Origin of the sequence: Novosphingobium sp., from assembly GCF_039595395.1 — a bacterium.
Taxonomy (GTDB): domain Bacteria; phylum Pseudomonadota; class Alphaproteobacteria; order Sphingomonadales; family Sphingomonadaceae; genus Novosphingobium.
In genome coordinates this window covers 1,586,438-1,644,108 of the sequence record NZ_JBCNLP010000001.1, presented here as the reverse complement: position 1 = coordinate 1,644,108, position 57,671 = coordinate 1,586,438, and the positions used below count along the sequence as shown (strand labels likewise).

50 protein-coding genes and 1 pseudogene (2 of these 51 running past the window's edge) are annotated in these 57,671 nt (G+C 65.7%); 13 read left to right on the top strand and 38 right to left on the bottom strand.

Annotated features, from left to right (window positions below; genetic code table 11):
- The 16 genes from ABDW49_RS07710 to ABDW49_RS07635 form a co-directional block, all read right to left on the bottom strand.
- Positions 1–2,111: the 5' portion of an RHS repeat-associated core domain-containing protein gene (locus ABDW49_RS07710; RefSeq protein WP_343610933.1), read on the bottom strand. The gene continues 1,435 nt to the left of window position 1, outside the view; the window shows 2,111 of its 3,546 coding nt (coding positions 1–2,111); its start codon is at positions 2,109–2,111; its stop codon lies off the left edge, out of view.
- A 19-nt stretch (positions 2,112–2,130) separates the two neighbouring features.
- Positions 2,131–2,463 (bottom strand): PAAR domain-containing protein, encoded by a 333-nt coding sequence (locus tag ABDW49_RS07705; RefSeq protein ID WP_343610931.1) that lies wholly within the window; start codon positions 2,461–2,463, stop codon positions 2,131–2,133.
- 15 nt (positions 2,464–2,478) lie between these two features.
- Positions 2,479–3,330: a hypothetical protein gene (locus ABDW49_RS07700; protein ID WP_343610929.1), complete on the bottom strand. Its 852-nt coding sequence runs from the start codon at positions 3,328–3,330 to the stop codon at positions 2,479–2,481.
- A complete protein-coding gene (locus ABDW49_RS07695) occupies positions 3,327–3,614 on the bottom strand; it encodes a hypothetical protein (RefSeq protein ID WP_343610928.1) in 288 nt (95 codons plus the stop codon). The genes ABDW49_RS07700 and ABDW49_RS07695 overlap by 4 nt, the downstream gene beginning before the upstream one ends.
- Before the next feature lie 26 nt (positions 3,615–3,640).
- On the bottom strand, positions 3,641–4,165 hold the full coding sequence (locus ABDW49_RS07690; protein WP_343610926.1) for a hypothetical protein: 525 nt from the start codon (positions 4,163–4,165) through the stop codon (positions 3,641–3,643).
- A gap of 8 nt (positions 4,166–4,173) precedes the next feature.
- On the bottom strand, positions 4,174–5,085 hold the full coding sequence (locus tag ABDW49_RS07685) for a M15 family metallopeptidase (RefSeq protein ID WP_343610925.1): 912 nt from the start codon (positions 5,083–5,085) through the stop codon (positions 4,174–4,176).
- Between the two features lie 27 nt (positions 5,086–5,112).
- Complete coding sequence (gene tssH, locus ABDW49_RS07680; RefSeq protein WP_343610923.1) at positions 5,113–7,809, bottom strand: type VI secretion system ATPase TssH; 2,697 nt, start codon at positions 7,807–7,809, stop codon at positions 5,113–5,115.
- Positions 7,810–8,841 (bottom strand): type VI secretion system baseplate subunit TssG, encoded by a 1,032-nt coding sequence (gene tssG / locus ABDW49_RS07675; protein WP_343610921.1) that lies wholly within the window; start codon positions 8,839–8,841, stop codon positions 7,810–7,812.
- The gene (gene tssF / locus ABDW49_RS07670; RefSeq protein WP_343610918.1) at positions 8,805–10,661 is read right to left on the bottom strand and encodes a type VI secretion system baseplate subunit TssF; all 1,857 of its coding nucleotides are present in this window, start codon (positions 10,659–10,661) and stop codon (positions 8,805–8,807) included. Before tssF ends, tssG begins: the two co-directional genes overlap by 37 nt.
- A gap of 5 nt (positions 10,662–10,666) precedes the next feature.
- Positions 10,667–11,200, bottom strand: coding sequence for a type VI secretion system baseplate subunit TssE (gene tssE / locus ABDW49_RS07665; RefSeq protein ID WP_343610916.1), 534 nt, complete (start codon positions 11,198–11,200; stop codon positions 10,667–10,669).
- Between the two features lie 2 nt (positions 11,201–11,202).
- Positions 11,203–11,988, bottom strand: a complete 786-nt coding sequence (locus ABDW49_RS07660; RefSeq protein ID WP_343610914.1) for a type VI secretion system accessory protein TagJ — start codon at positions 11,986–11,988, stop codon at positions 11,203–11,205.
- A 14-nt stretch (positions 11,989–12,002) separates the two neighbouring features.
- Entirely contained in the window at positions 12,003–12,497 is a 495-nt protein-coding gene (locus ABDW49_RS07655; RefSeq protein ID WP_343610913.1) for a type VI secretion system tube protein Hcp, read from the bottom strand.
- A 102-nt stretch (positions 12,498–12,599) separates the two neighbouring features.
- Positions 12,600–14,090, bottom strand: a complete 1,491-nt coding sequence (gene tssC / locus ABDW49_RS07650) for a type VI secretion system contractile sheath large subunit (RefSeq protein WP_343610911.1) — start codon at positions 14,088–14,090, stop codon at positions 12,600–12,602.
- 17 nt (positions 14,091–14,107) lie between these two features.
- Positions 14,108–14,632, bottom strand: a complete 525-nt coding sequence (tssB, locus tag ABDW49_RS07645; protein ID WP_343610909.1) for a type VI secretion system contractile sheath small subunit — start codon at positions 14,630–14,632, stop codon at positions 14,108–14,110.
- Positions 14,633–14,726: 94 nt separating this feature from the next.
- Positions 14,727–15,698: a type VI secretion system ImpA family N-terminal domain-containing protein gene (locus ABDW49_RS07640; RefSeq protein ID WP_343610908.1), complete on the bottom strand. Its 972-nt coding sequence runs from the start codon at positions 15,696–15,698 to the stop codon at positions 14,727–14,729.
- 54 nt (positions 15,699–15,752) lie between these two features.
- Entirely contained in the window at positions 15,753–16,361 is a 609-nt protein-coding gene (locus ABDW49_RS07635) for an OmpA family protein (protein ID WP_343610907.1), read from the bottom strand.
- 323 nt (positions 16,362–16,684) lie between these two features.
- Between ABDW49_RS07635 and tssI the strand changes: the two genes are divergently transcribed.
- From tssI to tagH, 3 genes are read left to right on the top strand one after another with little or no spacing between them, the layout of a single operon-like run.
- Entirely contained in the window at positions 16,685–18,634 is a 1,950-nt protein-coding gene (gene tssI, locus ABDW49_RS07630; protein WP_343610905.1) for a type VI secretion system tip protein TssI/VgrG, read from the top strand.
- Between the two features lie 19 nt (positions 18,635–18,653).
- Positions 18,654–19,229: a hypothetical protein gene (locus tag ABDW49_RS07625; protein WP_343610904.1), complete on the top strand. Its 576-nt coding sequence runs from the start codon at positions 18,654–18,656 to the stop codon at positions 19,227–19,229.
- The gene (gene tagH / locus ABDW49_RS07620; protein WP_343610903.1) at positions 19,226–20,947 is read left to right on the top strand and encodes a type VI secretion system-associated FHA domain protein TagH; all 1,722 of its coding nucleotides are present in this window, start codon (positions 19,226–19,228) and stop codon (positions 20,945–20,947) included. Before ABDW49_RS07625 ends, tagH begins: the two co-directional genes overlap by 4 nt.
- 3 nt (positions 20,948–20,950) lie before the next feature.
- Here the strand turns inward: tagH and ABDW49_RS07615 are convergent, their stop codons facing one another.
- From ABDW49_RS07615 to tssK, 6 genes are read right to left on the bottom strand one after another with little or no spacing between them, the layout of a single operon-like run.
- Positions 20,951–22,816 (bottom strand): protein kinase, encoded by a 1,866-nt coding sequence (locus ABDW49_RS07615; RefSeq protein WP_343610901.1) that lies wholly within the window; start codon positions 22,814–22,816, stop codon positions 20,951–20,953.
- Positions 22,813–23,580, bottom strand: a complete 768-nt coding sequence (locus ABDW49_RS07610) for a protein phosphatase 2C domain-containing protein (RefSeq protein WP_343610900.1) — start codon at positions 23,578–23,580, stop codon at positions 22,813–22,815. The genes ABDW49_RS07615 and ABDW49_RS07610 overlap by 4 nt, the downstream gene beginning before the upstream one ends.
- Positions 23,577–24,107 (bottom strand): type VI secretion system-associated protein TagF, encoded by a 531-nt coding sequence (tagF, locus tag ABDW49_RS07605; RefSeq protein WP_343610899.1) that lies wholly within the window; start codon positions 24,105–24,107, stop codon positions 23,577–23,579. Before tagF ends, ABDW49_RS07610 begins: the two co-directional genes overlap by 4 nt.
- Positions 24,107–27,565 carry a type VI secretion system membrane subunit TssM gene (tssM, locus tag ABDW49_RS07600; RefSeq protein ID WP_343610897.1) on the bottom strand — a complete coding sequence of 1,153 codons (3,459 nt, stop codon included), beginning with the start codon at positions 27,563–27,565 and terminating at the stop codon, positions 24,107–24,109. The genes tagF and tssM overlap by 1 nt, the downstream gene beginning before the upstream one ends.
- Positions 27,566–27,582: 17 nt before the next feature.
- Positions 27,583–29,013, bottom strand: coding sequence for a type IVB secretion system protein IcmH/DotU (gene icmH, locus ABDW49_RS07595; RefSeq protein ID WP_343610895.1), 1,431 nt, complete (start codon positions 29,011–29,013; stop codon positions 27,583–27,585).
- Entirely contained in the window at positions 29,010–30,314 is a 1,305-nt protein-coding gene (tssK, locus tag ABDW49_RS07590) for a type VI secretion system baseplate subunit TssK (RefSeq protein WP_343610893.1), read from the bottom strand. The genes icmH and tssK overlap by 4 nt, the downstream gene beginning before the upstream one ends.
- A gap of 357 nt (positions 30,315–30,671) precedes the next feature.
- Here tssK and ABDW49_RS07585 point away from each other — a divergent pair, with 357 nt between their 5' ends.
- The gene (locus ABDW49_RS07585; protein ID WP_343610891.1) at positions 30,672–31,829 is read left to right on the top strand and encodes a peptidoglycan DD-metalloendopeptidase family protein; all 1,158 of its coding nucleotides are present in this window, start codon (positions 30,672–30,674) and stop codon (positions 31,827–31,829) included.
- 3 nt (positions 31,830–31,832) lie between these two features.
- Here the strand turns inward: ABDW49_RS07585 and ABDW49_RS07580 are convergent, their stop codons facing one another.
- Positions 31,833–32,690: a CPBP family intramembrane glutamic endopeptidase gene (locus ABDW49_RS07580; protein ID WP_343610890.1), complete on the bottom strand. Its 858-nt coding sequence runs from the start codon at positions 32,688–32,690 to the stop codon at positions 31,833–31,835.
- Between the two features lie 363 nt (positions 32,691–33,053).
- Between ABDW49_RS07580 and ABDW49_RS07575 the strand changes: the two genes are divergently transcribed.
- The 3 genes from ABDW49_RS07575 (at position 33,054) to ABDW49_RS07565 (ending at position 36,600) form a co-directional block, all read left to right on the top strand.
- On the top strand, positions 33,054–34,550 hold the full coding sequence (locus tag ABDW49_RS07575) for an amino acid permease (protein ID WP_343610889.1): 1,497 nt from the start codon (positions 33,054–33,056) through the stop codon (positions 34,548–34,550).
- 102 nt (positions 34,551–34,652) lie between these two features.
- Positions 34,653–35,444, top strand: a complete 792-nt coding sequence (locus ABDW49_RS07570) for a DeoR/GlpR family DNA-binding transcription regulator (protein WP_343610887.1) — start codon at positions 34,653–34,655, stop codon at positions 35,442–35,444.
- 10 nt (positions 35,445–35,454) lie between these two features.
- Positions 35,455–36,600, top strand: coding sequence for an MFS transporter (locus ABDW49_RS07565; protein WP_343610885.1), 1,146 nt, complete (start codon positions 35,455–35,457; stop codon positions 36,598–36,600).
- A 6-nt stretch (positions 36,601–36,606) separates the two neighbouring features.
- Here ABDW49_RS07565 and ABDW49_RS07560 read toward each other — a convergent pair whose 3' ends face one another.
- Positions 36,607–37,317, bottom strand: a complete 711-nt coding sequence (locus ABDW49_RS07560; RefSeq protein WP_343610883.1) for an SDR family oxidoreductase — start codon at positions 37,315–37,317, stop codon at positions 36,607–36,609.
- Positions 37,318–37,393: 76 nt separating this feature from the next.
- Here ABDW49_RS07560 and ABDW49_RS07555 point away from each other — a divergent pair, with 76 nt between their 5' ends.
- Positions 37,394–38,311: a LysR substrate-binding domain-containing protein gene (locus ABDW49_RS07555; RefSeq protein ID WP_343610881.1), complete on the top strand. Its 918-nt coding sequence runs from the start codon at positions 37,394–37,396 to the stop codon at positions 38,309–38,311.
- Here the strand turns inward: ABDW49_RS07555 and ABDW49_RS07550 are convergent, their stop codons facing one another.
- Positions 38,312–38,650: a multidrug efflux SMR transporter gene (locus tag ABDW49_RS07550; protein WP_343610879.1), complete on the bottom strand. Its 339-nt coding sequence runs from the start codon at positions 38,648–38,650 to the stop codon at positions 38,312–38,314.
- Positions 38,651–38,879: 229 nt separating this feature from the next.
- On the opposite strand from ABDW49_RS07550, the gene ABDW49_RS07545 reads away from it, so the two are divergent.
- Positions 38,880–39,824, top strand: a complete 945-nt coding sequence (locus ABDW49_RS07545; RefSeq protein WP_343610877.1) for a DUF481 domain-containing protein — start codon at positions 38,880–38,882, stop codon at positions 39,822–39,824.
- Between the two features lie 12 nt (positions 39,825–39,836).
- Here the strand turns inward: ABDW49_RS07545 and ABDW49_RS07540 are convergent, their stop codons facing one another.
- The gene (locus ABDW49_RS07540) at positions 39,837–40,634 is read right to left on the bottom strand and encodes a TonB family protein (protein ID WP_343610875.1); all 798 of its coding nucleotides are present in this window, start codon (positions 40,632–40,634) and stop codon (positions 39,837–39,839) included.
- 423 nt (positions 40,635–41,057) lie between these two features.
- Here ABDW49_RS07540 and hmgA point away from each other — a divergent pair, with 423 nt between their 5' ends.
- The 3 genes and pseudogenes from hmgA (at position 41,058) to maiA (ending at position 44,351) form a co-directional block, all read left to right on the top strand.
- The gene (gene hmgA / locus ABDW49_RS07535; protein ID WP_343610873.1) at positions 41,058–42,410 is read left to right on the top strand and encodes a homogentisate 1,2-dioxygenase; all 1,353 of its coding nucleotides are present in this window, start codon (positions 41,058–41,060) and stop codon (positions 42,408–42,410) included.
- Positions 42,407–43,704, top strand: a pseudogene (fahA, locus tag ABDW49_RS07530) (fumarylacetoacetase). Before hmgA ends, fahA begins: the two are co-directional and overlap by 4 nt.
- Complete coding sequence (maiA, locus tag ABDW49_RS07525; protein ID WP_343610872.1) at positions 43,701–44,351, top strand: maleylacetoacetate isomerase; 651 nt, start codon at positions 43,701–43,703, stop codon at positions 44,349–44,351. The pseudogene fahA and the gene maiA overlap by 4 nt, the downstream one beginning before the upstream one ends.
- Here maiA and ABDW49_RS07520 read toward each other — a convergent pair.
- From ABDW49_RS07520 to ABDW49_RS07500, 5 genes are all read right to left on the bottom strand, one after another.
- Positions 44,348–45,103, bottom strand: a complete 756-nt coding sequence (locus ABDW49_RS07520; RefSeq protein ID WP_343614202.1) for a sulfite exporter TauE/SafE family protein — start codon at positions 45,101–45,103, stop codon at positions 44,348–44,350. The genes maiA and ABDW49_RS07520 overlap by 4 nt on opposite strands.
- A gap of 107 nt (positions 45,104–45,210) precedes the next feature.
- Positions 45,211–46,311, bottom strand: coding sequence for a histidinol-phosphate transaminase (locus tag ABDW49_RS07515; RefSeq protein ID WP_343610870.1), 1,101 nt, complete (start codon positions 46,309–46,311; stop codon positions 45,211–45,213).
- Positions 46,311–48,956: a TonB-dependent receptor gene (locus ABDW49_RS07510; RefSeq protein WP_343610868.1), complete on the bottom strand. Its 2,646-nt coding sequence runs from the start codon at positions 48,954–48,956 to the stop codon at positions 46,311–46,313. Before ABDW49_RS07510 ends, ABDW49_RS07515 begins: the two co-directional genes overlap by 1 nt.
- A gap of 107 nt (positions 48,957–49,063) precedes the next feature.
- On the bottom strand, positions 49,064–49,945 hold the full coding sequence (locus tag ABDW49_RS07505; RefSeq protein WP_343610867.1) for a FecR domain-containing protein: 882 nt from the start codon (positions 49,943–49,945) through the stop codon (positions 49,064–49,066).
- Positions 49,946–50,094: 149 nt separating this feature from the next.
- A complete protein-coding gene (locus ABDW49_RS07500; protein WP_343610865.1) occupies positions 50,095–50,676 on the bottom strand; it encodes an RNA polymerase sigma factor in 582 nt (193 codons plus the stop codon).
- Positions 50,677–50,925: 249 nt separating this feature from the next.
- Here ABDW49_RS07500 and ABDW49_RS07495 point away from each other — a divergent pair, with 249 nt between their 5' ends.
- Entirely contained in the window at positions 50,926–51,447 is a 522-nt protein-coding gene (locus ABDW49_RS07495; protein WP_343610864.1) for a hypothetical protein, read from the top strand.
- Positions 51,448–51,450: 3 nt separating this feature from the next.
- On the opposite strand, the gene ABDW49_RS07490 is transcribed toward ABDW49_RS07495, so the two are convergent.
- From ABDW49_RS07490 to ABDW49_RS07460, 7 genes are all read right to left on the bottom strand, one after another.
- Positions 51,451–53,853, bottom strand: coding sequence for a DUF3772 domain-containing protein (locus tag ABDW49_RS07490; protein ID WP_343610863.1), 2,403 nt, complete (start codon positions 53,851–53,853; stop codon positions 51,451–51,453).
- 212 nt (positions 53,854–54,065) lie between these two features.
- Positions 54,066–54,584 carry a GNAT family protein gene (locus ABDW49_RS07485; protein WP_343610861.1) on the bottom strand — a complete coding sequence of 173 codons (519 nt, stop codon included), beginning with the start codon at positions 54,582–54,584 and terminating at the stop codon, positions 54,066–54,068.
- Positions 54,585–54,631: 47 nt separating this feature from the next.
- A complete protein-coding gene (locus ABDW49_RS07480) occupies positions 54,632–54,892 on the bottom strand; it encodes a hypothetical protein (RefSeq protein ID WP_343610859.1) in 261 nt (86 codons plus the stop codon).
- A gap of 266 nt (positions 54,893–55,158) precedes the next feature.
- The gene (locus ABDW49_RS07475; RefSeq protein ID WP_343610858.1) at positions 55,159–55,323 is read right to left on the bottom strand and encodes a hypothetical protein; all 165 of its coding nucleotides are present in this window, start codon (positions 55,321–55,323) and stop codon (positions 55,159–55,161) included.
- 205 nt (positions 55,324–55,528) lie between these two features.
- The gene (locus tag ABDW49_RS07470; RefSeq protein ID WP_343610857.1) at positions 55,529–56,167 is read right to left on the bottom strand and encodes a 2-dehydro-3-deoxy-6-phosphogalactonate aldolase; all 639 of its coding nucleotides are present in this window, start codon (positions 56,165–56,167) and stop codon (positions 55,529–55,531) included.
- Complete coding sequence (locus ABDW49_RS07465; protein ID WP_343610855.1) at positions 56,164–57,042, bottom strand: 2-dehydro-3-deoxygalactonokinase; 879 nt, start codon at positions 57,040–57,042, stop codon at positions 56,164–56,166. Before ABDW49_RS07465 ends, ABDW49_RS07470 begins: the two co-directional genes overlap by 4 nt.
- Positions 57,039–57,671, bottom strand: partial view of a sodium/sugar symporter gene (locus ABDW49_RS07460; RefSeq protein ID WP_343610853.1) — the final stretch only. It continues 963 nt past the right edge of the window; only the last 633 of its 1,596 coding nucleotides appear in the window; its start codon lies beyond the right edge, outside the window; it ends in the stop codon at positions 57,039–57,041. Before ABDW49_RS07460 ends, ABDW49_RS07465 begins: the two co-directional genes overlap by 4 nt.

Below are 57,671 nucleotides of genomic sequence, written 5' to 3'. Positions count from 1 at the left end.
GTGATGCGCAAGGTGGCGCCGCTCTCGACCTCCTTGCGGATGCGGCGGCCCAGCGGATCATAGGCGAAGCGGACGACCAGCCCCCTGCCATCCTCCGCGCGGATCAGCCGGTCGAAACCATCCCAGCCATAACGCCAGCCCGCGCCGCCGCCCTGCCGCTCCACCAGATTGCCGCGTGGGTCATAGGCGAAGTGCTCGCCCCCCTGCGCCACCATCTGGTTGAGCGCATTGAACCGCGCCGCCCCCGCAGGCCCGCTGATGCGGTTGCCCGCGCCGTCATAGGCAAAATGCTCACGCGGGCCATGCGCGGGATCGAAAGCCAGCACCTGCCCCTCGGCATCGTAATCCACGCGCAGCGCGCCGAGCCGACTGTCCTCCCGCGCGACCAGCCTGTCCTCGGCATCATAGGCATAGCTTTGCTGGAAGGCGGTGCCCTCCGGCGTGTCGAGACGGCGCCCGGTGGGCAGGCCGACCTGATCCTGCCATGTCGTCGCCACCAGCCCGCCGGGGGAGAGCATCCGCCATCCGCCTTCCTCGGGCGCATAGTCGATGGCGTGGTGCCCACCGCTCCAGTCGGTGATGGCAACAAGGCGCTGATCGGCGTCGCGCGCGTAACGCATCGCGCTGCCATCGGGCCAGACAAGGCCGACATGCAGCCCTGCCTCATCATAGACATGGCTGACGGTCTGGTCGCCCTGCCGCTCCTCGATCAGGCGGCCTTGCGCGTCATAGCGCCAGACCAGATCGATGTCCGCATTGCGCGCCGCCACCAGCAAGCCGCGCGCATCGTAATCGAAGCTGGCCACCGCGCCCTCGCCGCTGGCCATATGGGTGATCTGGCCTGCCGCATTGCGGCTGATATCGATGCGCAGGCCATCGGCGCGGATCAGTTGCTGAAGCGCTCCGGCAGGATCGAAGCTGTAGGTTTCGCGCGATCCATCAGCATGGATCCTGGCCTCGGGCTGAGGACCGACGCCATAGAGAAAGCGGGTGCCGTTGCCATTGCCGTCGCTGATCGTCGCCAGCGCATCGCCCTGATAATCGAGCCGCTCGACCCGCCCCAGCCGGTCGCGCCGGGCGGTGACAAAGCGCCCCTGCGGATCGCGCGCTGCCTCACCGCCCTCATCGCGATAGGCGAGGCCATGGAACGTCCCATCGGGAAAATCCACGCGCTCCAGCCGGTTGACCGCATCATGCCGCGCACGAAACCGCTCCCGCCCGCCGCGCGAGACGGCAGCGACATTGCCACCCCGATCATAGGCCAGATCGAGCGCCAGCCCCGAAGGCATGCGCATCGCCGTCAGCCTGCCCTGATCGCTGTGCGCCATATGCCACTGGCGTCCCAGCGGGCTGGTGACACGCTCGACCTGCCCGTCGCCGCCAAAGCTCATGCGCGTGGCGCCGCCGCTGGGGCTGTCGATCAGCAGATCGTCGGAATGGAGGTCGCGCCGGGGCGGATAGGGCAGACCCGCGAAGCTCTCGGCCAGCCGGTCGCTGCCCGCGCGGCGCCGGAAGGCCGCGACATGGGCCCGGCTCATGCGCTGGCGCGCGCCCACCGGCTGGCGGGGCGGCATGCGCAGGATCTGCGGGGCGCGCCAGGCCATATGGCCCATGCCCTCGCCATCGACCGTCAGAAAGGCCTGCACCGGGCCGAAGAAAGCGTTCAGCTCATCCACCGTCGAGCTGCGCAGATAGGCAGGCAGCAGGCGCGGATCGTGAAAGCGGAAGATCCACCCCTCACCTTCCGGCGAGGAGACCTTGATAAAACGCCGCAACTGGCGATGCACCGCCTTGAATCCGGCGCTCGACAGCAGGAAATAGCCCCAGGGCTTGCCGTCGAAACGCCGCGCGATCTCCTCGGCCATGCGCGCATCGACCTGCAGCAGATAGGGCGCCTTGTCGCGATAGCTGACCGCCGCCCAGCCCTGATAGAGGCAGGCTCCGCGCTGCGGCCCCGCCGCCTCCACCAGCCCCGGCACATCGGGCGCAACACAGCCATCGATCAGCGCATAGAGCTGCCCGGCCGCCGCCCAGCCCGCAACCGCCCGCGCCTCGACAGGCGCGAACAGCACCGGCGCACCGGCATCGGCATCAGGCGGCACCTCGGCCATCAGTTGCGCCGCGCTCCCCTCATGCCCGCACGAAAGGCGCGCCGCTGGCATAGGCGCGGTCGAGCGTGGTGCGGCGCGGCGGAGCGCCATCGCCGATCAGCACGGTCACCGCGCCTGTCGCCAGCGTGCCGCCATGGCAGGTGGTGTCGCCGATGCGCGCGGCCTCATTGTTGCCGATCTTGACGGTCGGGCAGCCCGCCTCGATCTGGGCCTTGCTGCCGCAATCGAGCTGGTCGCCCTTGCGTGCCGCCGGCTGGCCCATGATGAGCACCGTCGGCTCGCCCGAGACGATGGTCGCCACATTCTTGTGCGGGCAGCTTTCCTGATCGGCTATGCGCGCGGCAGGCGGCATGGACGCTTCTCCTTCTCAGTGGCCATCGGCGGACCAATGCGGCGGATCGGTGGCCAGCTTGCGCACGCCATAGGTGGCGCCGACCTTGTGCAGATCGTCATTGCTGTTGCCCGAGCGCGGCTGATCGATCCTTGTGGCTTTTCCCGAGGCGTCGGTGACATCGATCGCCTGATCCCAACTGATCGTCATGTCGATCGCCGTGCCATCGATATGGTTCGAGGTGAGCGAGGGCTTGAACCTGATATGAAACAGATTGACCATCGCCTGCGCCGCCTTGCGCGAGGCGCGCGCATCGCCATGATCCCAGTAAATCTCCACCTCGGCATTGGCGGGCACCGCATCGGGCTTGATCTGGCCATGGGCGACCATCCAGGCGTAGTGCATAAGCCATGCGCGGTTGCGGTTGCGCCGCGTCGAACTGACCCGCACCGTGGCCGAGGCGCGCTTGAGCATGGCCACAAAACTGTCGACCTGCACCGCGAAGGCGGGCGCCAGATCGCTGATGCGGTCGCTGTTGGGAAAGCGTGCCTCATTGGCGCGAAACCAGGCCGCGCCGCTGAGGTTGCGTTGCACCGCCTGAGCCGCCAGCCGCTCCCGCATCAGCGTGGTGGGGGACGTATCCGACAGGCGATCGACGATGGCGCTGCCCGGATCGATCCGCCCGCCCGAGCCCGTGCTCATCACGAAGGACTGATAGCGGCCGATGGCGGTCATCGTCGGTTCGTCCATGGTGCCATCGCTGCGCAGCGCGCCGAGGCCGAGATCGCCCACACGCGCATTGAGGCTCTGCTGGATGGCCGCGACATCCTGCGGCGCATTGACGCCGCCGCGCCCGACCGAAGCGCTGAGCATGATGCCCGATGTCATTCCGCATCCGCCTCATAGCGACCGAGCACAGCCATCACCGCAGGCTGACCGGCATGGGCGCGTTTCAGGCGGGCCAGATCGGCATCGGTGCCTTTGCAGAAGCGCTTGACCTGCTGCTCAAGCTGGCGGGCACGCGCCTTGTCATAGGGCTCCTCGCCCCGCGCATGGTCACAGCTTTCGCGGCGCGCCATAAAGGCACGCACATCGGCCGGCATCGCCGCGCCCGCAGGAACGGACGCATAAGCCCCACCCGCGCCGCATGTCAGCAGCGCGAGCGAGAGCATCGACCCTGCCTCTTTCCGGCTCAGGATCATTCGATCTGCATTTCCAGCGTCTTGGCCTGTTTGGCGTAGAAAGCGGCTGAACCGGCATTGCCCTGCGCCTTGAAACGCAGGCTCACCGCGCGGGCGGCAGAGGCGGCGACGTTGAAGCCGTCGATACGGTCATTGGGCGGCACCTCTCCCATGCCGACATCGCCATTCACGAAACGGCCGACCATATAGCCGCCGGTGTTGCCCTTGGCGAAATCGATCGCACCGATGGTCGGCACGCCATTGCGGAACTCGCCATAGAAGGCCTCGCCGCTTTTCTGGCCGTCGCGCCGCCGCAGCATGCCCAGCCCCGAGGCCTTGCCGCCGGGGCAATCCCCGGTCCAGTAGGTTGGCCCGGCCGGCAGCGAGCGGGGCGCCACAAAGCGGCATTTGCTCGCAGGGTCCTGCGACCAGGCCAGCCCCGCGCCAGCGGGAGCCTGAGCGCGGGCATGCGAAGCGGCCAGTCCACCAGCGGCCACACCGCCAGCCGCCAGCACGAGAGCGACAAGAGCGCTTTTCATCATCAAGATCCTCACGGGTTGGGAAAGCTGGCGATCAGCGAGGCGCTGCATTCGAAATGCATGCCATCCTCGGTGCGGAAAGCTGCACCCCAATACCAGCCATGCTTGTTGAAATAGGGGGCAAGCAGGGTCAGGCCGTAATAGACCTTGTTGTTGCCGCGAGGATCGGTCTTGTGATTGATCTGCATATCGATGGCCGTGCCCCAACTGTGGTTCGATATGCGCGTCGAGGAACCGCGCTGGTTGCGCACCACGCACATGCCGGCATTGCCCAGCGCGCTGTACAGTTCGGGCATCTCGCGCTGCACATCGGCCATGACACGCGACAGGCTCTCCACAGCCGGGCCCAGGCCATAGGCCGTGAAAGGCCCCACCGACTTTCTGACCATCATGGCCTTCAGCTTCGGATTGGTGATCGGCTGGTCCTGCTGGCTGTAATTCTCGCGCGGGGCGCCGAATTTGCGCAGCAACATATCGTTGGAGGGCGAGGTCAGCCCCTGATTGATCGTGTTGCGCGCAGGCTTGGGCACCTCGGTCAGGAAGGAGGTGGTGCTGTTGGGCGCGGGCGTGGGCTGGGCAGCGGGCTGAGCGACAGGCGCGGGTGCACGCACCGGCGCAGGCGCCCGAACCGGCGTGCGCAACGGCGCAACCGGCGGGCTGACAGCGGAGCGCGCGGCGGGCCTGGCGTTCTGCTGGCCGGTGAGATGCCGCCACGTCATCCCTTGAGGCTCGACCAGCCCATCGGGGTTGCGCATGAAACCGCTCTGATAGCGGATGATCGCGGATTGGGTTTTCGGGCCGCACAGGCCATCGATCAGGCCCAGTTGCATCCCCAGCCGCTTCAACAGCGTCTGGACGATGATCGTGTCCTGCCGCAGGTTCCTTCCCGACAGGCCGACCGAGCCGCTCAAGGCTGTCGTCATAGTGCTTCTCCTGGCGTTATGGTCAAATTACTCGACAAGGTTCTCAAGCTGCTCGGCCACCGCGAGCGGCGCTGGCTGCGCCTGCCTGTCGGTGAAAGCGTAATGGAAACCGTCCGGCCCGGCCGAGACCTCGATCCCGGCGACCTCTTCCCCGCGCATCTGGCGTTCCAGAAGCTGGATCGACATTTCGGGCAGCAGCGTGTTGGTGAGGATCGCATCGATCATGCGCCCGCCCGACGCCACCTCATTGCAGCGCGAGACGATCAGATCGACCACCGATGGCGCGAAGCCGAGCGTGATCTTGTGGTTCTCGGCGATGCGCTTCTCGATGCGCTTCAACTGCAGGCGCACGATGCCTGCGAGCATGTCGGGGCTCAGCGGATAATAGGGCAGCACCAGCAGGCGGCCCAGCAGCGCGGGCGGGAAGGTCTTGAGCAGATCGGGGCGCAGCGCTCCGGCCAGCGCTTCGGGATCGGGCTTCATCTCCTCGTCTTCCGACAGGGTCATCACCAGATCGGTGCCGACATTGGAGGTGAGCAGGATGATGGTGTTCTTGAAATCGATGAAGCGGCCTTCGCTGTCGTTCATGAAACCCTTGTCGAAGACCTGGAAGAACATCTCATGGACGTCGGGATGGGCCTTCTCCACCTCATCAAGCAGCACCACCGAATAGGGGCGACGGCGCACCGCCTCGGTCAGCACACCGCCCTGTCCGTAACCGACATAACCGGCAGGCGCGCCCTTCAGCGTCGAGACGGTATGCGCCTCCTGAAACTCGCTCATGTTGATGACGATCAGCGAGTCATCGCCCGAGAACAGCAGCTCGGCCAGCGCATGCGCCGTCTCGGTCTTGCCCACGCCCGAGGGGCCGCAGAGCATGAAGACGCCGACCGGCTTGTTGGGATTGTCCAACTTGGCCCGGCTGGTCTGGATGCGCTTGGCGATGGCATCCATGGCATGATCCTGCCCGACGACCCGCGCCTTCAACTGATCCACGATGGTCAGCACGCTCTGGATCTCGTCCTTGACCATGCGGCCCACCGGAATGCCCGTCCAGTCGCCGACCACCGCCGCAATGGCATCCTGATCGACCACGCCAAAGACCATCGGCGTATCGGCCTGCACATCGCGCATCGTCGCCAATGCGGTTTCAAGCGCGGCCTTCAACGAGGCCTCGTCCTGAGCATCATCCTGCCGGGCGGTACGCAGGGCATCGCGGGCGGTGGCCACACCGGCCAGCGCTTCCTTCTCCCGCTCCCACTTGGCGGTGACGGTCTCCAGCGCCTCGCGCGCAGCGGTGATTTCTTCCTCGATGCGTTCAAGGCGATCATCGCTGCGATAATGATCCGAGGCTTCACGCGCGACGACCTCGCGTTCGATCTCCAGCAGCTCGAGGCGGCGGCGGCGATCCTCCACCGTGGCAGGCGTGGCATGCTGCGAGACGGCCACGCGCGCGCAGGCCGTATCGAGCAGGCTCACCGCCTTGTCGGGCAACTGCCGCGCGGGCACATAACGCTGCGAGAGCAGCACCGCCGCCGCAACCGCCTCATCCAGCACGGTGACGCCGTGATGCTTCTCCATCATTGGCGCGACCGAGCGGATCATGTCGATCGCCTTGCCGGTCTCGGGCTCCCCCACATCGACGGTCTGGAAACGGCGGGTCAGCGCCGGGTCTTTCTCGAAATACTGGCGATATTCGGCATAGGTCGTGGCCGCGATGGTGCGCAGCCGCCCGCGCGCCAGCGCCGGCTTGAGCAGATTGGCGGCATCGCCCGTGCCCGCCTGACCGCCCGCGCCGATCAGCGTATGCGCCTCATCGATGAACAGGATGATCGGCACCGGCGAGCTTTCGACCTCATCGATCACCTGGCGCAGGCGCTTCTCGAACTCGCCCTTCACCCCGGCCCCGGCCTGCATCAGCCCGATGTCGAGCGAACGCACCGTCACGCCTTCCAGCGCGGGGGGCACATCGCCATCGGCGACGCGGCGGGCGAAACCCTCGGCCACCGCCGTCTTGCCCACGCCCGCCTCGCCGACAAGGATGGGATTGTTCTGGCGACGGCGCAGCAGGATATCGACCACCTGACGGATTTCGGCATCACGCCCGATGATGCGGTCGATCTCTCCGGCGCGAGCCTTGGCGGTCAGATCGACGGAGTATTTCGCCAGAGCCTCGCCGCGCCCGGCGGCCACGGCGCCAGGTTCAACTTCGCCTGCTGCGGGAACGGAAGCAGTGCGCTCGCTGGTTTCAGCCGAAGCGGCGATCACTTCGTCAAAGCTGCTGCCAAGCTTGTCGGCGCTGACCTTGCGCCACTCGCCGCTTAGCGCATAGAGCGCATTGCGCAAGGTCGGCGTCTTGAGCATGCCATAGAACAGATGGCCCGAGCGCACCCGCCCCGCCCCGAATTGCAGCGAGGCATAGAGCCAGCCCTTCTCGATGGCTTCCTCGATCTGGGGCGCGAAATCGGAAATGGCGCTGGCGCCGCGCGGCAGGGCATCGAGCGCCGCCACCACATCCTGCGTCAACCGCGCATCGTCCAGCCCGAAGCTGCTGCGGATCGCGGCGAGATCGTTGCGCGGGTCCTGCAGCAGAATATGCAGCCAGTGCACCAGCTCGACATAGGGGTTGCCGCGCATCTTGCAGAAGCTGGTCGCGGTCTCGATGGCCTTGAGCGGCACCGGGCCGAGGCGTTCGAAAAGGGAAGCGCGGCTGATCTCGGACATTTACAGTTCCCCCAAGGATGCGTGAGCCGGTTTCATGCGGCGCAGATGCGCGTCGGACCGGATGGTGTCGGATGGTTTCGGGCTGAGCCAGCCGGTCCAGCCCAGCCGCGTGCGCCCGTCGAGCCGCGCGGGCGGAACTTCGCTTTGCGGAATATCGATGCGGATGTCCCATTCCAGATGGCTGGGCGCAAAGGCATCGAGCGCCTCGGATGCAATGGTAAAGCGCGGCTGGCCCGGCAGCAGTTTTTCAAACTCGCCAAAATTGCGCGCGCCGATCACCACGCTGAAACTGTCAGATGCGGTGCGGATGCGGCTGCCCAGCACCACATCCTGCCCCAAAGTGGCAAAACCCTTGCCGAGGCGGCTGCGATCTTCCTTCTCGATCTCACGCCAGCGCGGCTGATATTCGATCACCCGCGCCGGCTGGCCGAGCAGATGGCCCAGCGAATCCTCGATACCAATCGCACTGCGCCGCGAGGCGAAGAGCGAGGCATAATGCACCCGCGCCCGTGCCGGAAAAGCGGCGCTATCGGAAACACCCTCGGTCGCGCCCGAAAGAAAGGCCAGATAGTTGCCGAAGCGATCGTCGGCGGGCCGGTCGGCCTGCACCGCTGGCTGGGAATCCGCCCATGCGCGATAGAAGAACTGCAGCATGCGGTTCGCCAGCACATCCAGCCAGCGACCAAAGGGCCGCTGCTTGGCATAGCGATGCTCGAACGCCGCGAACTCGGTAAGGTGGACCGGCAGCGGCCCCATCGGCCCGGTCAGCCCCAGCCAATAGCCGTTGATCTGCGCGCGCTGATGGCGGAACTCCACCGAATGCAGCGTGGGCGCGGGAAAGTGCATGGCGGGCACCTGCGCCAGATCGACGATGCTCTGGTCGGGCCGCCGCGCATGGCCCAGCAGCGGCAGATCGGGCGCACGCGCCTCCGCGCCGCGCACCGCCGGGAACATCCCGAACAGGCGCGCCTTCTCCCTGATCCTTTCGAGAAAGGTCAGATGGTGTGGCGGCGACCCATGCGCGGCGGCCATTGCGCGACATCCCCCTCGTTCGGACTGTGGAAGTGGCATTCGGTAAAGGCGTTGATGCTGGCAAATTCCCCCAGAAAACGCTCCAGAACGGCGGTGAACAGGAACATGCCGCTCTTGTCGAAAGCGGCATCGTCCAGCTTGATGCGGATACGGTGACCACGCGCCAGCGCCATACGGTCGAGCCCCGGCACGCGGCGCATCACCTTGGCCGAGCGGATCGCCAGAACGCCATCGATCTGGCGGCGCAAGGCAGCCTCATCCTGCTGGCCATAGAGCGCGAGATGGTCGCGCAGGGCGGAAGGATCGTCATGATCCTCCGAGGCGAGCGTGGCGTAATTGGGCGTGAGATGCGCGATCACCCGCCATGCCGCATCGCCCAGCCCCAGCGGCGGGCGCGGGCGCGTCGGCGCGCGCAGCACCGTGACTGCGCGGGCCGGAACGCCCGAGACGGTGAAATGCTGATCGCCGCGAAACGACAGCAGTTCGGGCAGTTCGCGGTTGGTGACCAGAGCTCGCACCGCCAGTTCATGCACATCATCCAGCCGTGCGGCATCGCCGGGCGAGGTCAGGCTGAGCCATGTGTCCGTGCCGACATATTCACTGCGGCGGCGCAGGCGTCTTTCGCGCGTGGACAGACGACGTGGACGCAATTGCGTCGAGTAAAACAACGCCTCGCGCCAGTCATAGAGCAGCGCGCCGAAAGCATAGAGCGGCGCCACCGTCTTTGGATCGAGATTGTCGCGGGCATAGGCCTTGACGTCGAGCAGGCGGAACACCTCGAAATCATTGCGCTTCGTGCGGTCGGGGATGACATGCAGCTCATGCTCGTGCGGGCGGACCTGAACGCGGTCGAGCTGCTTTTCGAAGAGGTTGATCGCGGGGGTGGCGAAAAGCTTGAAGTTGCTCTTGTCCACCGCACGGGCCAGCGTGGGCGAGGCGCGCGAGAACAACAGCACCACATCGCACATCTGCGGCGAGGCGCGAAAGGCGCGGTCCAGCCCTTTCAGGCGCGCGAAGAGAAACCTTTCGGGACACGCGAAATATTCCGACAGCAGTCGATAGCCACGGAAAGAGCGTTGCTCTGCCGGAAGCAGGGCCTCGTCATCCTCGAAACCGATCTGTTCCGGCAACGGCAGCGCCATCCATGGCGCATTGGCCGGGGCATCCGCCGAGCGCGCCAGCACGCCCAGGGTCTCGCCGATGATCTGGCGGTAGAGTTCGTTGGGCACAGCCTCGGCGCCATGCAGATGAAGCGGCAGATCCTTGACCTTGATCTGCGACAGATCGGCGCCCGGCGTGGCGGCGAAACGCAAGCGCAGGCCAGCCTCGGCACGGATCTCGCCCGAACCGGCATAGGAGGCCACGGCGGCGCGGGTGGAGAGATACTCCGCCTCGACAATCGCCAGCGGCCACATGGTAACGTCATGCCCGGTGCGGAAGATTACCGGCGCATTGTCATGCGTGTTGGCCACAAGCTGCGTGCCGCGCGGCACATGATGCCCTGCCAGCAAATTCTGCTCGCCCTGTTTGGGCTCGAAACCGGCGATGCAGATCGAGGGCATCGGTGCCAGATAATGCGGCTGGATCGCATGCAGCAGATGCGAGGTGAACTCGGGATATTGATCCGCCAGCTTGAGCTGAACCCGCGCGCCCAGAAAGGCCACACCCTCCAGCAGTCGCTCGACATAGGGGTCGGGATCGGTCGGCGTCTTGAGGCCGAGGCGGCCGGCGACGGTCTCATGCTCCTCGCCAAATTCGCGCGCGGCCTCGCGCAGATAGGCAAGTTCGTCGTTGTAATGGCGCAGCAGGCGCGGGTCCATCTGCCCTACTCCCGCACGTCGACGGAGACCGTTTCCGGGTCGACCTCGGTCCGGAATTTCACCGGCATGGCCTGCGCCGCCGCCGTGATGTCGGCGCGGATGATGAAGGTGACGGTGTTGGGGCGATCATGGCTCTCGGCCGGTTCGACACTGAGCGTTTCCTCGCCCAGACGCGGCTCATACTGGCGGATCGCCTTGCGGATTTCCCGCGCGCGGTTGAGAATGGCGCGCCGCGTCAAAGGCTTGCCCGCCAGATCGCTGAGGCCATAGTTCAGCACCGAAGTCTGGACATGCGGATAGGGCTCCAGATCATGGAGCGCCTCCAGATTGGTGGTGTTGAGCAGCCATGCCAGCTCGCGCCGGATCGTGCCGCGCAGCGCCGCCTCGTTGAAACGGTCGAGCCGGGGCACGGTGTAATGCCGAAACTTCTCGCGCGAGACTTCGGGCGCATCCGAATGGATGTCCTTCAGGCCGGAAATGTCGATGTCCGCCACCAGCTTGTCGAACAGCGTGGGCGTAAGACGGTGACTGACGGCCATGGTCAGTCGAAGCGCAAAGTGCGCAAGGACAGCAGCCCGCGATCCTCGCCGTCCGAGAGCGTCCAGAGGCGCTGGCCAGATCCGAGATCGCCGAGATCGCTCACGCGCCATTCGGTGGCACGGGCAAGACGTTCGGCGGTTTCGGGGGAAGCCTCGCTGCCGGGATAGCGCGCGGGCAGGAAACCTGCCACCGACTGGCCGGATTTGAAAGCGATCTGCACCGGATACCAGACCAGATCGCGCAGGTCGCGCGGCCCCTCGCTGGTGATGCTGGCAATCTGATCGAAAGGCTGCAGGCCATAGCGGCCACCGATGATCGCCTCGAAAGCGGGGCCGAAACGCGCATCGGCGTCGGCGATCCACGCGAAAGCCTCATCGTTGAACGCGCCGGGCGTGTCGGGCGCGGCGTCGAAGGCGGCATCGCGCGCGGCGATGGCCTCCGCCACGCGTCCGTTGGTCAGGTGATGCAGCGCATCGACCACACCCTCGCACCAGTCGGATGCCGCATGCTGGCGTGCACGCTGGCGCCCGGCAAAGACCTCTGCGCGTTCCAGCTCGGCGTCGATCGCCTGGCCATAGGCCATCGCAAGCATCTGTGCCTCGCCCGAAAGCTGGGCCAGCGCCTGCAACTGCTTCTTCGCCTTGTCCCACTCACCGGCGACCGCCAGAAGCTGGAACAGGAACATGCGCGCCGCCTGATCGGCGGGCTGCGCCCGGACGGTTGCGACGAGGGCGGCACGCGCCCCATCGACATCGCCCGAACGCAGCAGAGTATCGGCATCCGCCATGTGCTTGCCCGCGATCAGCTGGCGACGTTCTGACGAATGTCGTAGCTGGCGGTGATGATGCCGCCGTCCTTGCCGCCGGTGCGGTTCTGCGGCTGATAGTCGAAGGTCACCTTGGCGGTGTTGAACACGATCGATTCCATGATGGCATCGCCGTGGCTGGCACCCTGATTGTCCACCGAAGAAACGATCACATCCTGCAGCGTGATCTTGTAATAGACCAGCGGGTTGGTGCCGTCGCCGGCCTTCTGCGAGTAGATGATGATCTGCGGAATGTGACGACCCGAAGCACAAGCGCTGAACAGCTTGGGCGACGACTTGTCGACTTCCTTGGTGATCGAAATGTCGCGGATTTCAGCCTTGCCTGCACCGCCACCAGCGCCGCCGGTGTGGAACGAACCATGCTGGGCCGCGCCGAAGTTGAAGGAAATGATGTCGATTTCCTTCTCATGGCCCTTCTTCTGGCTCTCACCGTCGATCCCGTCGATCTTCAGGAACAAGTCAACTGCCATTAGATATCCCCTAAGTAATATTGAGCAATAACTTCGAATTTAGAATCCGATTGTTGCAATAGCTCGAAATTTCATGACATGAAAATCAACTCATCGCGAAAATCACGCGCTTCGCGGCAATCTCGAAACCATGCTGAGTGCAATATCCATGCCTTCCAACTGGTAATGCGGAACGAACATGAACTTGCCCTTATAGTAACCTGGATTTTCATCGTCGGGAACGATTTCGATCTTGGCATCCTTGAGCGGCAGACGCGCCTTGGTTTCTTCGCTCGACAGGGCGGGCGAGCCGTCCACATATTGCAGAACCCAATTGTGCAGGTCGCGCTGAAGCTGGTCGGCCTCACGGTTGCCGCCCACCCAGTCGCGCACCATGCACTTGAGGTAATGGGCGAAACGGCAGCTCGCGAAGATATAGGGCAGACGCGCCGAGAGATTGGCATTCGCCGTGGCGTCGGCATTCTCGTAATTCTTCGCGCGATGCAGCGTCTGGGCGCCGATGAAGGTGGCCTGATCGCTGTTCTTGCGATGGATCAGCGCAATCATGCCCGCAGCCGACAGCTCGGCCTCGCGACGGTCGGAAATCGCGATTTCGGTGGGGCATTTATAGTCCACACCACCCTCGTCGGTCGGGAAGGTCGCGGTCGGCAGGCCCTCGACCGTGCCACCCGATTCCACGCCGCGAATGCGCGTGCACCAGCCATAGGTGTTGAACGCATCGGTGATGCGCGTGCCCATGGCGTAGGAGGCGTTGAGCCAGAGGTGATGATCGTGCTCGCCGCCGGTTTCCTCTTCGAAATCAAACTCATCGACCGGCTCGGTCTTGGCGCCATAGACCGGGCGGCCCAGAAAGCGCGGCATGGTCAGCGAGAGATAGCGGCTGTCCTCCGAAGCGCGGAAGGTGCGCCAGGCCGAATATTCCTGCGCATCAAACAACTTGCCCAGATCGCGCGGGTTGGACAGTTCGGTCCAGCTTTCCATGCCGAACAGCGGCGGCGCGGCGGCGGCAATGAAGGGCGCATGCGCGGCGGCACCGATCTTGGCGAGGCCCTTCATGACCTCCAGATTGGGCGCAGTGTGGTCGAAGTAATAGTCGCAGACGAAAGCGCCATAGGGCTGACCGCCAAGCTGACCGAATTCGGACTCATAGACCTTCTTGAAGAGCGGGCTCTGATCCCATGCCGCGTCGCGATACTGGCGGAACATCTTGCGACATTCCTCCTTCGACATGTTCATGACGCGGATCTTCATGTCCTTGCCGGTCGAGGTGTTCATCACCATGTAATGAAGACCGCGCCACGCGCTTTCCAGCGCCTGAAACTCTTCATTGTGGATGATCTGGTTGACCTGCTCGGTCAGCTTGCGATCCAGCTCGGCGCGCAGCGCGTCGACCGTGGCATAGACATCCTCGCCGATGATCGAGGCATTCTCCAGCGCCTGGTGCGCCAGGGTCTTGACCGATTCCTCGATGCGGTTCTTGCGGATGTCGTCGGCCGGCTTGAACTCCTTCTGGAGCAGCGCGGTGAAATCATCGAGCTGCGCGACTTCGGCCTGAAGCGACGCGGTGCCGCCCTGAACGGATTCCTGTGCCATGTCTGTTATCCCCGGTCTCAGGCCTGTTCGGCCGAATTGGCATCGCTCTTCGCGGCATCGGCAGAGGAGAGCGCCGACAGCAAAGCCGGGTCCTTCAGCACCTTTTCCAGCAGTTGCTGGGCGCCTTCCTTGCCGTCCATATAGACCAGCAGATCCTGCAGCTTCTGGCGCGCCTCAAGCAATTGGGCCAGAGCGGGGACATTCTTGACCACCTCGCCCGGCAGGAAATCGTTGATCGACTTGAAGGTCAGATCAACCGCCAGCTTGCCGTTATTAGTCAGCGTGTTGTCCACCGCAAAGGCCGCGCGCGGCGCGATCGCCTCGAGGCGCTCATCGAAATTGTCCATGTCGAACTCGACGAAATCGCGCTTGGCGACATCCTTCTTGTCGACCAGGCTCTTGCCCGAAAGGTCGGAGAGGACACCCATCACAAAGGGCAGTTCGATCTTCTGGCGCGAACCGTAGGTTTCCACCTCATATTCGATGTGAACACGCGGCGCCCGGTTTTCCTTGATGAAGCGCTGACCACTCTTTGCAATCATTGGTTTTCCCGCCTTTTGATGAGCCCGTGACAGCCGTTAGACTGTCGTCAGCCGTTAGCTTGTAGATATCCGACAGAGGCGTCAGATATCCCTGTCAGTAGTCGGAACTTTCCGAACTGGTTCTGGTTAACAAGACGGAACCAGCCTCAGAGACACTGTTGGGCGCGATGTCCTCCAGCAGAGCCATGAAATCCATGTGAATCCACCCCCTCACTCGACGCAGTCCAACGAGTATTGGACTACTTGGTTCCCGGCGTGCATAATAATCTGAAATGGCATCGATTGCGCGGGCCACATCTTCGCGCGATTCAAGCCGCCCGACACCGCGCGCCACCGCCTGTTCGGGCGCATCGCCCGCCGCGATCGGCGCACCCTCGCCCTGCCCGGCATCGACCTTCACATAGGGCGCGAGCAGGCGGCGAATGGCATCGATCGCCTGATAGGTCGGCTTGAAATCGGTGCCGGTTTCGCTGCCGGCATGCGCCATCAGCGCCTGATCCACCCGCTCGATCGCGCCGCGCACGAGAAGCAGCGTGGCCATCTTCTCCTCAAGCACGCCCGGTTCGATCTCCTCGATCACCCTGCGGAACATGCCGAAGCCCTCGGCGGCATCGCCCTCGGCCTCGAAACGCTCCAGATCCTCGGCGGTGTAGGAGCCCAGCCTGGGATGCTCGACCAGCGCGATGCGCCGCAGCGGCCCCAGAAACGTACCGATCCGCGCCAGCGATTCACAGGCGCCGCGCCGCCCGATAAAGCCGTAATCCTCCAGCGAGGGATGCAGCACATCCCAATAAAGCTCCATCAGCCCGGCCAGCATGGCGCAGCCGGTGGCCACCACATCGATGCGCCCCATGCGCGCACCGGCACGGGCCAGATAGATCGCCAGCCAGATATCCTTGGTCTGGCGGCTCTGCTCCTCGATCAGCGCGACCGTGCCGCGCCAGTCGACCGCATCAGCGCCTTCCTCGAAGGCCTGCTCGATCTGCTGCCGATCGGGATGATCGAACAGGTCTTCCCCGCCCGGTGCCTCGTCGGAAACGGGCGCCAACAAATCGTCAAGTGTCATCACAGACTGATCGCTCCGCAAAATCCATTATCCCTCACCCCCAAAGGCGAAGGATCAGGAGGCGAGCCGTGCTTCCACGCGGCGGTTCCGCGTGTCGGAGGCGACATGCCCCGGCAGCGGCTGACTGGGCCCGAAGCCGCGCACATCGATGCGCGATGCCTCAACGCCCTGCTGGGCCAGAAAATCGGCCACGGCCTGAGCGCGACGGCGCGACAGATCCATATTGGTGTTGAGATTGCCGCGCGAATCCGTGTGCCCCTCGATCAGGAAGCGCTTGCCCGACAGTTCAGGCATCTGCAGCGCCTTGGCGAAAATCCGCGCCTTGGCCATGCCATCAGAGGTGATCTGCGCGGAATTGAGCTTGAAACCGATCATCAGATCGGCATGCCCCACCCCCGCCGCAGGCTGAACGCCGGCAGCACCATGCGTCGCCACGGCAGCCAGCGAAGGCTGCGCCGCATGATGACGCCCCGCGCCACCACGCGGCGGCTTGGCAGGCACAAAACCATGGGCGGAAGACGCGTCCTGAGCGCCGCCCGAAACGGACAGCGACTTCTGCCCACCGGCATCGGGACGGGCAATGCGGAAGCCTTCCGTCACACCGGATTCGCCGCTCGCAGCCGCCGTCGCGGCACTGCCATCACCACACTTGCCCGCGAACACGCACAAGTATCCCTCCACCGAAGGCTCCGCGCGCTGCTGAGCAACGCCGGGCGCGGCGATAATCATCGCCATACCCGCGAGGGCTATTGGAATTACACGTCGCATCAAGCCCTCTTTGCCTAATGAGTCATCCCGCCCCAGAGGCGGTGTCTTACTTTGGCTCTTCCTATCCGACAAGGAGAAATGCTAGTGAGTTCTCCACAAGCCCGAATGTATGCTTTAACAATTTGTTCAGCATAAATTCGGGAACCATATAGATCGAAGATCATTTAGCGCATTTATGTCGGAGTCCGATTTTGGCTGGCACGTCGAGATTATCGGAAATGTCGGTCGATCTGGGCGACGAGCAGGTCGAGCTGGAACGCATCGATTGCATGGAGGGACTTAGCGCGCCCTTTACCATTACCGTCGACCTTTTCGCTCCACTCGAGATCGATCTGCAGCCCCATCTCGGCAAGCCCTGCGCGCTCAAGGTGCGCGAGGATGATGTGCTGCAACGCCACTTCCACGGGCTGGTCGTCTCGGGCGAACATATCGACGAGACCCCCACCGGCCACCGCTATCGCCTCGCCCTGCGGCCATGGAGCTATTTCCTCGCCCAGAACCGTTCGATGGCGATCTTTCAGGATCTCACCGCTCAGGACATCATCGGGCAGGTGTTCCAGAAGGCGGGCATCTCGGATTTCGAGTTCAAGCTCTCGGGCAGCCCGCGCCCGCGCGCCTATTGTGTGCAATATCAGGAAAGCGATTTCGCCTTCGTCTCGCGGCTGATGGAGGAGGAAGGCTTCTACTACTTCTTCCGGCATGAGGCCGACCGTCATGTGATGGTCATCTGCGACGCGCCGGCCTCGCATGTCGCGGGCACGCCGGCCACGCTGACCTATGCGCCCAATTCGATCTCGGTCTTCATGGCCGATTCCGCCGACCGCGAGAGCGGCGGGCGCCATCATCTACAAAGCTGGCGCGAGAAGGTCAGCACGCAGGCAGGTTCACGCGTCACCATGCGCGACTGGGATTTCCGCGCGCCCAACCGCTTCGTCGAGGCCAAGACGCAAAGCGAGGCGCAGCATCCGCGCGACGATCAGGAAGTCTACATCTATCCGGGCCGCTTTTACCATGAATCGATCAGCATCGGCCAGATCGAGCCCCATGGCGGCGAACGCAGCGACACGATGATGAGTGCCATGCGCGCCCAGCGCCGCGTCTTCACCGGGTCATCGCAGGCGGCGGGCCTGTCCTGCGGCTTCAAGGTTTCCATCACCGACCATCAGACCGGCCGGATGAACGGCGACTACCTCATCATGTCGGCCTATCACAGCATCGTGGCCGAAACCTATCGCAGCGGCCCGCACGCGCATGAGGCCTCCTTCAACATCCGCTTCGAGGCGATCCCCGCCGACACCAAATTCCACCCCCCGCTCTCCACCCCGCGCCCGGTGGTGCAGGGTCTGGAGACCGCCGTGGTCTCGGGGCCCGAGGGCGAGGAAATCTTCACCGACGAATATGGCCGCGTGAAGGTGCGCTTCCACTGGGATCGCGGGCCGACCCCCGGCGAGGCGGCGACCTGCTGGATCCGCGTCTCGCAGACCGGTGGCCTTGGCAATCTCATCCTGCCGCGCGTGGGGCATGAGGTGCTGGTCGATTTCCTCGGCGGCGATCCGGACCGGCCGGTGGTGGTGGGGCGTGTCTTCAATGCCAACCATATGCCGATCTACCCCCTGCCCGCCAACAAGACGCGCGCCCTGTGGCGCACCAAGCGCTATGGCCAGACCGGCGACTACACCAACGCGCAGCCGCTCGACAGCGGGGCGCCCGGCGCCAATGAAATCCGCTTCGAGGACAAGGGCGGCGCCGAAGAGCTTTACGTCCATGCCGAAAGGCTGATGAACACCCGCATCCGCCTCGACGAGACGCGCGATGTCGGGCGCAACCAGTCGGTCAACATCGGCTTCGATCACGACGAAAGCGTGTTTCGCGATGAAAAGCTGAAGGTCGGCCGCAATCAGGATGTGCTGGTCGTCGAGCAGCGCAAGACCAAGGTCGGCAAGGACGATATCCTCGATGTCGTGCAGTCCTTCAAGCTGACCGCCAACACCAGCATCGAACTGCAGGTCGGCCAGTCGCGCATCGAGATCAAGCCGACCTCGATCTCGATCAGCGCGCCCAACATCACCGTCAGCGGGCAGGCTTCCGTGGCCATCGATGCGCCTGAAACCTCCGCCGACGGCAAGGGCACGCTGACCCTGACCGGTGGACTCGTCAAAATCAATTGAACGGTTTACATCCCTTATCATGAGCGAGTGGCGCAGCATCCATCTGACCCAGGCCCGCCAAGTGGCGGCGCTGATGGGTGTGACACAAGAGCTTCCCGCGCCGGAGGTTGGCCTGCGCGCCCACTATGAGGAGTTGAAAGCCAGCGACCCGACGCAGGCCCTCAATTTCATCGCCCATGCCCTGCCCCGTTTCGAGGCGATCCTCTGGGCCGCCGCCGTCGTGGCCGGGACGCAAGGCCCCGCCCCCACGCGCGAGGAGCATATCACCCGCTCCGCCATCCGGCATTGGATGGAGGTGCAGGACGATGCCACGCGCCGCGCCGCCCATGACAGCGCCCAAAACCTGTCACGCGATCTGCCCGAACGCAGCCTTGCCAGTGCGATCTTCTACAGCGGCGGCTCGATCGCGCCGGTGAAAGCCGCGCCGGTGCTGCCGGTGCCGGGGCTCGCCAACCGACTGGCGGCGATTGCCGTCATGCAGGCGGCCTATCGCAGCGGTGACGCGCCGGGGCTGATCGCCCATGCGCTGTCTCAGGCCGAGGGCGTCGCCGAACATGGCGCCTCGTGGACAACCGAGGGACGCAACGCCGCATGACGCTTCGCCTCAGCATCGTCAATGCGGGCCGCCCCACGCTCGACAATGGCGGCCCTGTCGAGTTCAGCCTCGACCAGCGCGGCGCGCTGATCGGCCGCTCGCCCGGCTGCGACTGGAGCCTGCCGGACGCACGCAACCATATCTCCTCGCGCCATTGCGAGATCCGTTTCGAACAGGGCCGCTATGTGCTGAATGACACCAGCACCAATGGCACCTTCCTCAACGACCGCGCGGATCGGATGATCCAGCCCCATGTGCTTCAGGACGGCGATGTGCTGAACATCGGCCATTACCGGCTGCTGGTTTCGCTCAATCAGGGCCCCCGTTTCGGTCTGGGTCCGGCGACCACCTCTCACAGCAACGCCGCTCCGCCAGCCAGTGCGTGGGATGCATGGGGCGCCTCGCCGCAACCGGCCTCACCCTCACCGCCCTTTCCGGCGCAAAACGCTGGTTGGGGCGCGGCTCCGGCCAGCAGCGATGCGGGATGGGGACCAGCGCCCTCGGTTTCATCAGGCTGGGGCGCCGCCCCCGACCCAACGCCTTCTGCATCGGGCCGGGGCACGCCCCCCCCGCCCGCGCCTCCTTCTTCGGGTTGGGGCGCTGCGCCAGCCCCTGCCGACGCTTGGAGCAGCCCGGCGCAAAACCAGTCGGATGGCTGGGGCAGCGTCCCCGTACCGCCGCCCACGTCGGGCAATGACAGTTGGGCGCCTTCCGGCGGCGCGATGCCCGTTGAGACGCCAGCCGTGTCCTCGGCATGGGACAGTGCCACGCCGACACCGCAACCGGCCTCGGGCTGGTCCAGCCCCGCGCCGGATCGTCCGGCGGCTCCGGCATGGGACGACATCTGGGGCCGGATGGCCGAAGGCAATGTGGTGGACTGGGCGCGTGGCGGCTTTGGCCAGCCCATCGACAGCAACCCCGATCCGCTCGGGCTGAACCCGCAGGCAAAGGACCGGCTGGGCGTCGCTCCGCCCAATCCCTTCGACCGCGCCGCGCCATGGTCGGACACTCAGCCCGGCCCGACCGGCGCGCCGGTGCCCGACATGCATTTCGCCATGCCGCCCGTGCAGGGTTCTGCCGCGCCGACACCGCAAACCCCGCCGCCGCCCGCGGCGCCGCCTCCCCCCGCCTTCGATGCGCTGGTCGAGGCGTTCCTGCGCGCCGCCGGGGTTGAGACCACCGTGGCGCAACGCAGCCCGGCCTTGCTGGACCGCGCGGGCAAGCTGTTTCATCGGCTGGTCGCGGGCCTTGTCGTGATGGTCGAGGCGCGCGCGCGCGCCAAATCGCAGATGGGCGCGCAAGCCACCGCCTTCGAGGTGGAGGGCAACAATCCGATCAAATTCTCGCGCACGCCCGAGGATGCGATCAGCGCGCTGCTCAACCCGCCCGCGCGCGGTTTCCTCGACGCCGGAGCCGCCATCGAGGAGGCCTTTTTCGACCTCCAGTCGCATCAGCTTGCCACCTTGCGCGCCATGCAGGGTGCGCTGCGCACCACGCTCGACCGCTTTTCGCCCGGCGCCATCCGCAAGCGCGCCGAGCATCGCGGACTGCTCGCCCGTATTTTGCCCTCGGCGCGCGATGCCGCGCTGTGGCAGGCCTATGAGAAGGAGTTCGGCGGGGTGGCGCAGGGCTCCGACGAGGCCTTTATGGACATGTTCGCCAAGGAATTCCGCCGCGCCTATGAGGAGCAGGTGCGCGAACGCAAGGCTCAGGGCTGAAGGTTATGGCTGACCTTCCTCCACGGTCTTGAACCAGACCATCTGCGCCTGCCAGCCGCGCGCCGCCGCTTCCGAGACGAAATGCGTGGTCCAATCCGGCCCGCGCTGCCCGATCGGCGGCGCGATCACATCCTTTTCAAACGGCCCCTTGCCCGTCAGCAGCAGCACGCCCGACCAACCGGTATGGTTCACGTCGAGCTGCATCTGATAGTGGTCATTGCCGCGATCGGTGACGATGCGCGTTTCGCGGGCCAATTTCTTCAACGCATCGCGCCCCAGAACACCGGTGCCCGGTCCGGAGAACTCCGGCGAGATCACGCCCGATGGCTCCAGCCCGATCAGCGCGAAATCCGCCCTGGGATCGTCGATGGCCAGTTGCAGCACGATGTTGGCGGCCTTCTCGCCCGGATAGCCGGTCTGGGCCGGATCGTTGGGCTGCATCCGCATCTCGAACTTGCGCTGGGGAACGGTAAGCTGGTGTGAATCCGGCGCGCGCACCTGCCGATAGGTGTCGAGCGCCGAGCAGCCCGACTGGGTGATCTGTGCCACATCGCCGAAATCGATGCTGGCGTCCTTGATGTTGTGCTGGGCCAGCGCCTGTGAAATCTCGTTCTGCGCCGCCGCCGGATTGCCCGCGACACCCGCCAGCCTGATGGTCGGCCCATGCCCGCCGCCGGTGATATCGACGATCTGCAGCCAGGTGCAGCCCACCGAAGGCAGTACGGAATCGATGGTTGAGCGCGTCAGTTGCGCCGGGCTGCCGGTTGAGCCCGCGCTCACCCCCGGCGATCCGGAAGGCGCCGAAGGGCGCTTTGCCAGCCAGAAACCAGCCACCACAACCAGCACAAGCGCGAGCCCTGCTCCGCCCCATTTCATTGCCGGGGACACGCCCTGCGCTTTCACCGCCACGGCAGCAGGCCGCAATTGCGCCTCGATCCGTTCGACCTCGGCCAGCACCTCGCCCATCGAACGCAGGCGCCGTGCAGGGTCAGGCTGCAACATGGAGGTCAGCAAGGGCCGCAAGAGGTCGGGCACGCTGGCCAGATCGGGCACGGCGCGCCGCTTGTTCACCGCATCCACCAGCGAGCCGCCCATCGACACATCGCGCCCCAGCGCAATCGCCAGCACCACCAGACCCAGGCTGTAGACATCGGTCCAGGGCCCGATATCGCGGCCGAAATCGCCCAGTTGCTCGGGCGCGACATAGTTGAGCTTGCCCGCAAAACCGTCGCCAACAATCGTCGCGCTGCCCGGCGTGATGTCCTTGGCAATGCCGAAATCGATGATCTTGGCCTGAGACAGCAGCCCGCCATCGAGCAGCACATTGTCGGGCGCGATGTCGCGATGGATGGCGCCATGGCGATGCGCCGCCTCAAGTCCGCCCGCCAGACGGCGCAGCAACCCCAGCAGATCCCCGGCACTCGCCCCGATCCGCCCCAGTTCCTGCGACAGGTTCAGCCCGTCGATATATTCGGTGACGATGTAGAGCACACCAAGCTGCGGCTCCTGCGCCAGCACGCGATACTGCACCAACGCGTCATGGCGCAGACCGGTCAGCGTGCGCGCCTCCTTGCGGAACATCGAGGTGACATCGGGGTCGGCGGCCAGAGCGGGCAGGATCACCTTGATCGCGACACGCTCGTCGCTGGTGATGTTCACCCCCTCGAAGACCTCGCCCATGCCGCCGCGCGCGATAAAGCGCCGCACCGCGAAGATATGGTTGAGCACATCGCCCACCTGAATCGTCACCTGCGGGGCACGCGGCGCGAATTGCGTGGGCGGAGCGTTGGTGCCGCCCCTCGGCAGGCCGGTGTGGCCGTCCGAAATGGGCATGAACACGGTCTTGGGGTCTTCGGGCTTCTCGCTCATGACTGCGCGCCTCCCGAAACCTGAGGCAAGGCCAGCCGCGTGGCCTCGCTGGCGCCGACGATCACGGCGGTGACATTGTCGGGGGCATTGCGCTCCAGCGTCAGGGCAATCAGGCGGTCGAGTGCGGCGCGATGGCCTTCGGCGGCAAGAATCGCGGCGATCTCCTCATCGGGAATGCGGTTGGTGAGGCCATCGCTGCACAGCAGGAAGACATCGCCCGGCTCGGCCTCATCGGTGATGACATCGACCTCCAGCCCGGCCTGAGCGCCCACGGCGCGGGCCAGCACATGGGCCATGGGATGGGTCGCGGCATCCTCTGGCGCGATCAGCCCCTGATCGACCATGGCCTGAACCTGACTGTGATCGCTGGTCAGGCGGTGCAGCACGCCGTCGCGCAGCAGATAGCCCCGGCTGTCACCCACCCAGAGCAGCGCGAAATGGGTGCCGCTCAGATAGAGCGCGACCACGGTCGAGCCCATCTGCACGCCCTGCTTTTGCGCGGTCTGGAAAATCGCGGCATTGGCGCCGTGAATGGCATCGGCCAAAGTGGTGCAATCCGCGTTGAAATCACCCACCGGCACGATCTGGCTGACCGCCTTCGTCACCACGCCGGAGGCCCATTCGCCCTTCTCATGGCCACCCATGCCGTCCGCGACGACCCAGATGTTGTGCTCGGGCGAGACCCAATAGCTGTCCTCATTGTTGGTCCGCACGCAGCCCACATGGGTGGCGCCGAAACTCTCGAGGCGAAGCTGCGACGTCATGCATCCTCCTGCGGTTGCAGCATCATCGATAACAGGCGCGGGGGGCGCAAGCCTTCCACCACGCCGGGCGCGAAGCCCTCTCCCCCATCGGACCACCAGCGCGCGCCTGTCCAGCCCGCAGCGGCGGCGCCACCGTTGAAACACGCCGCTTCCTCGACCAAACGGTCCGCCTGCCAGCCTTCGACAAAGGCCTCGTGCAGCATGTCCTCGCACCATTGCGCCGCTGGTGCCAAGGCATCGGCGCTCACACCGGCAAGCGCGAGATAGAGCGGATAACGCCGCCCCGCGCGATCGATCGAGGGCGCCAGCACGCCCGCTACCCCGATCGCCCCCTCCGCCCGCGCAAAACGCCAGGGCGGAGCGCGATCGTAGAGATCGTCGAAAGCCGTGCCGAATGCGCGCCGCGCCGCATCCACCTCGCCCGCCAGCCAGCCATCGAGCGCGGAGCGTTCCGCCGCCGGAAGACCACGCGCGACAAAATCGCCGTGGCTGGGCAGCTTGCCAAACAGCAGGGCAACCACAGCCATCACAGCTTGACCGGGCAACGGAAGGACCACAGGTCGCCCCGGCTGAAAGGATTGTGCCGCGAGGGCAGTTCAACGTTCAGCGTCGCACTGTCATTGCCTTCGCCAAAGCGGGCTCGGATCGTCTGGGCGCCCGCGTTTTCCTTGGTGGCATTGCCCATCAGGCGGAACAGCGCCCAGGGGCCGTCGGCATCGAAGCGGCGCACTTCCTTGCCATCGGCGGCGTAGAGCACCACCTCGGCATGCGGCACCCCGCCCGAAAGCGACCAGAGCAACGGGCGCGGCTGGTTCTGCGCCGCATCGAAGCGATAGCTCGCCCCGCCATTGGCCACCGCCACCGCGCTCACCCCGCTGCCCAGCGCGGCCATGGAGACGCGGATCGTCAGCCCTCCGGCCAGCATATCGCGGATCTGCGCGGCCTTGGCGAATTGCTCGGGACTCGCCGGATCGAGCGTGCGGGCCAGCGGATCGCTCTCGCGCCAGCGCCAGACCGGGCCGCTGGTGTCGATCATCGGCATCAGCCGCTGCTGCACGAACTGGTCAAGCGCGCCGCCCATGCCGAAGACCCGCAAGACATTCGCTGCCGAGGCATCCTGCCCGGCGGTCCCGAAAAAAGGGAAGTGCTCCTTGGCAGCCTCCTGACAGGCGGGAAGCACCCCTTGCATATAGGCATCGGCCACCGCGCCCTTGGCGGCGCTGACTTGCGCTGCGGCCCCACCCCCGGCGGCGGCCTTCACAAAACCCTGCAACTGCGGCGGCGCCCCCGCAGCGGCGGCCTGCACCGAGGCCATGGCAGCGGCCATCTGCGCCTGCGTGGCATCGGCCCCACCGCCGCCACCAATGGAGCGTGCGGCCATCACCGCCTGCCCGGCCTGTTTGAGCGCGGCGACAAATTCATCGACCGGCGCCGGGTTCTTGCCATCGCCCACATAGTCCTGAAGCGGGCGGAAATAATTGGTGATCTCGGCCCCCGCATCCAGCCCCGTCTGCCCGACATTGGCCTGAGCGGCATAGCGCCCGAGCCGCGACTGGTTGATCTTTTCCTCGACCAGACGCTTGCCCACGCCTGACACGCCACCCTCGAAGCTGGTGTTCTTGCGCAGTTCGAGCAGCACGCGCTTCACCGGCGAAGGGCTCTTGGTCATGGCGCCAAAAGCGGCGGGGTCGCGGAAGTAATCGCCCGGCTGCATCGCCGCGATCACCGCCTCCCAGGCCGCGATATACTCCTTGGCGTAGAGGCCCGCGATGCCGGGGCGGATGTTGCTCATTTCCTCGCGCACGCCGCCGGTCTGGGCGTCGCCGCCCAGCACCCAGAGGTCGCGCTGCATATCCTGCTGCACCGTGGCCAGACCCAGCATATAACTCTTCTCAAAGCCGTCGCGGGTGAAGAAATAGGGCACGCGCGTGGCCAAAATCTGGTCATGGTTGGCAAAGGCCGAGGCATCGCCCTGCGACAGCACGCCAGACACCTGCCAGTCCGGCCCCTCGCCCGCCGCCTTCTGCTTCATCACCGCATAGGCGCGGTCCGCCAGCGAGAGCGTGCCGATGGCGCTGCGCGCGCTGGCCACCAACTCGCCATTGAGCGGCGGCTTGCGGTCAGCCCAGACGCTGGCCAGATCCTTGTCCTCCAGCAGCGCATCGAGATGCTTGGCCAGTTGATCGCGTTCGGACGCGCTGTCCGATCCGGCAAAGACCTTGGTCGCCCAGTCATTGGTGACCCAGCGGTGGATGGCTTTCGCATCCATCGGCCCCTGCTGGCCGAGCATCAGATAGACCTTGAGCGGCTCATAAAGCGCCATGGCATCGCCGTGGTTCTCGCCCATCGCCTGTTCGAGGCGCAGCATCAGGCGCGGCAGCATCACGCGGCGCAGCGCCTCGCGATAGCTTTCCTCGGCCTGCTGGCTGAGGCTGTCCTGATAGAGGCCGAAGGTCATCAACAGCGGCGGACCGCCCGCCTGACGGTCACGATAGCCGCGCGCCAGATTGCGCAGGCTGTTCAGCGCGGGCAGAGCGGCGCGCAAATCGCCATCGCCCTCACGCACCTGCTTGAGGTCGATCCCGGCCTCGTGAAGCTGGTCGCGCGCGGTCGCGGTTTGGGCCAGCAGATCGGATTGCAGCATGCGGTTGCGCGCAAAGCTGACGCCCCACAGCGCCAGCACCACCAGCACCGCCACGCCAATCGCCGACAGCCCGGCGACCAGCCGCGCGCGCTGGCGCAATTGCGCCGCAGGGTCGAGCGACACCAGCCCTGCCTCGGGGAACACCACCTCGCCCAGCAGGCGGTTGAGAAAATAGGCCCGGCCAGAGCCGCCGCCCTGGGCAGGCTGCGCGGGGCGATCGTAGATATCGGCCATGCCCGACAGGATGCGGTCGAGCGGCGCGCCCTGCTGCATGCCGCTGGTGAAATAGAAGCCCCGCAGCCGCGCCGTGGGCGCATCCCCCGTGGCAAAGGCACCATCGAGAAAGCGCGAGACGCGCGAACGCAAAGCCTGAAACTGCGCCGGAAAGCCCAGCAGCAGCGCGCGGCGCAACGGATCGACCTCCTCGAACAGGCGCTTGGCCTGACGGTCGGCGACGGCCTGCGCCACGCTGTCGAAGCCCTTGACCAGCGTTTCGGCGCTGGGTGGGCCGTCCTGCCAGGCGAAGCTGTGGCCCAGCACCGCGCGGCGGCCCTCGACATCCAGATCGTCGAAATATTCGGTGAAGCCGGCGATCAGATCCGCCTTGGTCAGCAGGATATAGACCGGCGCCGAGACCTCCAGAGTCTGGCGCAACTCGATCAGGCGGCGGCGCACCGCCGCGGCATGGGCATCGATCTGGGCGCAGTCCGCCGCAAGCAATTCGTCCACCCCGATCGCCACGATGATGCCATTGATCGGCTGGCGCGGGCGATGCTGGCGCAGCAGCGAGAGGATCGAACTCCAGCCGCGCCGGTCGACCTGATGGTCGGAATCCTGCGTGGTGTAGCGCCCCGCCGTATCGACCATCACCGCTTCATCGGCGAACCAGAAATCGAGGTTGCGCGTGCCGCCCACGCCCTTGACCGCGCTGTCGTTGAAGGGAAAGCGCAGGCCGGAATTGAGCAGCGCCGTGGTCTTGCCCGCACCCGGCGGGCCGATGATGACATACCAGGGCCGCGTGTAGAGGTAATCCCGCCGCTGGCCCGAAGCACCCTTCATCTGCGCCAGAGCATCACGCATCCGCTGGCCCAGCGCGCGATCCTCCTCGTCCTCGGCGGAGGGCGCCAGTTCCTCGCCCAAAGCGCGGGAGGCCTGCTGCGCCTTGCGGCGTCGCAGGAAAGCCAGCGTACCCCAGACCGCGCCCACCACAGCCACGCAAAGCAGCCGCACCCACCACGGGCGCAGAAAACCGACAAACAACGGCAGGCCCACCGCCAGCAGCAGCGCCATCAGCAGCGCGCAGGCGATGGTGACGAACCACCAGTTCTTCAACAGACGCATCGGAAGGCTCTCTCCGGTCAGTAGCGGCGGGGCACGATGATTTCGACGCGCCTGTTGCGGGACTTGCCTTCCGGCGTATCGTTGGAGGCGATCGGCACAGTCTCGCCCATGCCCTTGGCGCCGACCCGCGTGGGATCGCTGAGCGAGGCGCGGATGATCGTCGCCACCGTCTGCGCACGGGCCTGGGACAGCGCCATATTGTCCGGGAAGCTGAGGTTGGCGACGCGGTCGCTGTCGGCATGGCCCTCGATCAGCACCTCGCCCTTTTCCTTCTCGATGGCGGCGCCGATGCGTTTGAACAGCGCCTCGCGCCCGGCCTCAAGCTGGTCCGAACCCGAGCGGAAGAGCTGCCCCACGCTGGTGCGCACGCGCACGGTCTGCGCATCCTCTTCCACGGTGACCAGCCCCTCGCGAATTTCTGGTTCGAGGAAACGGCGCAATTCAGACGCCTGAGCGCTGCTGCCCGTGGGCAGGCTGGCGGCGGGGCGCGACAGCGTCAGCCTGTCGCCCGGCACAAGCGCCAGCAGAGCGTTGGAGGGCGCCTCCCCGCCCGACATCAGGATCAGCCGCAAGAGAATGTAGATCAGCAGCAGCAGACCCGCCGCCGCCGCCCCGGCCAGCGCCAGCAGGTTCCACGGGGCAATCCGGCGCAGCGGAGCCTTCTCGCCGCGCCATTGCGGGGACAGTTCCAGCATCGAAAGTGAACGGACATGCTGCAGGCTGCTATGCAGCTTGGACATGATCTCATGAAGGCGGCGCTTGCCGTCGGGCATCACGCGGAAACGACCCTCGAACCCCGCCGCGAGGCAGGCGTGATACAGCTCGATGATGTCCAGATTGTCGCCGGGCGCGCGCAGCATATCGTCGGTCAATTGCCAGAAGCGGTCGCCGCCGATGTTCTCCTGAAAGAACTGCACCACCATCGAGCGGCGCGCCCATTCCGCGCCATCGGTGCCGATGTTGGGCAGGTTCTGGGCAATATCGTCCACCGTCGCACAGACGGCATATTTGGCGCGCTGGCGCACCTCCTCGCGGTAATGCGGGGCGATGGCACGGTCGAAGGCGGCGATGATCTGCGTGGCCTCGCGGTGGAACTGGGGCATCGGCGCGCGCACCCGGCCCGAGCGCACCCCCGCCGCCAGCGCCAGCACCGGCGCGGCCTCGGCCAGCATCAGATTGCGAAGACTGCGCGGCGTGGCGGGGGCCGGAACATCATCCTCGGCCAGTCGCGAGGGCGCCAGCCCCACGCCGCCGGGCGCCATGCCCGCGCGCGACAGAGGCGGCGGCGCGCCATAGGACGGTTGGCTCGGCGGCAGGGGCGGGGGTGCGGCCCAGTCGCGCATCGCATCGGAGGGTGGCGGCTGGTTCTGCCCGCCCCTCAACCCCTGCAACGGCGAGGGGCGGAAGACCGTGCGGTTTGCGCCCTTATCGTTCGGATCGTTGCTCATCGTCCGCTTTTCTTGACGCACCAGAGTTCGAGGTTGAGCTGCGGCCAGTCACCCGCGACATGCAGCCCCAGCGCGGGCGCGCTCAGAATGTCGCGCCAGTCCGCCGCGCCGCGATCCAGTTCGAAATAGACGAAGCCGGGCAGCACGCGGATCTGCGGCGGCGGGGTGGGCGTGTGGCGCAGCGGCACGCCGGGCAGCGCGCTGTCGACGATCTGCCGCATCTTCTGGATCGCCCCGATCTTGGCCACCGAGGGAAACAGCCCGCGAATTTCATCGAGCGGAGAGGCCGAGGCCACCGCCAGATAAAAGTAACCGTTCTGGTAAAGCCCATGATCGGTGATCTTCGACACATAGGCCCCCGGCCCCGCGCTTTCGAGCGGCAGTTGCACCGCCGAACGGTCGAACACGGCGGCCAGCATTGACTGCAGCAGATCGATCACCGGATCGAAGCAGGTCTGCGGATGTTCGTGATCGTAACGTGGCAGCGGCGGCGGCTTGCGCTCGGGCCGGATCATGGTGGCGATCTCGCCCGCCATGGCGATCAGCGTTTCATAGAGCCGCTCGGGGTGAAGCATCGGCAGGCGCTCGGCATGCTGGAGCACCGGCAGCCAGCGATTGAGCGACTGAAGCAACAGAAAGCTGGCAAAGGTTTCCGCGCCGCCATCGGTGGCCTCCACCGCGCGCAGGGCCAGTTCCTCGGCGCGCTGCTCAACGCGGCCAAGGATGTCGGTGACCGCGCCGCGCAGCCTTGTCGAGGCATCCTTGTCCAGCGTGGGCGGGATAAAGCGATCGTCGAACATCAGGCGGCGGTTGTGGACTTCGCGCACCCGCGCGATGCCCAAAGTGACGCGGCCATAGATCTGGTCCCGCGTGACACCGAAGCGTAGATTGGGGCGACCGAAATCGATGGGCTCGGTGGTGCGGTCGTCGGAGAAACTGTCGGCGGTTTCGCGCTCATCGACAAGGAAACGCGCATCGAGCGAGGAATTTTCCGCATCGCGAAATTCGGTCGCCCCGCTCTGCTGGGCAGGCAGGGTGAGATGGATCACGCTGTCGCGCACCTCGGCCGGAACATCGAGCGGTTCGGGCGGCGGCATATCCTCGGGGATGGAGAAAGGCGTGCCATCGGGCAGGATGCCCGAAGCGCGGATCACCCCGAACTTGCCCAGCGAGGCCAGATCCTCATCCACGACGATCTCGGTGAAGCCCCAGGGCCAGGGCGAGACGCTGCCGACCCTTGCGCGCACCAGCGATTCAATGAAGCGATCCTGGGCCTGGAAATGCTGGGGGCGTAGGAACATGCCTTCCCGCCAGGCAACCCGGTTATTTCCACCCATCTCGCTTCAGGCCTCTCTGTGTGACGTGTCTGTGACGTATCGGTGCCATGGGGGCGTTCCGAACATGGCTTCCCGTCCGTATAAGCCGGTGTTATTGCAGCATGAAAGCTTTTCCAACGATTATCTTCCCAAGGCGGCGCACTCGTGAACGAACATGACAGCACTTCGTTCGATCCGAGAACTTGGATTAACCAAAGCTCATCGGCGGTGGATACGCCCGGAACCACAGTCCGTTCCCGGCTTTCGTACACTCGACTTTATGCGCGGCTGCTTCCTCTGGGCAGTGCTTTACTGTTAGGATTGGTCGGCGCCGGCATTGCGGTGCTGAATCGACCTGCCGTGCCGCATTCCGGACCAGTCGTTGCTCCCGCGCCATCTGCTCAGCGCTTCACCAGCAGACGCACGCTGACGCTGGCCGATGTGGGGGACATCGCCTCGCAACTCGAACCCTCCGGCCTGTCGCGCGGCGAGGCGCAGGAGGTCGGTCAGGAGATCGCCAGAGCGCTGGGCCCCGCGCCAGGCGAAATCCGCCTGATCCTCGATCTGGAAAGCTATGGCGAGGCCGCAAAGTTAATCACGCTGGAGGCCACGCGCAGCGACGGCACCGGCCTGATGCTTCACCGGGAGGGCAATGGCACCCTTACCGCCAAGCCCCTGACCGGCGCGCTTACCCGGCGACTCACCGTGGTGCGCGGCGAGATCGACAGCAACAGCTTCTACACCTCGGCGGTGACGGCGGGGGTGACCGACAGCCTGATCGGCGAGGTCGCCAATGCCTTCAGCTATGATTTCGACATGCAGCGCGAGGTGGCGCCCGGCGATGTGTTCGAGGTGGCCTTCGAACAGGCCTATAACCGCGCCAATGAAGCGGTGGGCGTGCCGCGCCTCGCCTATGTCTCACTGCGCACGGCGACACTGTCGCGCAATCTCTATCGCTTCACCCCGCCCGGCCAGCGCGAGGCGGGCTGGTTTGATGGAAACGGGGCCAGCGTGGTGCGCGCCCTGATGCGCACGCCGGTCGATTCCGCGCGCATTTCATCCCAATTCGGCATGCGGACTCATCCGATTCTGGGCTATCAGAAACTGCATCGCGGCACCGATTTTGCCGCCCCCACCGGCACGCCGGTTTTTGCATCGGGCAATGCCACTGTGGAATTTGCCGGCCCCAAGGGGCCCAACGGCAATTTCATCCGCCTGCATCACGACAATGGCTGGGAGACGCTTTACCTGCATCTCAACCGCATTCTGCCGGGGGTGACGCCGGGCGGACGGGTGGCGCAGGGCCAGCAGATCGGCGAGATCGGCACCACCGGGCGCTCGACCGGTCCTCATCTGCATTATGAGGTCCATATCGATGGCGAGCCGGTGGACCCGCTCAAGATCGATGTGGGCACCGGGCAATCGCTGACCGGCGCGGTGCTGGCCGCCTTCCTCAAGCAGCGCGACGCCATCGACACCCAGCGCGCCGCCCGGCAGTAACGTTCAAGCCATTGCGGGCGCAGGCGAGCGCAGGCGCCGATGGATCAGCAGAGGCGCGACCAACACCACCAGCGCCATCGTCATGGCAAGGCTGGCATTCAACCCCTCCGCCGAACCGCCCCACAGTGCCGAACCGACCAGATCGAGATCGAACACCGAACCAAAACTGCCCACACCGGGATTGGGGTCGAGGCCCAGCAGCAATTGCTCCGCCGCATTCCAGCCGAAATGCGCTCCTGCCGCGCGGGCGATCCCACCGCCGCGCAAAGCCAGCAGGCCGAACCACACGCCGCCCAGCAGCAGATTGACCAGCGTCAGCGGCGCCCGCGCACCACCAAGGCAATGCACCAGCGCAAAGACCAATGCCGTAACCGCCACCGCCGCCGGAGCACCCCAGACCCGCGCCAGAACCGGCTGAAGCCAGCCCCGGAAATAGGCCTCCTCCGCCGCGACCTGCAGCAGGACCACGCCCAACCCGGCGATCAGCATCAGTGGATCAGGTCTGGCGACAAGAGGCACGACCGCCCCGGCCAGCGCCGCATAGGCGACCGCCAGCCCCAATCCGCCCGAACCGAGCAGCAATCCCACCGGAAAGCCCAGCCATGGACGGGTTCCCAGCACAGCCCTTTCGCGGCACAGGATGATGCCCGCGATAGCCGCAATCAGCATCGCGCCAGACACGATGAGGGTGAACAGAGCCTCAAAGCCCGCATCCGAACCGTCGCCCGTCAACACCATGGCCGCCAGCTTCCCGGCAAGCGTGGGACCGAGCAGCACAATGGCCGCGATAATCGCCGTCGCAACAATCAGCACGATCCACGCAGGAAGTGCAGCCTTCCCCGCAGCCGGCGGCGTCAACATGGCGCAACATCCAGCGCAGATTTCATGATCATGCCATGAAAGACAAAACTATCGCGAATGACAGCAAGCATCTGACCTCCTGAATTTCAAATGCGCTCTCATGCTTAGCCCTTGAACGGCCCCTCTGCAATTTCAGCCTTTTCGACATATCGCCCGCCATCGCCGGACCATATCTTGCGCAACAGCCATAAACCCGCAGCCTGCATCGCCACCACCTCGACATAACAAAATCATAAACCCTATGGGAGTTCAGGATTTTTAATTTGCCCTCCCCCGCCCTGTGGTCGAAAGCCCCGGATCAAAGCCTTTCCATCCCATCACATGGCCCCGCGCATTCCGCGCTCAAGGGGCGGAGTTTCTGGTTTGCCTTATTTCAATCGGGTCAAATCCCTCGACGCCATTCTGGCGACGGCCGAGAAAAAATCCCTCCAGCGTTCACTCGGCGCCTTTCAGCTCACCTTGCTGGGCATTGGCGCGGTGATGGGCACCGGCATTTTCGTGCTGACCTCCGAAGCCTCGCAAAAGGCCGGGCCGGGCATGATGCTCAGCTTCGTGCTGGCGGGCTTTGTCTGCCTGGTCGCGGCGATCTGCTATGCCGAGCTGGCCGCCATGGCGCCGGTGGCGGGCTCGGCCTACACCTACAGCTACGCGGTGCTGGGCGAGCCCATCGCCTGGACCGTGGGCTGGGCGCTGATCCTTGAATATGCGCTGGGCGCCTCGGCGGTGGCATCGAGCTGGTCGGGCTATATCGTCGGGCTGATCGAGAATCTGCTGCATGTGCGGATCTCGCCGCTCTGGGTGAACGGCCCGGCGGCGGGCGGCTATGTCAATCTGCCCGCGGCGGCGATCGTGGCGGCGGTGACCGGCCTGCTGATCATGGGCACCAGCAAGAGCGCGCGGGCCAACGCCATTCTGGTCTGCATCAAGGTGAGCGCGCTGGTGCTTTTCGTCGTGCTGGCCCTGCCGGTGATGAACACGGCAAACTTCCACCCCTTCCTGCCCAAGGGCATCACCGGCGTGACGGGGGCCGCCGCCTCGATCTTCTTCGCCTATGTCGGCTTCGACGCTGTGTCCACGGCGGCGGAGGAAACCACCAACCCGCAGCGCAATGTGCCCATCGCGCTGATCGCCTCGCTGACCTTCTGCATCATCTTCTACATCGCGGTGTCGGCCGGCGCGATCGGTTCGCCGCTCGGTGCCCAGCCGGTGAGCGGCGCGGATGGCGCGGTGCTCTCCCCCGGCACGCTGGCACTGACGCAGCGCTGCGAGGCGCTGGTGGCCGGCGGCGCGGCGCAACCGCTGGCCTGCTCGCATGAGGCTCTGGCGCATATTCTGCGCTCGATCGGCTGGGTGAAGCTGGGCAATCTGATCGGGCTGGCCGCCACCATCGCCCTGCCCTCGGTGGTGCTGGCGATGATGTTCGGCCAGACGCGCATCTTCTTCACCATGGCCCGCGACGGCCTGCTGCCCGCCCGCTTTGCCGCCGTTCACCCGCGCTTTCACACGCCCCATGTGGTCACGCTGGTGACGGGGCTGATCGCCGGACTGACCACCGCCTTCCTGCCGGTGGGCAAGCTGGCGGACTATTCCAATTCGGGCACGCTTTTCGCCTTTGCCACGGTAGCGCTGGCGGTGCTGGTGCTGCGCCGTGTCGATCCCGCGCGCCATCGCCCCTTTCGCGCGCCGCTGGTTTGGATCGTGGCCCCGCTGGCGATCTTTGGCTGCGTCTATCTCTATGCCTCGCTAGACCTCATCGCCAAGCTGGTGTTGCCGGGCTGGGGCCTGATCGGACTGCTGGTCTATCTGGGTTATGGCCGATCGCGCAGTCTGGTCGGGCGCGGGATCGCGGAGGCCGACTAAACCCTGCACAAACAGGCGCGATCCAACCCACCAGACCTAGAGCATGCATAAACATGCACGAATCATCTTGATGATCACACGATCATGCACGATGATGGAGGCATGAACACAGATTTATCCCTGAGCCGCCGCGAAGAGATCGCCGCCCGCCTGAGCAGCGGGCAGGCGGTCGTGGCGGGCACGCTGGCCATCGAATATGGCGTTTCGGAAGATGCGATCCGTCGCGACCTGCGCGCTCTGGCCGCCGAGGGGCGATGCCGCAGGGTCTATGGCGGCGCGCTGCCCCTCTCCCCGGCCAGCACGCCCCTCGCCGCGCGCATCGACGAGGCGCAGGGCGGCAAGCTGGCGCTGGCCCGCGCCGCTGCCAAGACCGTGCAACCGGGCGAGCTGATCTTTCTCGACAGCGGCAGCACCAATCTCGCGCTGGTCGAAGCGCTGCCCGACGATACCGAACTGACCATCGTCACCAACTCGCCCGACATCGCCGCCGCCGCCCTGCGCCGCGCGGAGCTGTCGGTGATCGTCATCGGCGGCATGGCCGATCCGGTGGTCGGCGGCTGCGTGGATGCCACGGCGACACAAGCCATCGCGCAGATGCGCTTCGACCGGGCCTTTATCGGCGCCTGCGCGGTGTCGCCTCAGGGCGTCTTCGCCTTCCATCACGGCGATGCCCATTTCAAGCGCGCGGTGATCGCCCAGGCCGCACAGGTCGCCGTGCTGGCCGCGCATGACAAGCTGGAAGCGCAGGCGCCGCATCATGTCGCCGCGCTTGACCGGCTCGACCTGCTGATCATCGAGGACAAGACCATGCCCGAACAACACGCCGCCCTTGCCGCCGGTGGCGCCACCCATCTGCTGATCGCGGCTGCCCTACCGATAAAGATGGGCCGATGAAGGCAGGCCGATGAGCATCGCCCTCTCCGCCAATCGGCCCGCCACGCGGCTGGCAACGCAACTGTCCTTTCTGGTCGCCGGTTTCGGCATCGCCTGCTGGGCGCCGTTGGTGCCTCTGGCCAAGCAGCGCCTGGGGATCGACGATGCCGCGCTCGGCCTGCTGCTGCTCTGCATCGGCGCCGGATCGGTGACGGCGATGGTCGCGACCGGCCCGCTCAGCAACCGCTATGGCAGCAAGCCGGTGATCATGGGCAGCGGCATCCTGCTGGCGCTGGTGCTGCCCGCACTTTCCGTGGCCGCGACGCCCCTGAGCCTTGGCGCCTTGCTGCTGATTTTCGGCGGAGCGCTCGGCTCGCTGGATGTCGCGATGAACATCCACGCCATCGAGGTGGAACGCGCCGCCGACCGCCCGCTGATGTCGGGCTTCCATGGCCTGTTCAGCGTGGGCGGCGTGGCCGGATCGGGCGCGATGACGCTGTGTCTCTCCGCAGGCATCGCCGCTCTGCCCGCCACGCTTTTGTGCAGTGGGTTGATGCTGGCCGCCATGCTGATCGCCGGGCCGCGCCTGCTGGACAGCATCCGCACGGAAGAGGGCCCGGCCTTCGTCATGCCTCACGGCATTGTGCTGCTGCTTGCCGTGCTGGCGATGACGACCTTTCTGGCCGAAGGCGCGATGCTCGACTGGAGCGCGCTGCTGGTCACGCAGCAAGGTCTTGCCGCGCCGGCGCAGGCCGGTCTGGGCTATATCATGTTCGCCAGCGCCATGACCCTCGGGCGTCTGCTGGGCGATGCGGTGGTGGCGCGACTGGGCGACAAGCGTACGCTGCTGGGCGGCGGGGGACTGGCCGTCGCGGGCTTTGTCGCCCTGCTGACGGCACCGGCACCGCTGGCTCTCGCCGGTTTTCTGCTGATCGGTCTGGGCGCTTCCAACATCGTGCCGGTGCTGTTCCGGCGAGCGGGGACGCAAACCCGCATGCCGCCCGCGCTGGCCGTCGGCACGATCACCACGCTGGGCTATGCGGGCATTCTGGCGGGCCCGGCGGGCATCGGCTTTATCGCCAAGGCGGTGGGGCTGGTGATGGCCTTCTGGCTGCTGGCAGGGCTGATGATGCTGGTGCCGATCACCGCGCGCTGGGCTGCGGCGGAGGAGACCTGAGTCCCCTCACCGCAGCGTATAGCCTCCATCGCAATAAAGCGTGGTGCCGGTGATGTTGGCATTGTCGAGCAGGAAGAGCGCGGCATCGGCCTGCTCCTCGACGCGTGCGGGGCGGCCCACGAGGCACAGGCTGTTCCATTGCCGATAGGCCGCCTCGCGCTGCTCGGCGGGGCGATCGCGCCATAAGGGGGTGTCGGTGGTGCCCGGCGACAGGCAATTGACCCGCAGCGGCGAGAGCTCCACCGCCAGCCCCCGCGCCAGCCCCTCAAGCGCAGCGTTGCAGGCGGCATAGGCCGCAGCCCCCAGCGGCCGGGCCGAGGCAGCGCCCGACATCAGCACCACCCCGGCCTGTGGCAACAGTTGAGGCAAGGCGGCAAAGACGCTCCAATACTGGCTCCAGAACTTGCCCTGGAACAGGGCCTCGCTGGTGTCCGTATCGCCATCGCGGAAGGCGCCGGTGCGATAGGTTGCGGCGGGGGTGAAAAGCCCGGAAAGTGGAGGGGCATCGGCGAAAAAGGCTTCGATGCTACCCCGGTCGAGCACATCGACCGTCCGGCCCGAAGCCCCCTCGCCCAGCCTGTCCAGCGCGGCGGCCAGCCTGCCGGGCGAACGCCCGCCGATCAGCACATGATCGCCCCGCGAGACCAGCCTTTCGGCCAGGGCCAGACCCATACCCGATGTTCCGCCCAGAATGGCGTAGCTTGCTTTACTGCTCATGGCGGACAGGCTAGGCAGGCATAACAGTCGCGTAAAACGACGATATGTCCCGCCATTCACGAATTTTATTCCCGCCATGACCGATCGACCACGCCAGAGCGGCGACGATATCGCCGTCTTCCTCACCGTTTGCGAGGCGGGCAGCTTTGCAGGCGCCGCCGTGCCTCTGGCGCTGACTCCCTCGGCGATCGCCAAGGCGGTGGGGCGGCTTGAGCAGCGTCTGGGCATCCGGCTGTTCCACCGCACCACGCGCCGCCTGACTCTGACCGCCGAGGCCGCGCTCTATCGGCAGGCCTGTCTGGAGGCGCGCCAGAAAATCGACCGGGTCGAGGCCGAACTGGCCGCGCTGTCCAGCGAACCTTCGGGCCTTGTGCGGGTCAGCCTGCCACCGCTGCTGGGCACGCGGATCATCGCGCCCGCGCTCTACGCGCTGTGCGAAAGATGGCCGCATCTGCGCTTCGACATAGCGACATCCACCCGGCAGGCCGACCTGCCCGGCGATGGCGTCGATCTGGCGGTGCGGGTCGGCACTTTGCCGGAGCTGCCCGGTCTGACCGCGCGGCGGCTGGGGGTGCAAAAGCTCGCCCTGTGCGCCGCGCCCGCCTATCTGGCGGGCAAGTCACAACCCCGGCGGGTCGAGGATCTGGCCGACCATGCGCTGATCGCCCATGCACAGGGCGGGCGCGTCGTCCCATGGCATTTCCGTTCGGAACAAGGCGACCTGCGGAGTTTCGAACCCGACGCCAGACTGCTGCTCGACGGCAGCCTGCTGACGCTGTCGGCCATCCGCGCCGGCCAAGGGCTGGGCTTTGTGCCGCATTGGCTGGCCGCCGGGCAGATCGAGCGCGGAGAGCTCATCCCCCTGCTGGAGGACCGCATCGCGGGGCACCGTCCGGTGCATGCGCTGTGGATCACCGCCCCGACCATCCTGCCGCGCCTGAGAGTGACCATCGACGCGATTGCCGAGGCGACGCGCGATCTGCTGACGCCCTGATCAGCCCGCGCTCGAACCGGAAAACAGATTGATGACCAGCGTGCCCGCCACGATCAGCCCCATGCCCAGCAAGGCGGGCATATCCAGCCTCTGGCGATAGAGCACAAAGCCGATCAGCGAGATCGCCACAATGCCGATGCCCGACCAGACCGCATAGGCGATCCCCATCGGGATGGTCCGCAAGGCCTGCGACAGGCAATAGAACGCCACCCCATAGCCCAGCACCACCAGCACCGAAGGGCCGGGCCGCGAGAACCCCTGCGACGCCTTGAGCGCCGAGGTGCCGACGATCTCACCGGCAATGGCTGCGGCCAGATAGATCCAGGACAGGCTGGGCATGGCGTCATATCTCCTTGTCCGACACCGCTTTGGGCAGGGCTGTCCTTGGGGCGAATGGCGCCATGAGGCAAGGCGAGCACCGCCTCGCGAAGCAGATTTTGCCCGTCATCTTGAAAGAAGATCGCAATAATCCATCACATTGCCGCAGAAGCGGTCGCCTAATGCGTCAAATCGTTGCTAGCGCTTGCGCGCAACCATTCCGCGCCCAAACCAACCCCAAGGAGGCTTCATGCTCAGAACATCCCTGCTCGGCTGTGGTGCCGTCGGCATGCTGGTGGCTGCCCCGGCCAAAGCCCAGAGCACGGCAGAGCCCGCGGCAGAAGCCCCCATCCCCGACACGATCGCCGCGATGATCCATGCCGCCGCCGACACCGGCAATGCGGTCACGCTGAAAACCGTCGCCGATCTGGCCAAGAAGACCAACCCCAATTCGGCCAAGGCCATCGAGGCCATGGCCAATGGTCTGCAGAAAGAGGCCGACGACAAGCAGATCGCCAAGGTCCGCACCCAGAAGCCATGGCAGGGCTGGAAGGGACAGGGCCAGGCGGGCATCACCGCGACCAGCGGCACCACCGACACCACCGGCGTCTCGCTGGGGCTCAATCTGGTGCGCAACGGGATCAAATGGCGCCATACGGTGATCGCCTCGGCCAATTACGCCCGGCAGAACCGCGTCACCACCGCCAATCAGCATGCCGTCAGCTATCAGATCGACTACAAGTTCAACGACCGCTTCTTCGTGATGGGGCTGGCCAGTTGGGAAGGCGACCGCTTCTCCGGCTTCGAGCGGCGCTTCAGCGAGACGCTGGGCGCGGGCTATACCGCGATCAAGACGCCGACCATGACGCTCAACCTCACCGCCGGCCCCGCCTTGCGCCAGACGCGCTATGTGCCGGGCTTTCAGATCACCGGCTTTGGCGATGATCGCTTCGCGGCGCGCGGGGGGCTCGATTATAGCTGGACGATCCGCCCCGGCGTGGTCTTCACCGAAAACGCCACCTATTACGGGCAGACCGGCAACAGCACGGTGACGGCCAACACCGCCCTGACGATGAAGGTGTTCGGCAGGCTGTCGGTGCAGGCCGGTTTCCTGCTCGACCATGAAACGCAGCCGCCTGTCGGGCTGGACAAGACCAACACCACCTCGCGCCTGACGCTGGTCTATGGTTTCTGAAGGCCTGCCGGATCAGTGGATGAAGAACTCGACCGGCACGACCAGTTCGAGCGTCTCGCCCGGCCGGTCCTCGGGTGGCTTGGGCAAAGGCTGGGCGCGTCTGGGCAGGCTCAGTGCCTCGCGATCGAGGTCGGGCACGCCGCTTGAGCGCTCCAGACTGGCCGAGAGCACCTTGCCCTGCCGGTCCATCACGAAGCGGATATAGGGCACGCCCTGCTGGCGCCGGGCCATGGCGCCCGCCGGATAGTGCCGCTTTTTGCTGAGTTGCATCAGCACGCGGCCTTCCCATGTGTCGGGGCCGGTGCTGGCGATGCGCGGCGCGGGCGGGGCCGGAGCGGTCTTGGGCGCGGCCGCCTCGGGCTCTTTGGGAGCGGGATCGACCGGTTTGGGGGCGATCACCGGCACCGGCGCGACGATCGGCGAGATCGAGACCTTCATTGGCGGCAGCGGCTCGGTCTTGAGCGGCTGCTGCACCGCCTCCTTCTTCTCGACAGGCTTGGGCTCCTCCTTCGCCCTGGGCGGCGTTTCGGGCGGAGAGGCTGCGGTTTCGGTGTTCATCACCGTCAGCGCCTGAGGCGGCGCGGGCCTGACGAAAGACACCGAGATCGAAACCAGCAGCCCCCCTGCCACCACGCCATAGATCGCCAGCGTGGCGCCAAGGCTTTTCCAGCGGCTGCCCGCCGCGCCATAGTGGCGTCGCGTGGGCGGGGTGTAGAAGATGGTCTGAGCCTCCTCGGGCCTGGCCACAAGCAGGGTTGGCTCGGAGCGTTGCGGCAGCGCCAATTGCAGTCCGGTGGAGGAACGGATCATGCCTGTGTCTCTCGCATCATGGACCGGTTCGCTGTGAGGCAAGCAGGTGAGTCGCAAGGGGTCATCATGATCGCTCCATACAGTCTGAGCCGGGCGAGGTCGATTTTCATGAGACCGCCTCGCATTAGCCTTTTAGACATCAGACGTTTGAGCGGCCCGGATTTTCAGGACATTCTTCAGCCATGGCGCCGATGGAGCGGCTCCGCCCGGCTCAACCGACACATTTTCAACGATGAACCGGTCGTGAGGCAGGGGCGGCTTCAGGCAGCAGCGCGCAAGATTATTTCCATCGGGCGCAACCTCCTGCTGGTGTGAGCCCGCCTGCTTCGTTATCATCTCTCCCCATGAAGGCGGTGGGAACAGACACGCGCTTTGAAGAAACACAAGTCCCGCAGCCAATGCGGGACGTTTGGGAGTATCCTCATGACCGTCTCACCTCATCCGGAGACAGTGGTCCGCGCCGCCCCTGCGGTTGACGCCTATCTGCCCGGCTTCGGCAATCATCTGGCGACCGAGGCCGTGCCCGGCGCTCTGCCGGTGGGCCGCAATTCGCCCCAGCATGTGCCCTATGGCCTGTTTGCCGAGCAGCTTTCGGGCACCGCCTTCACCGCGCCGCGCATGGAGAACAAGCGCTCATGGCTCTATCGCCTGCGCCCCACCGCGCAGCATCCGCCCTTCGTGCCCTATGCGCGCGACAGCCTGATCCGCGCCAATCCCTATGACACCGCCCCGCCCAGCCCCAACCGCCTGCGCTGGGATCCGCAGCCGATCCCGACCGAGCCGGTCGACTTTGTCGATGGCCTGACGACCTATTGCGGCAATGGTGATGTCGGCACCGGGGTTGGCGTCAGCGTCCATCTCTATACCTGCAACGCCTCGATGCAGGGGCGGGCCTTCTTCAGCGCGGATGGCGAATGGCTGATCGTGCCTCAGCAGGGCCGCCTGCTGATCGTCACCGAACTGGGTCGCATCACCGTGGAGCCAGAGCAGATCGCGGTGGTCCCGCGCGGGGTGCGCTTCCGGGTGGAGTTGCTTGACGGGCCCGCGCGCGGCTATGTCTGCGAGAACCATGGGGCCATCTTCCGCCTGCCCGATCTGGGGCCCATCGGTTCCAACGGCCTTGCCAATCCGCGCGATTTCGAAACGCCGCTGGCGTGGTTCGAGGATAGCGACGAACCTGTCGAGGTGGTGCAGAAGTTCCAGGGTCATCTCTGGCAGTCGACGCTCGATCACTCGCCCTTCGATGTGGTGGCATGGCACGGCAATCTGGCGCCCTATCGCTATGATCTCACGCGCTTCAACACGATCAACACTGTCAGCTTCGACCATCCCGACCCGTCGATCTTCACCGTGCTGACCTCGCCCACCGCGCATGCCGGCACGGCCAATTGCGACTTCGTGATCTTCCCCCCACGCTGGATGGTCGCCGAGGACACCTTCCGCCCGCCATGGTTCCACCGCAATGTGATGAGCGAGTTCATGGGCCTGATCCATGGCGCTTACGATGCCAAGGCGGGCGGTTTCGCGCCGGGCGGAGCCTCGCTGCACAACCAGATGTCGGGCCACGGACCCGATCAGGCCAGCCATGAGGCGGCGGTGAAGGCCAAGCTCGCCCCGCATCGCATCGAGAACACCATGGCCTTCATGTTCGAGAGTTGCCACGTCTTCCGCCCCACTCGTTTCGCCATGGAAACACCGCTGATGCAGCTCGATTACGACGACTGCTGGGCCGGTTTCCAGAAGGCTCAAGTCCCCCTTTCAGGAGCTGCGCAGTGACCCTGCCCCAGATCGACCACACCCATGAGCCCAGCCTGACAAGCTGGGTCGCCTCGGCCAATGGCCACGCTGAATTTCCGATCCAGAACCTGCCTCTGGGCGTGTTTTCGCCTGCGGGGAGCCAGCAGCGCATCGGCGTCGCCATTGGCGAGAGCGTGCTCGATCTGGCCGCCATCGCGGGCTTCCTGCCCGAGGAAGCACGAGGCCCGGCGGGTCAGGCGACCCTCAACGATCTCTTCGCCTTGCCGCCTCAGGATCGCAATCAGCTGCGCCAGCGCCTGTCGCAGCTTTTGAGCGACGAGGGCTATCGCAAAGACATCGAACCCGCGCTGCATGACAGCGCCTCGGTCACGTTGCATCTGCCCGCGCGGATCGGCGATTACACCGATTTCTATGTCGGCATCCATCATGCCACCAATGTCGGCAAGCTGTTCCGCCCCGACAATCCGCTGCTGCCCAACTACAAATATGTGCCGATCGGCTATCATGGCCGCGCCTCTTCGGTGCGCCCCAGCGGCGAGCCCGTGGTGCGCCCGCGCGGCCAGCGCAAGGCGCCTGACGCCGAGGTGCCGGTCTTCGAACCCAGCGCTCGCCTCGACTATGAGCTGGAGCTGGGCATCTGGGTGGCGCAGGGCAATGCCTTGGGCACCACCATCCCCATCGGGCAGGCCAGCGCGCATATCGCCGGGCTCAGCCTGCTCAACGACTGGTCGGCGCGCGATCTTCAGGCCTGGGAGTATCAGCCCCTCGGGCCGTTTCTGGCCAAGAACTTCCACACCACCATCTCGCCCTGGGTCGTGACCGCCGAGGCGCTGGCGCCTTTCCGCATCGCCCAGCCCGCCCGGCCCGAAGGCGATCCAGCGCCGCTGCCCTATCTGCTGGACAGTGCCGATCAGGCGCAGGGCGCGCTGTCGCTTTCGCTGTCAGTCTGGCTCTCCAGCGCGAAGATGCGTGAGGAAGGCCTCCCTCCGCTGCGCCTCTCGAAGGCCCGGCCAGCAACATGTACTGGACGCTGGCGCAGATCGTGGCGCATCATGCCTCGGGCGGGTGCAACCTCAATCCGGGCGATCTGCTGGGAACCGGCACGATCTCGGGGCCTACGGCAGACAGCTATGGCAGCCTGCTGGAGATCACCGAAGGCGGTAAGGCCCCCTTCACCTTGCCCACCGGCGAGACGCGCAGCTTCCTGCAGGATGGCGATGAAATCTCCATCACCGCCAGTGCTCAGGCGCCGGGCCGCGCTTCAATCGGCTTTGGCGAATGCCGCGCGGTCATTCTGGCCACGCCGGCATGATCCGGCTGCATGGTTATTGGCGGTCGGGCACGTCCTATCGCACGCGGATCGCGCTGAATCTGAAAGGGCTTGCCTATGAGCAGGTCACCCATGATCTGCGCAAGGGTGCGCATAAGGACAGCGCTTTCCTCACCCTCCAGCCGCAGGGGCTGGTCCCCGCGCTGGAGGTCGAGGGCGAGGTGCTCATCCAGTCGCCCGCCATTCTGGAGTGGCTGGAAGAGGCCCATCCCCAACCGCCCCTGCTGCCCACCGATCCTGTCGCGCGGGCACAGGTGCGGGCGATGGCGGCCATCGTGGGCTGCGATATCCATCCGGTCAACAATCTGCGCATCCTCAAATCCCTGCGCGGCGATCTGGGGGCCGATGAGGCGCAGGTCAGCGCCTGGATCGCCCGCTGGATCGCGGAAGGTTTCGCGGCGCTGGAGACGCTGATCGCCCGGCATGGCGGGGCCTATGCCTATGGCGATGCGCCCACGCTGGCCGATGCCTATCTGGTCCCGCAAGCCTATGCCGCCGAGCGTTTCGGCATCGATCTGAGTGCCTGGCCGCACCTCAACGCCGCCGTCGCCCATGCGCGCCAGCATCCCGCTTTCGCCAAGGCCGCGCCCGAAAACCAGCCCGACGCCGACATACGCCCCGTTCCTTAGGGCCAGCCCACACCATCCAGCACCAGCTTGATGCCGATGGCAATCATCAGCGCATAGATGATGGTGTAGAACCGCGCCGGATCGACGCGGCGCACCAGCACCACCCCCGCGCATGTCGCCCCCAGCGCCACCGGCATCAGCATGGCCGACGCCAGCACATTGGCCCGGCTGAACTGCCCCAGCGCGACATAGGCCGGCACCTTGATCCAGTTCATAAAGGCAAAGCAGATCGCGGTGGAGCCCACCAGCGCGTCTCGCGGCAGGCGGCGCGGCAGCACCCACATCTGAAACGGCGGAGCCCCGGCATGCGCCACCTGACTGCCAAAGCCCGAGCCGATGCCGAACAGCACGCCCAGCCAGCGCGGCGAATTGGAAGGCAGCACGGCGCCCTGCCCCCGCTCGTGCCACAGGCGCTGCAGGCCGAACAGCACGGACAATCCGCCCACCATGGCCAGCACCGCCCGCTCCGACACGCGCGCCGCGAAAAGATAGCCCAGCACCACGCCGATCATCATGCCCGGCAGCATCACCAGCAGCACGGTGCGGTCCCAGTTCTTGCGGAAGGACCAGACGCTGACGACATCCTGCACCACCAGGATCGGCAGCAGCACCGCCGCGCTCTCCACCGGCGGGTTGGCCAGCGCCATGATCGGCATGGCCAGCGCGCCCACCCCCGCAAAGCCGCCTTTCGACAGGCCGGAGAGGATCACCGCGAGAATGGCGCAGGCGACCGCCGGAGCGCTGCTGAGCATCATCAATCCTGTTCGTCAGAGGATGCGACGACAGATACGCCGCCGCATCCTCTGCATTCCGCACAGGCAGCGCAGCGTCAAGTCCGCCCGATAAGGGGTGACGAAGCTCAGCCTTTCAGCGCCCTCGGCAACACCTGGCCGAAATAGGTCAGTTCCGCCGGGGTCGCCGTGCCCACCCGCATCCAGTTGCGATAGGCATCGCCTTCGAACAACCGCACCTCGACGCTGAGCGCGGCCAGCCGCTTCTGCATCTCCACCGCAGGCATGCCGCAGTCGACATAGACGAAGGTGCCGTCCGACGGCAGATAGCGCAGCCCATTGGCCTGGCAGATGCGATAGATCTGCTCGCGACAGCCCTTCAGATAGGCGATGGCGCCAGCCAGATAGGCGCTATCGCCCAGACAGGCGGTTGCCGCCGCCAGCCCCGCCTGATTGCGCGATGTGGTGATACGGCTGTTGAGCAGGGCGATCCGCTCGGGCCGCGCCAGCGTATAGGCGATGCGAAAGCCCGCGAGCCCGTAGACCTTGGAAAAGGTGCGGGTGACAATCACATCATGCCCTTCCCTCACCAGCGCCGCCATCGACTGGCGATGCGGATCGGGGGCCAGTTCGAAATAGGCTTCGTCCACCAGTACCGGCACCTTGGTCGAAGCGGCGATGCAGAAGGCACGCAACGCTTCCGGGTCAGGGCGCACACCGGTGGGGTTGTTGGGGTTGCAGATGTAAACCAGCTTCGTGCGCGGGCCGATGGCCGCAAGCATGCCGTCCAGATCGATATGATGGTCGGCGCGCAGCTTTACCCAATCGGTCTCGATCCCCTGCCGCGCGGCATAGATGAGATGGGTGGCATAGGTCGGCTGAGGCGCCACCACCCGGCCCCCTGCGGCAATCGCCACGGTCAGCAGGGTCAGCGCATCGAGCGAGCCGCTCGACAGGGTGAGATGATCGCGTGCCAGCCCTTCCTGCTTTGCGATGATGTCGCGCAGCGGGGCCTCGCTATGCGGGTAATAGGCCGCCTCTGCCACCGACTCCACGATGGCGCGGCGCGCGGCGGGGCTCGGTCCGAAAGGGTTTTCGGTGACGCCGAGGCGGGCTTTGGCCTCACCACTATGTTCGGGCTGGGGGGCGGACAGCGCGGGGCCCGCAAGACCGGGAGCGACAAGGCTCCCGGCCATCAGGGACAGGCTGTTACGACGCGAGATCGACATCAGAACTTCACATCCACCCGGCCATAGAAGTTGCCGCCATTGGTGTCATAGGGTGCGTTGCGCGAATAGACCAGACCACGGCTGGCCTGGAAGACCGCCTTGTCGGGGTAGGTGTTGAAGATGTTCTCCGCGCCGACGCGCAGCGAAATCTTCGGGGTGAAGGCATAGGTCACCGCAGCATCGAACAGCGCGATCCCGCCAAAGCGCTGGAAGATATCGCCCGTGGCGTTGCCGCTGCTATCGGTCCACGCGCCGTAATAGCGGCCACGGCCCATCACCGTCACCTTGCCCAGCGTATAGGCGATGGAGCCGGTGGCGTTGTTCTGCGGCAGCCCCTGTTCGAACAGGATCTTCTGCGTGGCGTTGCTGGCCAACGTGCCGCGCGTCACCTTGGTCTGGGTGTAGCTGTAGGCCGCCGTGGCATCGAGTTGCCCCGGCCCGACACGATGCTTGTAGGATAGCACCAGATCGACGCCGCGCGTGCGGGTGTTGTAGTCATTGGTGAAGAAGGTGATCGAGGTGTAGTCGCCCGCCTGGGTCACCCCGCTGGCCAGCAATTGCTGACGGATCGCCGAGGTGATCGTGTAAGTCGGCGAGACGCTGAACCGGTTGTCGACCTCGATCTGATAGGCATCGAGCGAACCCGAAAGTCCAAAGGGCGTCTTCCAGATCGTGCCGAAGGAGGCGGTCTTCGAGGTTTCAGGCTTCAACGCCTTGCCACCGAAGAACTGCGCCACGCCATTGGTCGGCGACAGGCGCCCGGTGGTGTAGAGCAGCAGCGTGGTGGTATCGAGGCCCTGCGTGGTGCTGGTCGAATTAAGCTGCGCCGGGGTCGGCGCCTTGAAGCCGGTGGACCACGAACCGCGCACGGCGATGGCCGGGGTCAGCTCGTAACGGGTGGCCAGCTTGTAGTTGAAGGTGTTGCCGAAGCTGGCATAGCTTTCATCGCGCAGCGCGACTTCGGCGGTCCATTTGCTGGTCAGCGGCACCTGCACATCGAGATAGCCGGCGTAGCTTTCCTGGCTCCACGAGCCGCTCTGGCCCGGCGTGAAACCGGGGAAGCCGCTGGCGCCCGCCGCCAGCCCGTAGGAGGCCGCCGGCCCCACCGCATAGGAGGCATAGTCGCCCTGACGGATGCTGTAGGTTTCCACGCGGCGCTCGGCACCGAAGGCGATGTTGATCGGCTTGGCGAAGAGCGGCGTGCTCAGGCGATAGACGCCATCGGCGTTGAGGTTGAACTCCTGCTGCACCTGACGGCCCAGATAGAAATTATGCGGGCTGTCCGCCCCCAGCGAGGCGTTGATCGAATTGTTGAGGTAGAAATTGGTGTTGTTGACGCCGTAGGAGCCACTCAGATCCCAGGTGAAATCGCCCTTGCCGGTGCTGCGCACCCCGCCCACGGCCTGCAGATCGGTGTAGCGCACGCCCTCGCTGGGGGTGAAACCGGCGGGATAGACCGTGTTCAGATTGAAGCCGGGATAGGCCGCGCTGGTGTTGTAGAGATTGCTGTTGCTCGACGGATTGCGCCAGTTGATGTCCGACCAGCCATGGCCATTGCCATAGGTGCCAAAAGCATAGGCCTCGATGCTGTCGGTGATCGGCTTGGCGGCGTCCAGCGCGAATTTCAGCGTGGTCAGGCTGGGATTGCCCCAGCGCTGCACGGGGTTGGGGATGGTCAGGTTGGGGTTGGCGGCGGCGAAGGCGATCGCATCGGGGCGCTGATTGGTGCGCGAGGTGGCATCGTTATGGGCATATTCCGCCGTCACCACCACATGGCCGCCGCCCTTCAGCGCAAAGCCCGCACGCCCGCCGAACTGGGCTGCCGCACCATCGCCATGGTAATATTGCGACCCTTGCGCATAGGCCGAAAAGCCCGGCTTGGTGTCCATGATGATGTTGATGACGCCCGCGATGGCATCGGTGCCGTATTGCGCCGAGGCGCCGTCGCGCAGCACCTCCAGCCGGTCGATGGCGAAGGTAGGGATCTGCGCCAGATCGGCGGCCTGCGCCCCCGTGCCATTGTTGAGGAAGGCCGAACGGTGGAAGCGCTTGCCGTTCACCATCACCAGCGTCATGTCCGCCGACAGCCCGTCGAGCGAGGCCGGGCGGATGAACTCGGGGCCATCCGAAGCGGGCTGCTTCTTGACCTGAAAGCCGGGCACCAATTGCGCCAGCGTTTCATGCAACTGACTGCTGACGGTGGAATTGACCGTCTTGGCCGAGAAAGTATCGATGGACGACAGGGCGGTGAAGGTCGTCTGCGCCTGCTCGCGCGTGCCGGTCACGATGATGTCGTCGCCAGCGGCGGCCACCGGCGTCTCGGGCGCACCATCACGGGCGCCAAGGATCACGGTCTTGCCGTCGTCGCTCTTGATTTCCAGACCGCTGCCCGCGATCAGGCGGCGCAGGGCGGCCTCACGCGGCATGGCGCCCTTCAATTCGACCGAGGTCACGCCAGCGATGCGTCCGCTGGGGAAGAAGATCTGCACCCCGGCCTGACGGCCATAGAGCGTCAGCGCCTTGGCCAGCGACTGGGCGGGAATGTCGAAGCTCTGCCCCGTGCCGGCGCAGGCGGGCATGGCGTGAAGAGCGGACGTGACAAGGAGAGCCGCAAAAAGCGACTTCTGGACATAACGCGCAGACATGAAGGAGACCCTTATGGTTAAGGCTGTGTTGTGGTGCGACCCGAGAGGCCCTTGCCTTCCAAGACGATTGCGCGCCGGCGCACCGCCAAGTGCCGCGAAAAATATTTTCAGTGCGTGAGAAAATAGCCACCGTCGGAGGTGGAGACACGCACCCCCAGCCCCATCGACACCGCGCGCAGAAAGGCGCTCGGGTCCGATGAGGTGAAGCGCCCGCCCACCGGAATGGCGGCCAGATCGGGATCGACGATAACGATCTTGCGCGCCAGATAGCGGTTGTATTCCTCCACCGCCGTGCCCAGCGTGGCGTCCTGAAACAGGATCTCGCCCTGCTGCCAGGCGATGGCGGTGGACATTTGCAGGGTGGTGACCGGGCGCACCACCGCATCCTGCCGCGAGAGCAGCAGGCTGTGCCCACCCTGCGCGCTCACGGCCCGAGCCTGAGCGCTGCCGCGCAGCACCATCAGGTCCAACGTATCGCCACGCAGCCTGACGTTGAACCGCCCGGCCGAGAGCTGGGCCAGCCGGTCCTCGCCATGCAGGCTGGCGACAGGGCCCGGCACCAGATCGATGGCCACCTCGCCCTGCTCCACCCACAAGGTGCGCTCGCCGGCGGAAAAGCGCCATGACAGACGCGAAAAGGTGTTGAGCGCGGCCATGCTGCCATCAGGAAGCGCAATCTTGCGGCTTTCACCCAGCGCGGTGGAGGCCGTGCTCCAGGCATAGGCGCGCGAGGCAAAGCCTCCCGCTCCGGCCAGCGCCACCGCGCCGACCATGGCCGCCACCCGCATAAAGGAGCGGCGCGGCATGGTCGCGGGTTCGGCCGCGGTCGGCAAACGCCCGGCAGCCTCCCACGCCGCCAGAACGCGGGCAAAGGCCAGAGCATGGCGCGGATCGGCCTGTCGCCAGTGCTGGAACGCCTCATCCTCCAGCGTGCCAAGCTGATGGCGCGCCAGCCAGAGCGCGGCCTGAGCGGCGACCGGGTCATCCATCGAGTCCGGCATTAACTCTGGAAAATCATCACTTTTCCGCGTCAACAGATCTCTCTTTCATGGCAAGGCACAGGTCGAGGACGATTGGGGCGCCGCAAACCGCCACATCTTTCTCGCTCGATGTAAAATAAAGTTGGCGGTGTGTGCTGCTATGAGCCCGCCACGCTGTCCCGCTCCCCGGCGTCCATCTGCCCTTGCGCGGGCGGCTCGCCATGGCGGCGCGGGGCCATGGCGCTGGTCAACAGATGGAGCGCGCGCGCCAGCCGCTTTTCCAGCGTGGAGAGGCTGACGCCCAGCTCCTCGGCAATGGCGCGCGGGGCCTGCTCCTCTAGACGGCGGCGCACAAAGACCTCGCGGCAACGTTCGGGCAGAGCGGCCAGCGCGTGCTGGAAATGGGCCAGCGCCTCGCGGTCCTCGGCGATGCGCTGCTGGTCCGGGGCGTCATCGGCCAGATCGAGATGATCGGTCTCGCTCAACTGGCGGAAATCGACGATGCGGGCGCGGCGGATGCGCTCGATCGCCATGTTGCGCATGATCCGCAGCATATAGCTTTGCGGCGAGGCGATGGCGCTCCAGCCCTCTATGGTCAGCATGCGCGCCAGCACGTCCTGCACCAGATCGCGCGCATCCTCGGTATCGCGGCACATGCGCTGGGCGGCGGCCAGCAGGCGGCCCTCACAGGGGAGGACCTCCTCGACAAACCAGCGGTCGATGGGGCGGATGACAGTCACGGCAACTCGGAGACAGGGGGATTCCGGCTCCGTTAGGCCCGCTGCGTGTCACTTCCGTGAAACCACGGTGAAAGAAGGCAAAATGGCGACGCTTCCCGATCGCTGCAAAGCCCGACGGGCCACTTACTTCGCAACCACCCTGCCGCGCACAACTTCTTCTTTGCCGTTACAGACAGCCATGCCATGAGCCTGCCCAAACCAATGGGAGTGATTATGTCTCTGCGATCCTATCTTCTGGCGGGAATGATCATGGCCTTGCCCTCGCAGGCGCTGGCCGACACGGCGGCCAAAAGCTGCATCACGCGCGAGGAAGCGCAGGATATCGTGACCTTTGCCCTGCCCACGGCGGTTCAGGCCGTCGATGGCATGTGCCGCAAGGTGATGCCGCCCCAGGCCAATTTCAGCGCGACGGCAGAGATGCTGGTCAAGCAGTATCAGCCCAGTTCCGACGCGGCATGGCCCCGCACGCGGGTAACGCTCAACAAGCTGCTGGCGCAGGGCGATGATCCGGCGAAGAATGTGCTGGCCGGTTTTCTGGCCAGCGACGATCCGACCGCGCTGCGCACCTTCGTCACCGCGATGGTGGCGGGCAAGCCGATCAAGCTGAAGGCCTGCAACGCGATCGGCCGGGTGCTGCCGCTGATCCAGCCGATGCCCGCCCAGAACATGGCCGGCCTGTTCGAATTCGTGATCGAGTCCATGACCGAAGAGAAGGAAGGCAAGAAGCCCAGCCCCTTCACCATCTGCCCGGCGCCAAACGCCGGGCAATAGGCTTTACACGTTATCCTCCGGATGAGGCCCCGCCTCGCCGGAGGGTGAGCCGATCCACTGCACCTGCTGAGGCGTGCTGCCCAGCTCGATGCCCGCCGCGGGCAGTTGCGAGAGCAGGTTGAACCAGATCTCGCTGCGCGTGCCATAGACCAGGCGCGGCGAGCTGACGAAGGCAAAGCCGTTGAAATTGACCCGCCCGTCGGCAATCTTGTCGATGAAGAGGCTGGGCTTGGGGTCATCCAGCACGGCGCTCTGGTCGGCATAGATCGCCATCACGATGCTGCGCACCTGCTCCACATCGCTGCCCAGCGGCACCGAGAACTGCAACTGGATGCGCCCCAGCGGATCGGCCAGCGTCTTGTTGACGATGCTCTTGGTGATCAGCTCGGAATTGGGGACGATCAGGGTCGAGCGGTCCGCGATCTGGATTTCCGTGGCGCGCACGCTGATGCGTTTGACGTCGCCCTCCTGATCGCCGATCTTCACCCAGTCGCCGATCTTCACCGGGCGCTCCGCCAGCAGGATCAGGCCCGAGACGAAGTTCTGCGTGATCGCCTGAAGACCAAAACCGATGCCGACCGACAGGGCCGAGAGCAGCAGCGCGATCCGCTCCACCCCGATGCCCAGCGAGGCAAAAGTCCACAACACCACCAGGATCAGCCCGGTGTAGCGCACCACCATGGCAATGGAATTCTGCGCGCCCGAATCCAGATCGGTGGCGGGCAGATAGCGCCCCGTCAGCCAGCGCTGCAGCCCGCGCACCATGAACAGCCCGACCGCCAGCACCGCCAGAGCGCGCAGGATCGCGCCGGGCGAAATCGTGACCGACCCGATGGTGACGCCCTGAGCGATCTGGCCAAGCTGGTCGAAAATGCTCGACACATTCGAGCCAAAGGGCCGCGACACCATGCCGATCGCCAGCAGGATCAGCAGCACCCGTAGCACAGCGGACAGGGCCACGCCGAACTGGTCGATCAGGCTGCGGCGGATGCCGAACCCCTGCGAGAAGGTGTCGGCCAGCCGCCCTTCGCGATCGAAGATGGTGTTGCAGATGTCATCCACCGCGATCAGCAGCAGATAGAGCGCCGAGGCGACCAAAGCCGTCCACACCATGAAGCGCGTCAGGAACAAGGCAAAGACGATATAGCCGCTCAGCAGCGAGATCACCGAAAGGATCAGCACACCCCATGCGGCCAGCGACAGGAAGGCCATCACCGATTGCTCGCCGCTCTCCTCCGCCTCACTCTGGCCGCTCTGGGCACGCACGCTGTGGGCATGAGAGCGGGCACGGGCGCCGCTCACCAGAATGCCCATCACCAGCGCGATGTAGATCAGCGCGGTCGCCGCATCGACGGCGGCCTGCAGCGGGCCGCTTGCCCCCATGCCGTCGCGCACCACGATCATCAGCGTGCAGACCATCGTCACCGCCGCAGCCGCAAAGGTGAGCGGGCGCAGCCGATGCGCGGAATCGTCGGAAATGGAGATCAGCCGCCACGAGGGCTGGCGCCGCTGCAGGAGCGCGCCGCCCAGCGCGAAAATCAGCGCGGCGATCATGCTGGCCATCTGGAAGCGGCTGCTCTGCTGGTCCCATGCAGGCGCCAGCATGTCCCCGGCGCGCAGCCCCGCCAGAGCGGCCGCCACCGCCAGCGTGGGCAGCAGCGTGCCCACCACCGCCAGCCATAAGGCCAGCGTCGAGCGGCGGATACGGCTGCCCGGCACACGCTCGATCACATAGCGACGCCCTGCCGCGCGCAGGGAGAGGCGCGCCGGGCCGATCAGCACGAAAGCCACCAGCAGACCCAGCACGGCGGCGGGCATGCCGCCGCTCTTCATGCCTTGCAGGATCGCATGGGCCTCGGCGGAGAGGAAGCCGGAGAAACGGCGGCTGTCACGCGGCACGGAGCGGATCAGCGGCCCCCAGAACTGCCCGCTGAGCGGCGAGGCCACCCGCTGCGACATCTGTTCGGAAAAGGCATCGGCCTGATTTTGCGCGATTTCGGTGTTGAGCTGATCAGCCTCGGTGGCCAGCAGCTTGCCGCGCTTGATCGCGGAATCCACCGTTGAGCGCTGCTGCGCCAGCAATTTGCGCTGGGCCTGAATGTCGGGCGCCTCGACCACGCCGGGGGTGACCGGGCCAAGCTGCGCCACCCGCGCATCGACGAGCTGGAGCTGCGTCTGCAAGGCCTCGACCTGATCGTTCGCCGTCTGCTTCACGGCGGCGGCGCGATCTTTCAGCGCCTGCGCCTGACTGGCCCCGGCCCTGCCGTTCAGCGCGGCATCGATCGCCTGATATTCCGTGGCAGCCTGATCCAGCGCCTGGGTCGAGGCGAGGATCGGATCGGTATCCTGAGCAAGGGCCGGCACCGCCAGCATAAGGGCGAGAAGAAAAGTGATCAGGCGCATCATGGCGGCCTTCCTAACGGCTCCATGCCGCTCTGCCCAGCCTTTCAGGCGCTTGCGAAAGCCTCACAGCGAGGCATGTCCCGGTGACGCGCCCGCCAGCCTCGGCAGCAGCGCCTCCCGCGCCGATGGGCCGTGCCGGAAATGGGCGCAGTCGAGGCAGTTGCGACGCCCCATAGGATGGTGCAGTCAGGCTGGATCATGGCCCGAAAGGCCGGTCACCGCTCCGGGTGGAGCAGCGCCATCAGGGTGATATCGGTCCAGCCGCCATCGATGAATTCGGCCTGACGCAGCACGCCCTCGATCTCGAAGCCCAAATGGCGATAGAGCGCGATGGCCGCCGTATTGACACTGTGCACGCGCAGCGACAGCCGCCGCAGATTGAGGTGGCGCCAGCAATAGTCGATGGCCAGCTGCATCGCCTGCCGCCCATAGCCCTGGCCGCGCTGCTCCTTCCTGCCGATCAGAATGCCCAGCGAGGCCGAGCGGTGGATCGGATCGATCTCCATGATCTGGACATGGCCGATGATCTCCGCGCTGCCCATGCGGCGGATCGCAAAGAAGACCCGCGCGTGATCCCCGGCGGCATTGAGCCAGAAATCGCTCTGCCGCTGGAGGTTCTGGGGCACATAGGGGCGGTTGAGCCGGGTGATTTCCGGATCATCGTCCCACATGCACAGGGAGGGCAGGTCGACCGGCAGGATCGGCCCCAGAGCAATCGCTTCGGTGCGGATCATGCCCCTGCCCTGCCTTTGTGAAGGATCAACATCATCAGGCGGATCGATCAGCCAAGCAGGCTTGTCGTGCTGCTCGACGTGCCCGTGGTGCTGGTCGAGGAGGGACTCGTCAGGGCACTGAGAATGTCGCTGAACGACGTGCCGCCGCCATGGTGGTGCCCGCCATGATGTGCCTTCGCGGGGGCGGGCGTGGTGGTTGTGGCCGCCTGTGTGGTGTTGGTCGAAGGCGTCGCGGCCTGAGCGCTGCCGGTCACGGCGGAGAGGAGCGAGGAAGCGGCGCCACTCACGCTACCAAGGGAAAGTGTCATATGCGTATACCCTCAAGGAGACCAGCCTGACCCTGGCTGATCGGGCTTTCCCTCCGCGATCGGATATCCGGCAACATGGCTGATAAAAGGTTAAATTTGGCCGGTGCGACAATGTAACAGATGGTCGCCCGGCCCCGCCGAACGGGCCTGAATCCGGTCCGGCGCAGAGCGTTTGGCCGATAAGGCAATGGGCCCGGCTGCATCGGCAACCGGGCCCATCATCATGCGCGGCAAGGTATCAATGGACGCTGCGATCCGCCTGCCGATCAGACCAGAGCCGTATTCCGCTCCAGCAGGGCTTTGGCCTTCGCCTCAAAGGCGGAGGCGCGACGGCGATGCCTTTCGGCGAGCCTGGCATTGGGGGATTGCGCTTTCTCGCGCTCCTCATCTGCCCTTACACGATAATAGGCCGCGTCGATTTCGTCGAACATGGGTCATCCTCTCATGACGATCACCTTTTGGCGATTCGCCTGATCCTGATAGAACCCCAATGTTTCGTATTCAGGGCAATTGTTACAACGTCCAAAGAAGAAAAGCTTCTTTATGATTAACACATGTTCACTCTTCGCAATTCGCGTCTGAATTTGTGCATCTGCACAATTCACGAACGCAAACTGCGAAAAGCCCATCACCAACCTATGCAATAATACTCTTATAGGCCGAGACGAAGGCCACAGCCCGCTCGCGCACGGTCTCGCTGCTGTCACCCACCTTGTAGAGCGAACCGCCCAGCCCGGCGCCCGCCGCGCCTGCCGCCATCCACTCGCCCAGATTGTCGACGCTCACGCCGCCCACGGCCAGCACCGGCACATTCTTGGGCAGCACCGAGCGCTGCGCCTTCAGCACAGCGGGGCTGGCCCCCTCGGCGGGGAACAGCTTCAGGCCATGGGCACCGGCCTCCAGCGCCGCAAAGGCCTCGGTCGGGGTGAAATAGCCCGGCAGCGCGGCCATGCCCGCCGCCACCGCCGCGCTGATCACCGTGGGATTGCTGTTGGGCGAAACCATCAACCGCCCGCCGCGCTCGGCGACATTGGCCACATCCTCGACACTCAGCATCGTGCCCGCGCCGACCAGCACATGGCGGTCATAGCGCTTGGCGATCAGACCGATGGAATCGAGCGGCTCGGGCGAATTGAGCGGCACCTCGATCATGGTGAAACCGGCCTCGACCAGCCCATCGGCGATGTCGATGATCTCGTCGGGGCGCACGCCGCGCAGGATGGCCACCAGCGGGCAGCGGCCCATGGCTTCGGTGAAATCGGCGGTGATGGTCATGCGCATTCCTTCCAGATCTGCAAAATTCCGGCGGCGAAGCTGGCATGGCTGTCGACCGCGATGGCGCGCCCGCCCGCCTCCTCGATGGCGGCGGCATAGAGCCCGCCCAGATAGGGGTCGGCCAGCACATAGACCTCCTCCCCCTTGGCCAGCGCGCGGCTGGCGATGTCGCTGCCGATCAGCAAGCCGCTGGTGTAGGCTGCGCAGTCTTCCTCGGCACGCAGCCCCAGCAGAGCCGCCGCGCGCACGCCAAACAGGTGGCGCAGCAGGCGACTGTCGAGCCCGTCGGCCACGCCGCTGCGGAAGGCCGGGCCATCGGAGACCTCGCCCGAAAGGAAACTGCCGATCAGGCTGTGGGCCTTGAGCAGGGCGAACATCTCGCCGGTCATGCTGGTGGAGAAATGGCTCACGGTTTCGCCGCGCATCCGTGCCCATTTGCAATGGGTGCCCGGCTGGCACAGCAGACCATCGGCAGGCGCCAGACCGGCGGCCACCGCGCCCAGCAACTGCACTTCCTCGCCGCGCATCACATCGCCGCTCTGACCTTCCGCGATGGAAAGGCCCGGCACGATGGCGGTGCGCCCCGGCTCGACCCAATGCAGCCCCTCGGCCAGCGCCTGCGTTCCGGCCGGGCAGGAGACGTAAGGCACATTGGCCCAGCCCCTGGCCGAACCGACCATCCCCGCACACAGCATCGGCAGATCGCCGAATTGCGCGCGGATCGCAGCGGCCTCGGCCGGGAAGGTGCCCGGCGTTACCGAAAGCAGGCCCTTGTCGTCGCGCTCGCTGGCCTCGACTGTGCCGTCGGCGGCAAAGCGATAGACCCGCCGGTTGGTGGTGCCCCAGTCGACACCCAGAAAGGCGCCCCGAGTCATCTTGCTCGCCATATTACCACCACACTCCATACAGGATCGCCAGAATGACCAGGATCAGCACCGCGGGCCAGATTGAAGCCCCGCGTAGTGCGAAAATCGACTGTATCCAAACGAATACGGTTGGATCCAGCAGCCGCCGGACGGGCCAGCGACACCACCACCGCCAGCACCAGCGACAGGGCAAAGATGATCAGCATGCGGTTCATGAAGGGGATCGCGCTCAAGGCCTCGATCCCGCTGAAACGGAAGAAGATGCTCAGGATCACCGAGGCGATGGCGCCCATCAGCGCGCCATTCTCCGTCGCGCGCGGCCAGAACAGGCCGAGCAGGAAGATCACCGTGATGCCCGGCGTGACGAAGCCGGAGAACTCCTGAATATACTGGAACGCCTGATCGAGGCTGCCCAGCAGCGGGCGCGCCGTCAGGATCGCGATCACGATGGAAACGCTGGCGGCGATGCGGCCCACGCGAACCAGATGGGTCTCGCTCTTCTGCCCATGGGCGAACCATTTGGCATAGACATCCAGCGTGAAGATGGTGGCGATCGAGTTGATCTTGCTGGCGGTGGAGGCGACGATGGCCGCCACCAGCGCGGCAAAGACAAGCCCCAGCAGGCCGGGCGGCAGCAT

Coding starts and splice junctions, on each gene's coding strand:
- ABDW49_RS07555 (WP_343610881.1), top strand. CDS start 37,394: ATGACCGATCGACCACGCCAGAGCGGCGACGATATCGCCGTCTTCCTC.
- ABDW49_RS07520 (WP_343614202.1), bottom strand. CDS start 45,103: ATGCTCAGCAGCGCTCCGGCGGTCGCCTGCGCCATTCTCGCGGTGATC.
- tssI (WP_343610905.1), top strand. CDS start 16,685: ATGTCGGTCGATCTGGGCGACGAGCAGGTCGAGCTGGAACGCATCGAT.
- ABDW49_RS07470 (WP_343610857.1), bottom strand. CDS start 56,167: ATGACCATCACCGCCGATTTCACCGAAGCCATGGGCCGCTGCCCGCTG.
- ABDW49_RS07480 (WP_343610859.1), bottom strand. CDS start 54,892: ATGACACTTTCCCTTGGTAGCGTGAGTGGCGCCGCTTCCTCGCTCCTC.
- ABDW49_RS07685 (WP_343610925.1), bottom strand. CDS start 5,085: ATGACGACAGCCTTGAGCGGCTCGGTCGGCCTGTCGGGAAGGAACCTG.
- tagF (WP_343610899.1), bottom strand. CDS start 24,107: ATGGCTGTGGTTGCCCTGCTGTTTGGCAAGCTGCCCAGCCACGGCGAT.
- ABDW49_RS07690 (WP_343610926.1), bottom strand. CDS start 4,165: ATGATGAAAAGCGCTCTTGTCGCTCTCGTGCTGGCGGCTGGCGGTGTG.
- ABDW49_RS07465 (WP_343610855.1), bottom strand. CDS start 57,042: ATGACTCGGGGCGCCTTTCTGGGTGTCGACTGGGGCACCACCAACCGG.
- ABDW49_RS07705 (WP_343610931.1), bottom strand. CDS start 2,463: ATGCCGCCTGCCGCGCGCATAGCCGATCAGGAAAGCTGCCCGCACAAG.
- ABDW49_RS07610 (WP_343610900.1), bottom strand. CDS start 23,580: ATGACGTCGCAGCTTCGCCTCGAGAGTTTCGGCGCCACCCATGTGGGC.
- ABDW49_RS07490 (WP_343610863.1), bottom strand. CDS start 53,853: ATGATGCGCCTGATCACTTTTCTTCTCGCCCTTATGCTGGCGGTGCCG.
- ABDW49_RS07505 (WP_343610867.1), bottom strand. CDS start 49,945: ATGGATGACCCGGTCGCCGCTCAGGCCGCGCTCTGGCTGGCGCGCCAT.
- ABDW49_RS07560 (WP_343610883.1), bottom strand. CDS start 37,317: ATGAGCAGTAAAGCAAGCTACGCCATTCTGGGCGGAACATCGGGTATG.
- icmH (WP_343610895.1), bottom strand. CDS start 29,013: ATGAGCAACGATCCGAACGATAAGGGCGCAAACCGCACGGTCTTCCGC.
- ABDW49_RS07640 (WP_343610908.1), bottom strand. CDS start 15,698: ATGACACTTGACGATTTGTTGGCGCCCGTTTCCGACGAGGCACCGGGC.
- tssK (WP_343610893.1), bottom strand. CDS start 30,314: ATGTTCCTACGCCCCCAGCATTTCCAGGCCCAGGATCGCTTCATTGAA.
- tssH (WP_343610923.1), bottom strand. CDS start 7,809: ATGTCCGAGATCAGCCGCGCTTCCCTTTTCGAACGCCTCGGCCCGGTG.
- ABDW49_RS07700 (WP_343610929.1), bottom strand. CDS start 3,330: ATGACATCGGGCATCATGCTCAGCGCTTCGGTCGGGCGCGGCGGCGTC.
- tssM (WP_343610897.1), bottom strand. CDS start 27,565: ATGCGTCTGTTGAAGAACTGGTGGTTCGTCACCATCGCCTGCGCGCTG.
- tssC (WP_343610911.1), bottom strand. CDS start 14,090: ATGGCACAGGAATCCGTTCAGGGCGGCACCGCGTCGCTTCAGGCCGAA.
- tssE (WP_343610916.1), bottom strand. CDS start 11,200: ATGGCCGTCAGTCACCGTCTTACGCCCACGCTGTTCGACAAGCTGGTG.
- ABDW49_RS07695 (WP_343610928.1), bottom strand. CDS start 3,614: ATGCTCTCGCTCGCGCTGCTGACATGCGGCGCGGGTGGGGCTTATGCG.
- ABDW49_RS07565 (WP_343610885.1), top strand. CDS start 35,455: ATGAGCATCGCCCTCTCCGCCAATCGGCCCGCCACGCGGCTGGCAACG.
- tssG (WP_343610921.1), bottom strand. CDS start 8,841: ATGGCCGCCGCGCATGGGTCGCCGCCACACCATCTGACCTTTCTCGAA.
- ABDW49_RS07615 (WP_343610901.1), bottom strand. CDS start 22,816: ATGAGCGAGAAGCCCGAAGACCCCAAGACCGTGTTCATGCCCATTTCG.
- ABDW49_RS07540 (WP_343610875.1), bottom strand. CDS start 40,634: ATGATCCGTTCCTCCACCGGACTGCAATTGGCGCTGCCGCAACGCTCC.
- ABDW49_RS07550 (WP_343610879.1), bottom strand. CDS start 38,650: ATGCCCAGCCTGTCCTGGATCTATCTGGCCGCAGCCATTGCCGGTGAG.
- ABDW49_RS07660 (WP_343610914.1), bottom strand. CDS start 11,988: ATGGCGGATGCCGATACTCTGCTGCGTTCGGGCGATGTCGATGGGGCG.
- ABDW49_RS07570 (WP_343610887.1), top strand. CDS start 34,653: ATGAACACAGATTTATCCCTGAGCCGCCGCGAAGAGATCGCCGCCCGC.
- ABDW49_RS07485 (WP_343610861.1), bottom strand. CDS start 54,584: ATGATCCGCACCGAAGCGATTGCTCTGGGGCCGATCCTGCCGGTCGAC.
- ABDW49_RS07545 (WP_343610877.1), top strand. CDS start 38,880: ATGCTCAGAACATCCCTGCTCGGCTGTGGTGCCGTCGGCATGCTGGTG.
- ABDW49_RS07515 (WP_343610870.1), bottom strand. CDS start 46,311: ATGTCGATCTCGCGTCGTAACAGCCTGTCCCTGATGGCCGGGAGCCTT.
- ABDW49_RS07580 (WP_343610890.1), bottom strand. CDS start 32,690: ATGTTGACGCCGCCGGCTGCGGGGAAGGCTGCACTTCCTGCGTGGATC.
- ABDW49_RS07625 (WP_343610904.1), top strand. CDS start 18,654: ATGAGCGAGTGGCGCAGCATCCATCTGACCCAGGCCCGCCAAGTGGCG.
- tssB (WP_343610909.1), bottom strand. CDS start 14,632: ATGATTGCAAAGAGTGGTCAGCGCTTCATCAAGGAAAACCGGGCGCCG.
- maiA (WP_343610872.1), top strand. CDS start 43,701: ATGATCCGGCTGCATGGTTATTGGCGGTCGGGCACGTCCTATCGCACG.
- ABDW49_RS07475 (WP_343610858.1), bottom strand. CDS start 55,323: ATGTTCGACGAAATCGACGCGGCCTATTATCGTGTAAGGGCAGATGAG.
- hmgA (WP_343610873.1), top strand. CDS start 41,058: ATGACCGTCTCACCTCATCCGGAGACAGTGGTCCGCGCCGCCCCTGCG.
- ABDW49_RS07655 (WP_343610913.1), bottom strand. CDS start 12,497: ATGGCAGTTGACTTGTTCCTGAAGATCGACGGGATCGACGGTGAGAGC.
- ABDW49_RS07510 (WP_343610868.1), bottom strand. CDS start 48,956: ATGTCTGCGCGTTATGTCCAGAAGTCGCTTTTTGCGGCTCTCCTTGTC.
- tssF (WP_343610918.1), bottom strand. CDS start 10,661: ATGGACCCGCGCCTGCTGCGCCATTACAACGACGAACTTGCCTATCTG.
- ABDW49_RS07495 (WP_343610864.1), top strand. CDS start 50,926: ATGGCCTTGCCCTCGCAGGCGCTGGCCGACACGGCGGCCAAAAGCTGC.
- tagH (WP_343610903.1), top strand. CDS start 19,226: ATGACGCTTCGCCTCAGCATCGTCAATGCGGGCCGCCCCACGCTCGAC.